This window comes from Variovorax sp. P5_A3 (assembly GCF_056400665.1).
The window spans coordinates 1-43,484 of the sequence record NZ_JBFUKW010000040.1; the positions used below are offsets into that span (position 1 = coordinate 1).

Sequence of the window (43,484 nt, forward strand, 5' to 3'; positions counted from 1 at the left end):
CCCCAGTCCCAGCCCCAGCCCCAATCATTGGGGACGTGGTCGATTCGTCAGGCAATGTGGTTGCCTCGGCCTACATCAGCATGGCCGCGCAAATGAGCACGGATAGCGGGATCGATTACCGGTATGGTCCAAGCGCAGCGTCCTACGGCGTCAGCAACTCCGGCCTTCCCCTCCTCGTTGCGAGGGACACGCCGACCCAGCTGGCCTCCCCGGCGCCGAGCTACCCCTTCTACTGGCAGGTCGGGGGTCCGCCGTCTTCCTCCTCGGGTAGCTATTCGACCAACCAGGCCAATATGCTGTTCGTCGCGGACAACCCGACCCAGCGCATCGGCGTCACCGACCTGCAGGTGTCCGGTTACATGTTCAACACCTTCGCTCAGTTGCCGCAGCTGAGTTGGACCCATGCCGCCGTCTCCGGCGCTGGCCTGGATAGCATCAATGCGATGGGCTACAAGACCGCGGGCATCGTCTCCGGCAACCCGATCGCGGTGGCCCGATGCGCGGGCCGCGCCGGCTTTTGCGCCGAAAGCGTGGTGGCGTACCAGAATGGCGTGATCGGCACTTCCGGCAGCAACACTGCGAGCAATGCGGTCACGGTGCGGTTGGCCGCCAACAAGGTGCCGACCGCGGTTGCGATGACCAACCAGAGCGAATTCGCGCTGGTCACGGTGTGGGATACGGTCGCCCTTAAGGGCCAGATCGCGGTTGTTGCGCTGGCGGGCCTGTGTGATGGCTGCACTCCGGGCAATCCTGGCGCCTATTACCAGTGGTGGGATGAATGGATGGCGCCATACCCGGGCCTCCCCAACATGGGCGACATCGCCTTCATGAAGATCCTGGGCTACGTCGACCTGCCGGGCATGAACGCGCCAACAGAGATCGCCGTCACCACGGGCTTTGACCAGTTTCACTCCATGCTGGTCGGCGGTAATTTCATGGGCATGGCAAACACGCCGCTGACGAACAACTGGCAGAACTTCACCAGTTCGGGCAGCAACTACTACCGCTACGCTAAGGGCGGGGTGGCGGTGGTGATCTCCAAGTCGGAGCAGAAGGCCACGTTCATCGACCTCAAGCCCCTGTTCAGCTACATCAACGGCACCTACTTCAGCTCGAACGTGAGCAGCACGAGTAACCTGGGGCAGGCGGACAACCAATGGCCCTACGCTTTCAACCAGGTGCCGGCACAGATGCCCACAGTGGTCAAGACAGTGTCGCTGCCGGCGAAGCCGACGGCGGTCAAGACCACCGTGCTGGGCAGCCCGCAACGCGCTTGGATCACGACACAGGACGGCACGTTGCACATCTTCAGCATTGACGGCTATGCGCCGGGCGGCACGCCGGCCACGCCGTCGGCCAGCTCCATTGCCGAGGTGGGCACAGTGACTGGCATCGGGCGCAACCCGACTTCGATGTCGACCTCCAAGGGCGAGCCAACCAACAGCAGCATCGAGCCGCTCAATCAGCAGGTGCTGGTGAACTCGCGCGGCGACCGCAAAGTTTCCTGGGTGCGCTTCGCGTCTGACGGCAACAGTGGCTCCATCGTGCGCACGCTGCGGGACCAGCGCCTGGCCGACCCGATCGCCGTAGAGGACGCGGATAACTTCGCGAACTCCGGCTATTCTGCAAGTGTCGCCGACCACACGAGCAAGGCGCTGCGGAACTATCGCTATGGCCCAGTGATTTTCAACATCGATGGCGGCGCATGCCCGCCGCCCAATGGATGCCCCGTCAATCCGACCACGTCCAATGGTGTCACTTACAACATCGAATACGGTGGTTCGATGGACCTGAGCCAGAGCGGCAAGCCCTTCATGCTGACCACGACCAACGTGCCCTGACCCAGACACCTTTGTGAACGGCGATTAGGAACCGCGCCTATTCGGCGGCGAGGCGGCGCGGCTGGATTGACCGGTGTTTCGAGCAATGGCTGCCACGGGCGCTTTGAGCGTGACTACTTCTTGGGCGCCTGCCCGGCGTCCGCGAAGATCTTTATCCACAACGCCTGCCGGTTCCGGGTGATCAAGCAGCAGTTCGGCTTGACCAAGGTGCGCTACTGAGGGCTGGCGAAGAACACGGCGCAGATCGTTGCGCTGTTCGCGCTGTCGAACCTGTGGATGGCGCGGCGAAAGTTGTTGGATGCCAGGGGATGAGTGCGTCTGCGAGGCCCGACATAGGGCTCGCCAGCGCCGCGCAATGGCTGCGGCGCGCCGCTTCGTCGAAGTCATCGAGCAGGCGGCCGTCTGGCAAGACCTTTGAACGCCTCGGCATGTTGCCGTCCTCCTTGCGCAGCCCTTCGTGCGCAGCCCTTCGTGCGTGGCACGGCTTTCGCCGTGCGCCGCGCACACAAACCCGAAGCCCGCAGCAACCCGATTCGCGTCTTCTGTCGAGGGTGGGGTGGGCTTGCCTGTGAGGCCTGACGCTACCTTGCCGTTCTCGCGTTCAAGGCCCTGCGCGCGCTGCGCGTGCTCGGCGCCTTCCTGCCGTACGGCGCGCCTGCGGCGACCTTGAGCACTGCGCTGCGGCAAGGGCGCGGGGCCACGCAGGCAATCCCGCCTGTGTCGTCTCACAGGAGCTCCTCATGACCGCATCTTCCGAACTGACCGTGCGCCAGCAACGCATCGTCGACGCACTGCGCCCGTTCTTCGGCACCGAGGCCGACGCGCTCTACGAGGCCAACGACCGGTCACTGCTCAAGCTGACCTATTTCGCACGGCAGTCGTCCCTGCCGAGTTGCCATCGCCTGGTCACAGGGCTCGCGCTGGCGCAGGAGCTGCTGGCGGAGGAACTGACCAGCCGCTCGGTGTTCGATTCGCCAAGGGCCGTCACCGACTTCCTGAAGCTTCACTTCGCTGGCCAGCCGCACGAGAGCTTCGCGCTGATGTATCTCGATGGTCGCAACGGACTGATCGCGTTCGAAGAACTGTTCCGCGGTACCTTGACGCAGACGAGTGTCTATCCGCGCGAGGTCATGCGGCGCTGCCTGCACCACGAGGCGGCGGCGCTGATCATCTCGCACAACCATCCGAGCGGAACCACCGAGCCGTCGCGTGCGGACGAGCTGCTCACGAAGACCCTCGGGACCGCCCTTGCGATGATGGACGTCCGGGTCGTGGACCACATCATCGTGGCCGGCGGAAAGTCGCTGTCGTTCGCCGAGCGGGGCCTGTTGTGACGCAGGGGCTTCGGCCCCTTTTTATCTTTTCGATCCGCGTGCTGCGCGCGCGGGCTTCCACCCGCGTGTCCGGTATCGGCCACGCGTCGCGCCATTCCTGCGCGGCCCGCCGCGCGTTCTTCCGTGCAGCTCGACGGACAGAAAGCAGGGGAGGGGGTCTTGCTGCTTCCCTTCAGGTTGCCACGCCGTGCTCGCCGTCAAGGTCTGCGCGCCCTCGGCGCTGGCGGCCCTGCGGCCGTCCTCGAACCTTGACCGCTTGCGCTGCGGCGTGCCGTGGACGGTCATGGGCAATCCCGCCCTCATCGTTCAAGGAGAACGTCATGGCTTCCCATTTTCCCTTCATCACCGACGAACAATTCGAGCGGCTGCTGGCCAACGGCCGCATGGCACTCTCATGCCAGGACAAGGGCCAGGACTTCGATCCACTCCCGGTGGTGAAGCTCTTCACGCCCGATGCGGGGTCCACCTGGCTGCTGACGGAGATTGATCCGGACGTGCCGGAATTGGCCTTCGGGCTCGCCGATCTCGGGATGGGCTTCCCGGAACTCGGCACGGTGAGCCTGCCCGGGCTTTGCGTCGTGCGCGGGATGATGAACCTGCCCATCGAGCAGGACCTCCATTTCCGAGCCAGACAGCCACTGAGCGCCTACGCGCGTGAGGCCCGACTGGCTGGGCGCATCCAGGCCTGAAAGGGCGCGCCGCCGGCCACACCGGCGGCATTTCCTTCTCCTGTCGTGGCGCGCCGTGTCCGATCGGGCCGCGCGCGGCGCGGCAGCACCCATCCGTTCGAAGCATCCTGCCTCTGCATCGCAGAGGGACGGCGATCGAGCGGCCTGTGGCCGCGGCGCTGACGCGCGGGTCGCCCGCACGGTGGGCTGTGCATGCCGCGGCGCACCTGCCTTCGGTGCCCCCTCTGGGTCGACGCATAGCTCGCACGGTCCGCTGTCCAGGGCTTCGGGCTTCGCCACCGTCCTCACCCGGTCCTTGGCTATCGCCTCGGCTGCGGCCTCCGGGCGGTCCCCGGACATCGGCCCTTGCTGCTCGCTCTTCATGCGTCGAGGCGGCTCCGAAAGCAGATGTTCAACCCCCGCGGCACCCACCGCAGAAAGGCCCGGCCATGCGTGCACTTCACTCCTCCCGTCAGCGCAACCCCGACAACCCAGAAGCCACGGGCGTTCCCCCCGTACCCCCCGAGGACTCACCCCAAGCAGGTGCTGTTCAAGTCCCGGGTTCAGCGCCGCAAGGCGGCGGCCGCATGGATGTCCGGCAGTCCGTCACCGACCGGATCATCGCGATGCTCGAGAAGGGAGGGAACGTGTTCCGCGAGCGCTGGACCCGGGCCGCGTCGCGTGGCATGCCGCGCAACGGCAAGACCGGTGCGCCGTACCACGGCGCCAACGTGCTGCTGCTGTGGGACGCCGCGATCGAGCAGGGCTACACCTCCAACGTGTGGCTGACCTACAGGCAGGCCGCCAGTCTCGGCGCGCAGGTTCGCAAGGGTGAGCGCGCGGTTCTCTGCGCGCACTTCGAGCGCAAGGCAGGCAAGGCGTCGCCCGGTGATCGGGGCGGGGCCGGCGATGCGACAGGAACTTCAGACGGCGAAGAGAAGGTGGGCGGCGAGTCGGACGGCGACGAAAGAAGCTTCCTGCTGTGCAAGCCCTTCTGGGTCTTCAACGTCGCGCAGATCGACGGCTTGCCCGCGGGTCTCGTGGACGAGGCCTTCACTCCCCTCGACTGGGCGGATCGTTCTCCGATCGAAGGCGCCATGCGCTTCATCGGCGGCTGCCACGCCGACATCCGGCACGGCTACGAGCGGGCGGCCTATGCGCCGCATGCGGACCGCATCCTCATGCCCGACGTCGACCGGTTCACGAGCCCCGAAGCCTACTGCGCGACCGCGTTGCACGAACTGGTCCATTGGACCGGCCATCCGGATCGGCTGGGGCGCGCGTTCGGCCAGCGCTTCGGCGATGACGCCTATGCCTTCGAGGAGCTCGTGGCCGAGCTCGGCAGCGCCTTCGTGCTGGGCCACATCGGCCTGGTGGACGCCACCATCGAAGGGCATGCCGCCTACCTCGAGGCCTGGCTCCAGGTGCTGCGCCGCGATCGCACCGCGATCTTCACGGCGGCGCGGCTGGCCGGCGAAGCGTTCGAGTACATCCTGAGCCGTGAGTTGACGTGACGCTGCGCGCTTCCGGGTTTTCGCAGACCCGAGCGCCGAGGGGTGGTCGGCACCGCGTGCCGGCCGCTTCCCGCCCGCGACGGGAGGCAAAATTGCACCCATGCCCCGACCTGCCCGTCGTCCCGGCGCCACGACCACCACCACCACCACCATCACCGACCTTCACGCCCTGCTGCTTGCGGCGGGCTACTCGGACCTGCGGATCATCGACGGCATCCCATGCGCTTTGCGCCGGTTCAACTGCACGACCGCGATCGTCGTCGGCCTCGACCCGATCGGCTGCCAGCGGCGCTACTGCTACGAACACGGCGCGGACGCCCAGGCCGCGCTCGCGGCCTGGGACGGGCGCGATCATCCGCCCGGGCCCTGGATCAAGTGCAAGGGCGCGGGCATCGACCTGCTGAACCCCGCTTTCGCGTGAGGCTCGCCCATCGCGCGCTGGGCGGTACCGGGTTCCTTCATTTCCCGTGTCGACACCGCTCCCCGCGCGCACCGGCGTCCTGCCCGGGTCCGGGGGACAGCGCGCGGCCGGGTCAAGCGCGCGACTGCCGATCGGTGCGCCGCAGGGCGCTGAGTTGATGCGCTTCTTCCGCATCGCGCAGGCTCTTCGCGGCACGTCTGGCCACGTATTCCACGTACAGCGTCTCGATCGCCCGGGCCCATGGCTCCTCAGGATGCCGAGGCGTGGGGGATGCGCTGCCGCCGTGTTTCGCAGGCCCGGTGCCGCCCGCCTTGGCGGTACCGGGTGGGCGGTCGGGTACGGGCACACCTGCGCTTCGCAGGATCGCTTCCTTCTGGTCTGTCGTGAGCATCGCTGTCTCCTTCCAGGCGCCATCCCCCGCTTCGCGCGACCGTTGCCGAGGCCATCCCCTGGGCGGGGTGCCGTCGACCTCCATTCGCGCCGATCGGACGGTGCCGTGGCAACCATCTGGGGTTGCGGCTGCCGGTCACAAGCCGGTACTTTCCTCATTGTCAGCGGCCGATTCCTGCATGCCCTGCGACGGTCGTCGCAGGGCATGCGCAAGGGCCGACGGGAATCATCAGTTCCCCGGCAGCGCGGGTCTCGCGAGCCGGGCTTCTGTGATCCGGAGCGCCGGGCCCTGCGTCGCGGTGTGTGCCGCCATGTCGTGCCGGCGCTTCCTGCGCCAGGCCTTCCACGGTCGATTTCTCTTGGGGCTGCCGGGACGCGGCGGACCGGCGGCGATGCGCGCGCTGTCGCGCTCTCGATGCCTTGCGCGATGCACTTTTGCGTGTGGTGCAGGGCGCTCGACCTCCGGTGTGTCTTGCCGCTTCGGCCTGACCCCTGCGGCGTGGGTGGTCGTCCTGTGCAGGGATCGGCCGCCTGATGTCGTGTGTGCCGGCTCTTCGTGGGTGCGCTCGGGGTCATGGGGTTCGAAGTGGAAGCGAGTGATCGGGGTGCGTTCGGTCACGATGCGTGGATGGCGCCGGGCGGTTCGGGGCTCGATGTCTCGAGGTTGGGCGCCCCACCGGCTTCGCCGCTGTCGGGCTGCTCCAGGTTCGCGCCTTCGCGCTCATCCCCTCGCGGGGACGGGCCTTGCGGCCCGCCTTGCGCATCCCTGGCGCGAGGGCTGCGCCCTCTGTGAACTGCGTTCACGACTTCCCCTGATCAGACCTGCCTGCGGCAGGTGGAGGCGCTCGCCGCGCGGCGGTTGAGGTGCGCCGCGGCCTCGGGCGGTGCTGCCGTTCTCCTGTGCCTTTCGCCTTGTCCGGTGACTCTGCGCCCGCGGGGCCGGGGGACCGGCTGCGCCTGCAAGGGGGTTTTCATAAGGCTTCGCCTTACAAACCTTCCCCCTTGCTCCCCCGTCCCCGCGGGCGCTGCCGTTCACCGGGCGAAAGACTCAGGAGAACGGCGGCCAGCTCCGGGCAGGAGGCCGATGCGAACCCCAACCCTTCATCGAAGGGCTCGAGATCTAGAAGCCCGGCATCCCTTCCACTTCAACTGCAAAGGAAACCGAAATGACTGCTGTTGCCAAGCCAAGAAATGACGTTGCATCACGTGCGCACAAGCCGGGGAAGAAGTCGGCTGTGGTCGAGGCGAGCGGGCCTGCGACCGTCGAACCGACGGGGCGCGACGTGCTCGTGCCGCTCGATCGGTTGTTGATCAGCGAGGCCAATGTGCGCAAGGTGCATCACGAAGAAGGACTCGTCGAGCTGGCCGCGCTGATCGAGGCGCAGGGGCTGCTGCAACGGCTCAGCGTGATCGCGCACGCCGAGGGACGCTTTGCCGTGGTGGCCGGGGGCCGGCGACTGCGCGCCATGCAGATCCTGGTCGCCAGCGGGCGCTGGCCTTCGACCCGGCCCGTGGAGTGCAAGCTCTACGAGGAAGGGCAGGCCGTGCAGGTCTCGCTCGCCGAGAACTCGGGGCGCGTGGGCATGCACCCGGCCGACCAGATGGAGGCCTTCCGGCGGATGATCGAGCAAGGCCTCTCGGTCGCGCAGGTGGCGGGGCGCTTCGGCGTCTCGGCACTGACCGTCGAGCGGCGGCTCAAGCTCGCGCGCCTCGCACCGCGCTTTCTGGACCTGTACCGCGCCGACGAGATCGAGCCCGACCAACTGCAGGCCCTCGCGCTGACCGAGGACCACGCGGCTCAGGAGGCCGTCTGGGATGGCCTGAGCGTCTATGACCGCAGCGCCTGGCGCATCCGCAACGCGGTGACGCAAGAGGCCTGCTGCGCGGACAGCCGACTCGCGCGCTTCGTCGGTTTGGACGCCTACGAGGCCGAAGGCGGCACGGTGCGCCGCGACCTGTTCTCGTCGCCCGACGACCTTGGCGGGGTCTTCCTGGACAACCCCGAATTGCTGCAGACGCTCGCGATCGACCAGCTGCGTGGGCACGCCGCCGCCGTGAAAGAGGAAGGCTGGGCGTGGGTCGAGTGCGTGCTCGACGCCGACACGTCCGCATGGCGTGAACATGGACGCCAACATGGGCGCGAACGGCAGGGTGAACGTGAGCCGACGCCCGAGGAAGCCGAAGCGATCGCGCAGCTCGAGGCCGAGCAACGCGCGCAGGCCGAAGCCTACGACCAGCATCAGGACGAGGGCGACCCCGATGCCGACGATTTCGAACCGATCGGGCAACAGCTGTGCGAAGCGCTGGACGCTGCCGAAGAAAAGCTCATGGCCGCACGTGCGGCGCTCCGGCAATGGGCGCCCGAGCAGCTCGCGCGGGCCGGCGCGGTGGTCCGTCTCGACGCTCGCGGCGAAGTGGTGATCGATCGAGGTCTGGTTCGGCCCGAAGATCGCCAGGCCGCCGCAGACGCCCCCACTCCCGATGACGAATCGGCGCCGCGCGACGACAGGACGGCAGCGCGCCCGGAATTCAGCGAGAAGCTCATGCGAGATCTCAGCGCGCACCGGACTGCAGCTCTGCAGGCCGCGCTGGTGCAGAGCCCGCACGTTGCGCTCGTCGTGCTGGTGCACCGGATGGCCGAGACGGTGTTCAGCCTCTACGGGTCGGGCGACGACGTCGTGAAGGTGACCGTGAGGACCACGGGCGACGGCACCCTGGGAGCGGAAGCGAGCGGGTACGCGTCCAGCCCCGCAGCCGCGATCCTCGACAGCGCGGAGGCGGAATGGGGCGATCGCCTTCCGGGCAACCCCGCTGCGCTGTTCCGGTGGCTGCTGGCCCAACCGCAGGCCACCCTGCTCGAACTCCTCGCCTACTGCACCGCCCGCAGCATCAACGCGGTGAAGGCACGTGCGCACACCTTCGATCACAGCGATGCGGTTGCCCAGGCGCTCGGCATCGACATGGCCGACTGGTGGGTGCCGACCGCCGCCACCTACCTCGCGAGTGTCAGCAAGGCCAAGGCCCTGGAAGCACTCAAGGAGGCGACAGGCATCGATGCGTCAGCGAGCGTCGCGAGCATGAAAAAGGGCGAGCTGGTGGCGTACTGCGCCTCGAAGCTCGAAGGCACGCGCTGGCTGCCCGTACCCCTGCGCCCGCTCCTTCCGCCAGATCACCCGAGCGCGGACGACAACGAGTGATCGCCCCGACGCCCTGCCGCCCGAAGCGGCGGGTGCCCCCGATGGTCGGCGCTCCTCTCCCAGCGACGAGCGCTCCATTGGCCTCTTTCCAGTTTTCCCAACTCCTTCGGAGGTTTTCCATGAACACCAGAAAGTCCATCGTCGCCGGCGCCTTCGTGTTGGCACTGCTGACGCTCGTTCTCGCCGTCGTTCAGCTGTTTCCATCGCATCCCGAGCCTGTGCCACCGGGTGGGGCGTTCTCCGCGCGATTCCAACCTCACCCAGAGGTCCTCGCGGGGATCGGCAGCACTCGTGACCTCACGCCCGTCCCGCTGGATCCTCCGAAGCCTGCGCAGCCCGCCCGTGCGCTACGGCCCACCGAGGGAGACCACCATGCATCGGCCGGAAGCAAACGGTAGCGTGCAGTCCGTCGAAGCGCAGGCCGAACCGTTGTCGCGCTTCGAGGGCCACTGTCTCTGCCGACGCACGCGCGAGTGCGAAGAACTGCTGCAACTGGCCGTGCTCGGCGTGGAGCAGGTGCAAGAGCGGCACTGTCCGGACCGGGACCTGGCTGAGATCGCCCGTCATCTGGCCGAGGCGGAGCGGCATGTCGAGGCCGCTCGCCGACTCGCCACACGCTGGAGCGAATGATGGCGACGAAGTTCATCAAGCCCGTCACGCGCGAAAGCACTGCCATGGTCCGGGAGCGAAGACTGCGCGCCGTCATGGTCACGGTCGTCGTCGGCGTCATCGAACTGCGGGCCAAGGGACTGCGCACCCGAGACACCGTGGACCTGGCCTGGTGGTCCTACGCGGCGGTGAAGCAGCGGGTCGCGATGGAGAAGGCAGAAAGTGCGAACAGGAGGGGGAAGGGGAGGGCAGGTCGCCGCAAGTGAACTCTCGATGCCAACAAGAAGCCCGTCATCGGCGATGGCGGGCTTTTTGTTGGCCGACGATCAAGGCTCCAGGATCGTCTTGATCGTGCGCTGCGTGACCCGGCACTCGTGGGCGCAAGGCGCTGGTCGCGAGCTCAAGGACAGCGCGTGAGATCCGATAGGACGGCCGTCAAAGTGTTCGTCATGACGAACACTTTTCTTGGGCGGCGCCCCGCAGATAAACGGTTGAGGAATGAGACGGCCTGGGCGAAGGAGCAAGGCTGTTCGTCATGACGAACATGGACCCCTTGATTGGGTTTGATGGCAGGATAGACTGGCGTCAGACATTGTTTACGCCCTTGGTGTTCCTGATGCCCAGCACCACACGACCTGCCGTCCTGTCCACGCGCGCCTCGGTCCAGACGAAGGCCAATTTCGCCGTGCTGGCCACCCGACAGGGACTCACGGAATCCGCACTGCTCGCCTTGCTGGTCGAGAAAGTCGTTGATCAAAATTCGTCCAGCGTTGCACTCGCAGCGACGGAGGTGCTGACTGCGGTCGACTCGAAGAGCGGCTGCGCGACCGATCGTTTGACACTTCGGCTGCGTCCCGGCGACCGTGCACTCGCGGACGCTCGCGCATCGGCACGTCGGATGAAGACGGCGAGCTACCTGAGCATGCTGGTCCGCACGCACGTGCGTGGCGTTCCTGTGATGCCGCCGGCCGAGCTTGATGAACTGAAAGCCGTCGCTGGGCACCTCGCCTCAATCAGCCGCGAACTTCGAGCACTCGGCGTTGTCGGTGCGGGCGGTGTGGGTGCGCTCCCATCGGCGCCTGCGGAGGCGCTCTTGAACGAGGTGAGTCACCTGGTCGAAGCCGTGCGCGAGTCTGTTGCAGCGGTCGTGCGCATGAACCTCATCAGCTGGGAGGCTGGCAATGCCTAAGCGTGTCGTTGCGTTGCCTCGTACTGTCGGCATGGAGTTCGACATCGTGAGCTATGGGCGGCGCGGGCCCGGCGATGCTTCGACGTTGAGCGTCGAGCAGATCGAACGGGTCAAGCGCACCGTGAGCCGTGTTCCGGAGGTGATGGTCAAGGTGTCGGGTGGCGCACGCGACAGCGGCGGGGCCGCGGCGCATCTGAAGTACATCGGCCGGCACGGCAAGCTCGAGGTCGAGACCGACGATGGACGGGCACTGCAAGGCCGTGGCGTCTCCAATCACCTCGTGGCCGATTGGCAGCTTGATCTATGCCGCAGCCAGTACAAGCCCAAGCCGCTCGAGGACGAGAAGGACAGCCGGGCGAAGCTGGTGCACAACATCGTGCTGTCGATGCCGGCCGGCACGCCACCCGAAAAGGTGCTGTTCGCCGCGCGCAATTTCGCACGCGAGAACTTCGCGCTCCAGTACCGCTATGCCATGGTGCTGCATACCGATCAGGGGCACCCGCACGTCCATCTGGTCGTGAAGTGTGAGCACGAGTTCGAGCCTGGAAGGCGGCTCTATGTCCGCAAGGACACGTTGAGGCAGTGGAGAGAGCAGTTCGCTGCGTTGATGCGAGAGCAGGGGGTCGCGGCCAACGCGACGCCCAGGCAGCTTCGTGGTCAAGTGCGCACTCCCAAGAGGGATGCGATTCATCACAGGTTGAGGGATGTCTCGTCGTATCGAGCAATGGGCGGAGGGGTCGGTTCGTCGCGAGCCATCCCCAAAGGGTCCACATTCATGCGAGGCAAGGTCGCGGCCATCGGTGAACAACTGCGAAGCGGCAGGCTGGCGCCAGAACCCGGGCAGGCGACGCTCGCCGCGACGCGGGCGGAGGTCACGTCAGACTGGCGAACGACGGCCGAGTCCTTGCGAAGGGAAGGTCAGAGCGACCTGGCGCGCCGGGTTGAAGAGTTCGTCCTAGGAATGCAACCCTTACGGACCGATAACGAGCATATCGCGGCCAGGTGGATCGAGCATGTTGCTGCAAGCAAAAGGAGTGAACTGGCGGAACGGGACATCCGGGATGACGAGAGAAATCGTTAGTGCGATGGAATCGGCCTCACATAGAGGTCCTCTCGATCCAAGCGCGTGGCGTTCTGCCCAGGAGTCGACGCGCTCGCGAAGCGGCGTGGTAAGGGATGTCGCAGCCCCACAGCCTGACTAGGCCTCGTCTTCGAAGAAGGAAAGTCCGCTCGCGCGGTAGTGCTTTGAGACTGCGTTCCGCCCGCAGCGCGTCCCCCTTGGTGGCATATTCACGGGCTGCAAGTACCAGCAACGGAGGCCGCGCGCGTGAATCTGGCGCCCTTTCCGAAGACGTGTTTGAAAGAACCGCTGCTCTACGTCCAGCGCGATCCCGGCGTAGTACACGCCTCCCTCGCATTCGAGGAGGTAGAGCCAGTAGGGCGTGGGGTCGGCCGAAGTTCGAAACACGGTTCGATTGTGCAGCGATCTTCGGATGGCTCAAGGCAAGCGCATCTCTGCAGACATTGATATCAACGCCCTTCGCGCAATCAAAGACATGGGAGCTGCCGCCAGACTGGCTCGTACCAACGCCGGTGATGGCCAAGCGACGGCAGCCGCTCGATTGGGTGTTCACGTCCAGACGATCGCCAGAATTGAATGCGGCGAACCAGGCGTCGCAATCGGGCAAGTGCTGGGCATGCTGGCGATCTACGGCATTAGCACGACGTTGCAGCCTCGAGACGGCGCCCAGATTGCACCCTGAGTTGGTCCATCTGCTGAGTGTGGGCACGTAGCAAGACGCTCGCGATCGGATCTGACCCTGGCTGACAAGTAGTGGAAATCCGAGCTCGGCGGCAGCGGACGGATCGCGACCCCTCAGCATGCTGGGAGAACCGGGATCGGGATCAAGTCGCGAGTTCGCCGAGCGACCGGGAGGGGTGCAAGCTGGCGTCCGCGGCCATTGTGACGATGCCGTCCGCGAGTCTGTTGAGGTCGTCAGAACCTTTCGATTGCAAGCAGCAGGTGCCTACGGCCTCAGGGCATGTCCCATGACACGCGCGCTCGTGACTAAAGCATGCCCCGTGCACCGGAGAGCTGGTTCTCGAGTGCCAACTTGTCAATGGCTGACCAGACGTAGCAAATCTTTCCGTCCTCGAACTCATAGAAGACGTTTTCGGTGAAGCTTACTTGCTTGCCATTGACCGGCAGGCCAAGGAACACTCCTCGCGGCGCGCAGTTGAACCGCAAACGGCTAGCGATGCGCGGAGGCTGTGCAACGAGCAACTCGACGTCAAAAAACAGGTCTGGAATCTCTTTGAAGTCCTTCTCCAACATCTTGCGATAGCCGGTGAGACCAAGTCGACGCCCATTGTGGGAGGCCCCTTCGTGCACGTAGCGACCCAAACTCGCCCAGTTTCGGCTATTGAGGCACGAGATGTAGTCAACGTAGATGCGGGTGAGTTGGTTCGCGGTCATGCCGCAACTGTCGCAGATGGCACTGATGCCGGTCCGTTGTCAGGTTTTGCCACCTCGCATTGCGGCATTTGCGAGGGAGCGCGTCCGATGGGTGGAGGGCGAAGTTGCTCCACATCGGTTGGCACGTTTTGGCGACTGTCGATATTGTGATGCCCCGCGTCAAAGGTCCAGATTGAATGTCCGGAGTCGAGATCCGACCTTCGGTGGCGGCGCGATGCGAGTAGTGGGAGCGCAGCGGCAGGATCGCAACGATCGGGCGCCGGCGTCGGCTGACGGCTGCGGTTCAGCGCCGCGCCGGCTTACAACGCACTCATCTAGCAGCTCGGCGAAAGACGCCACAACCGGATCGCCAACCTGATGGGCGATGCAGTCGTGGCAGCACAATCTTGCCGCGGTTGGCTTCTAGCGTGAGACTCTCTTCACTACCGTAGTCGTCCGAGCGCAGGCTGTCATGCCAAACACAGCGGCCGTTGGCATGGCACAGATGTTTACGAACCGCCGTCGACGGCCCCTTCGGGGCGGAGGGTGGCGCACGGACAGGTTTCAATGAAGCGAAGTTGGTCCTCTCGCCGGGCTCGCATCCACAAGCATTGCGCTCAGGGTGATTGGAGAGATCAGGGTGCCAGCCTCCCAATCAAACGAGTCGAGTCTGCACACGACGCTCAGCGAAGTCGTGTTGGGCCAACTTGAAACTACAAATCGGCGCTTCGCATCCTGGATCGCGGTGGGCAAAGCGGCTAAGCATGCGTCCAGTTCAGCCTCTGGCAAACAGGCCAAATCGGCGATAGAGCGAATAGTGCATTTCATACGAAGTCCATTGAAAAGCCGTTCGATAACGGACCCACCAAATGCTGATCGATCCGCGAACACAACTGCGAACTGCCCAAGTGACGGACTGCAGACACTCGTCACCATTTCCATATTAGTTGGCACACGGCGTTTGGGCCAGCACGCCAAGGCACATCGTGGTCTACGCAACTGGCTTCCCAAAAATGTGGAAGGGTGCTACGTCGGCGGGCGAACAGGGTCCAATTCCTTCCGCCACTTTTGAAACTGGCTTCGAGCCGGCTCGACTCCTGCAAGTGCGCATACCCTTGTTCGCGATTGGCAGGACCGGCAGAGCGGACTACGCGGCAAGACCGCCTGCAGTGCCGTGGCCATTTTGCGCCACTGGGCGGCGCGAGGAGGCAACGGCGCGTCCTGCTGGGCGCAGCCCGGAGCCCACTCAGCGGACAATGCTCCCATGACGCTGGATGAGCTTTGCGCTGAGGCCCGCGGGCTGAAGCCCGGCACGGCGAGGATGGCATTTGTGATGCTGCGCATAGCGGGTCCCTTGCCCACCGTATGGCATGCTGCGCTTGCCGACGCGCTTGCGGTGGCGGCCCAAGGAGTCGAACCGTTCGCGCCTAGCGAGATCGAAGATGTCCTGGCTGCCGCTGTCAATCCCGGCGACCGCCCGGCCTGGCTTCTTCATGATGAAGAGTTCATGCTGGCGCACCGATTTGTGGTCGACGCGCATTTGTCGGCGGAAAAGTGGAAGTTGATCGTCATGACCTTACTGGACGACGAGGACCACACCATGCATTGATCCGACGTCCCCATCGTGGGCAAATGGATATCCGGTATTGGACCTCCATCGAGGCGGGGGCGCCTGAGCCGTCGGATCCTGACTCTTGGGCTTGAACCTTTCAGCGCAAAGCCGCGAACACCGAAGGGGTTGTTGGGCTTCGAGACCGAAGACTTGGCTCCGGTCGTCCGGTGGCCTGCGGCCAAAGCAGCCCGCTCCCGCCGCTTACGAGCACGCCAGCGCCAAACGAGTGTGGGGCGCGTCCTCAGCGGCCGCCGGCAATCACGTTGGGAGTTCGCATAGGACGGCATGCCTAAGCCGTGTCGCCAGACGTTCCCACGCTTGCCCAGTAACTATCGAGGAGATCGTATGCCCTCAAGGTTGTGCATCTGTTGCGGCGATCTGATTGAGCTTCGAGCGCAAATCCCGCATCAGCAGTACTGCAACAGAAAGGCATGCCAGCGCGAACGACAGCGACTATGGCAGGCATCGAAGCGCCACTCGGACCCCGACTACCTGCAGAACCAGGCTCAAGCCCAGCGGACCTGGGGGGAGAGGAACCCCGACTATTGGCGTAGCTATCGCAGGGCGCATCCGGAATACACCGCGAAGAACCGGACCGCACAGCGTGATCGAAATCGCCAATCAAGAAATCTCGTGATTGCAAAGAGCGATTTGTCGACCCTCCCTGACGTCATTCCGGAAGGTCTGTACCAGTTGCGGCCGCTCGATGATCCTCTCTGTGGCAGCACGGCGGGCGAAGGGTGGATCGTCCATCTGAAGGTTCTTGCTGCCCTTTGACACGTCACCGCCCCATGGTTGCAAAGAGACGACTTGATCGCTATCGCAGGCGCATCCTGATAGCTTCTCGGGGCTTCCCACCCTATAGGGGATACGACGATGCCAACGAACGATTCGATAGCGGTGACCGTGAGGGCCAAAGCCGCGGAGTATGTGCGGATGTCGACTGAGCACCAGCAATACTCAACCCAGAACCAGAACGAGAAGATCCGCGAATACGCGGAGCACCGCGGGCTCGACATCGTTCGTACCTATGCAGATGAAGGAAAAAGTGGCCTGCGCATCGAAGGCCGGCTAGCGCTGCAGCGCCTTCTTCGCGATGTCGAGGCTGGCAACGCTGGCTTCACCATTGTCCTGGTCTACGACGTCAGCAGATGGGGTCGATTCCAGGACGCCGACGAGAGCGCATATTACGAGTACAGGTGCAAGAAGGCCGGCATCCAGGTCGTGTACTGTGCCGAGCAGTTCGAGAATGACGGATCGCCAGTATCGACGATCGTCAAGGGCGTCAAGCGAGCGATGGCGGGCGAATACAGCCGCGAGCTCTCGACGAAGGTCTTCGCGGGACAGTGCAGGCTCGTCGAGCTGGGCTACCGTCAGGGCGGTCTCGCTGGCTTCGGACTTCGCCGGATTCTGCTCGACCAAGGCGGCGAATCAAAGGGCCTGCTCAAGCTTGGCGAGCAGAAGAGCCTTCAGACTGATCGGGTGAAGTTGGTGCCCGGACCAGAGGGCGAGGTGGACACGGTCCGGAACATCTATGCATGGTTCATCGATGCGGCCCTGAGCGAAATGGAGATTGCAAACAAGCTCAACGCAACCGGCACCCGCACCCAGCTTGGTCGCGCGTGGACAAGGGGAACTGTCCACGAAGTTCTCACCAACGAGAAGTACATCGGCAGCAACGTCTACAACCGGATCTCCTTCAAGCTCAAGAAGGCCAGGATCTCGAACCCATCCGAGATGTGGATCAGAAAAGAGGAGGCCTTTCCGGCCTTGGTGACACCGGACATGTTCTTCACTGCCAGGGGCATGATTCGGGCGCGGGCCCGTCGCTTCTCGGACATCGAGCTCGTCGCTCGACTGAAAGGACTCTTCGCGCAGCGAGGCCTGCTCTCGGGGTTGATCATCGACGAGACTGACGGGATGCCATCCTCGTCCGTCTATGCGCATCGATTTGGCAGCCTGCTGAGGGCTTACCAGGCGGTCGGATTTACGCCAACGCGCGACTACTCATACCTTGAGATCAATCGTCTTCTACGACGCCTCCATCCGAAGATCGTTGAGGACGCTGAACAGAAGATCCAGGCGCTGGGCGCCCGGCTTCAGCACGATTCGGCCACGGACTTGATCTCGGTCAACGACGAGTTTTCGGTGTCCATGGTGATGTGCCGGTGCCGCCGAACAGAGGTCGGCCGTCTACGTTGGAAGATTCGCTTCGACACAAGCCTGAACCCCGACATCACGATCGCCGTGCGCCTTCGCGAGGAGAACGACAGGGCGCTCGACTACTTCCTATTTCCTCAGATCGCCTTTGAGACGCCCAAGGTCAGATTGGCGGAGCGAAACGGCATTGAACTCGAAAGCTTTCGCTTTGACACGTTGGACTATTTCTTCGGAATGGCCGAGCACATTCGGCTGAGGAGGGCAGCATGAGCGGTTCAGGCAAGGCAGGGAACCTGCAACTGATTCCCCTCGACAAGATCGACGTCCTCAACACGCGCGAGCGCAACGATGTTGTTTTCGATGGAATCGTCAACAGCATCGCAGCGATCGGCCTCAAGAAGCCGGTGACCGTCACACCCCGAGGCACCGGCGCAGATATGCGCTTCGTTCTGATCTGCGGTGAAGGACGGCTTCGTGCCTTCCGAAAGCTCCAGCAGTCTCACATCCCGGCGATGGTGGTGGAGGTCAACGACGAGGATGCATTTATCATGAGCCTCGCCGAGAACATCGCGCGGCGCAAGTATCGCGCTCTCGAACTGCTCGACGGTCTCAAGGTCCTACATGAAAAGGGCTACAGCTCCAAGCAGATCGCTGACAAGACGGGGCTCGCGGTCTCCTATGTGAACGATCTGATCATGCTCCTGAGAAAGGGCGAAGACAGGGTGCTCTCGGCGGTCAGATCCGGAACGTTGCCGATCAGCGCAGCAATGGCGATCGTCGGGGCAGGTGACGACGATGCTGCAGTCCAGGGCGTGTTGCAGGATGCCTACCAGTCAGGAGAACTCAGAGGCCGTCAGTTGATGGACGCCAGGCGCCTGATCGAGAGGCGGGTGACCTTTGGGAAGACATTCCTCCACGGGGCGCCAAGGGCCGACGGGGCGGTGCCGCGGATCTCCAGTACAAGCCTTGTCCGCGCATACCAAAAAGAGGTCTTGCGACAGCAAGCGCTGGTCACAAAGGCTGCAGCGGTCCAACAGCGCCTGATGTTCGTTGCGGGCGCCCTTCGGAAGCTCGCGTCCGACGAGAACTGCTGCAACCTCCTGCGAGCCGAGGGGCTGGAGACTTTACCGAAGTACCTGGCTGATCGCGTTGTTGCCGCAGGGTGAGCAAGCCATGACGATGCCTCTTGGATTCGAACTCGAGCCGCTGATGCTCGCGGTCGGGAAGCTGCTTCCCACTCGGCGCGTGCCGGAAAATCTCGCGCAGAGCCCCAAGTACAGACAGATCCGCTCGTCCATTGAGGAGGTGGATCTCATCGAACCTCTGAGCGTCACTTCATATGACCCGGTGGCGCGTTCGCACCACATTTTGGACGGCCATATCCGACTGATCGCCCTGAAGGATCTCAAGCGCCAGGAGGTTCCTTGCCTCGTGGCACTCGACGATGAGGCTTACACATACAACAATCGAATCAATCGGATTTCTGCAGTCCAGGAGCACTACATGATCCGGCGGGCGCTCGACCGTGGCGTCCCACCCGAGCGCTTGGCGAAGGCTCTGTGTGTCCATGAAAAACACATTCGTGCGAAGAGCACGCTGCTCGATGGCATCTGCTCGGAGGCCATCGAGATCCTCAGCGATCGTCAGTTCTCCGTTGAAGTGTCGACGACGCTCAAGAAGATGCGACCGATGCGCCAGCTCGAATGCGTAGAGCTGATGTCCTCGGCCAACAACTTCACCTTGAGCTACGCGCGCGCTCTTCTTCTGGCATCCCCCGAGCAGACGCTTGTCGAAGAAAAGAAGAAGCCCAAGGCGATGTCGCGTGAGCAGCTCTCGAAGATGGAAAGGGAGATGTCGAGTATCCAGGACCAGTACAAGATGGCAGAAGAGACCTATGGCGAGGACGTCTTGAACCTGGTGTTGGCGAAGGGCTACATCAGCAAGCTGGTTGCGAATGACGCGATCGTTCGATACCTGCACACCAATCACGCGGAGATTCTTGAACAGTTCTCCCGCATCATCGATTCCTGACTTCGGGCAGGCCCGCGTTGAGGCAGGCCTGGCACAGGCCGATGCTCCGCAGGCCGAGACTGTCACTGCTCGAATCGCCGGCCATCCTTCCAACTTCGTGTTCGTTTTGCTCGGCAAATCCCCAGCGTTCGCGATACGGGCCGCGGCCGGGAAAACGATAGGACCGGACGCAATGCGATCACGACTAGGAAGCGGCTCGTGAAGCTGTCTGGCATTGCCGCGGGCAGACGGCACTACGGCAAATGCAACTCTGCCGTGGCCAGGGAGTGGATGTCGTCGGCTCCCCCCACAATCAGCACATGGCCGTTCGGCAAGAGGTTCGCAGTGTGGAAGTAGCGTGCGGCGAGCATGGCACCGGAGGCTGTCCAGAGGCCGCTGGTAGGGTCGTAGAGTTCCGTCGAGGCCTGCGTGATCTCGCTGCTGTTGTACCCCCCCGCGGCCAGCACCTTGCCATCGAGCTGCAGGGTCGCGGTCGCGCCGGTGCGCCCGGTGCTCATGGATCCGGTGACGGTCCAGGCGTTGGTGCCGGGGTTGTAGCGCTCCGCCGTGGCGAGAGAGCCACCGCCAGCGTTGCCGCCGTTTCCTCCCGCCACCAGCACCGTCCCATCCGACAGCAGGGTGGCGGTATAGGTCAGGCGAGCGGCAAGCAAGGGCGCGGTCGGCGCCCACTGGGCGGAGGCCGGGTCGTAGAGCTCCGCCGCAGAGAGCGGGCTGCCGTTCGTTCCGCCAGCAACCAGCACCCGTCCATCCGTCAGCAGGGTGGCGGTGAACACGCTGCGGGCTGTGTTCATGATGCCCGTCGCCGTCCACTGGCCAGTTGCGGGGTCGTACAACTCGGCCGTCGCGAGAAAGCTGCCGTTGGTGCCTCCCGCGACCAGTACCTTGCCATTCGCCAGCAGCGTCGCTGTGTGGCCACTGCGAGCCACGCTCATGGTGCCCGTCGGCGACCACAGGGCGGTGGCAGGGTCGTAGAGCTCCGCGGAGGCGCGGAATGCGCCGGTGAGGTCCTCTCCGCCTGCGACCAGTACCCTTCCGTCCGGCAGCGGGGTCGCCGTGTGGAAGAAGCGGGTGGCGCTCATCGAGCCCGTTGCTGTCCAGAGCCCGGTGCCAGGCTCGTACAGCGCCGCCGACGCCAGTGTGGTGGTGTCGTTGTACCCTCCGGCAACAAGGACTTTGCCGACCGCCAGCAGGGTCGCGCTGTGGTTGGTGCGCGCAGTGCTCATGGCAGCGGTCGGAACTCCCGTCCCGGCGAGCACCACCTCGATGTTCACTTTCGTGGAGACTGAACCCGCCGCATTGCCGCCCGTGACCGTGTAGTCGGTGGCCGCGCTTGCCCCTTGCGGGGTGCCGGAGATAACGCCGGCTAGGGCGTCGATGCTCAGCCCGGGCGGCAGGGTCGGCGTCACGGTGAACGTGTCAATCGGGCCGCCGGTGCTGTGCGGTAGGTTGGGGGTGATGGGGCGGCCCGTGGCGTAGAGGGCCCTCGATTCCTGGTAGCTCAGCGACGTGGGAGCGATGGCCGGTGGGTTGCGGATCTCGATCTGCAACACGGTGCTGGTCGAGCCGGCGCTGTTGCTGGCCGTCACGGTGAAACCTGCCGGTGCAGCGAGGCGGCTGGGCGTGCCGGAGATCACGCCGCTGGACGGGTCTATGACCAAGCCATCCGGCAGCGCGGGCTTCACCGCGAAGTTGCCGACATCACCGCCGTCTACTGAAGGAAAGTTCGGCGGGATGGGCTGACCAATGATGTAGACGGCGTTCTCATTCTCGAAACTCAGATTGGCAGGCGGTACCGCCTTCGCCTCGACTGCGATGCGTAGGCCGGTCGAGACCGCGCCCACGAAGTTGCGGCCGGTGACGACGTAGAGGGCTGGCGCGGCCAGCACCTGGGGGGTGCCGCTGATGACTCCGGTCGAAGGGTCGATCTGAAGCCCGGCGGGCAACGCCGGGCTGATGACGTAGCGAAGGATCCGGCCACCGCTGCTGATCGGGGTGTTTGGATGGATCGGGCTGCCCAGCGGGTAAGCGACTGCATTGCGCTCGTAGTGCAATCCCGCTGGGGGCAAGCTGGTGCCCGGGACGAAGAAGCCACTATCACCGCCACCGCATGAACTCACGCTGAGCAAGGCCAGCATGCTCAGCCCCCATGCCAGCAAACGCAACGCGCTTGGCCAAGATGTCGTCTTCATGTCGACTCCCTTCCTCGCCAGTGGGGGCCCGAAGTATGCCTTCCTGCGCTGGCGGCTGTCCACTGCATGGTCGCGTCATCCACCGTCCGCGGCATCAGGCCAAAAGTGTTCAAGAACAGCTGCGATGAGCTGATCGCCGGACATCGGCGCCAGAGATTCGTGAGGTGACCTGGAGCCCGGTCGAGCTTCCGATCGGGTCGTGACCTTGTTTCTCGGAGTCGCTCCAGCGCAACTCTGCATTTCGCCCGGTGTAGTGCCGACACCTCAAAAGTCGCCTTCGCCCGAGCTGGTGACCGAGGTGCCGCAAGCGAATGAGCGCGTGCTGGATGAGTTGTCAGAACTCAACGACCTTTGGGACGATATCGACGGAGGCCTGACGTTCCGGGGTCGAGGAGCTCAGAGTGAGGGTCGGCAGCTGAGCGGCCGGCTCCGGATCACGGCGACTTCGGGCGGCCGTCAGCGAGATCGACGAGTTCAGGTCCGTTCCGCGCCCGCGCCGCGGGCGACGAGGAATTCGTCCAACTGCTCGAAGGTCTCGGGCATCGCCTCGTCCATTCCCTCGATGGCCACGTCGAGCGCTTGCTTCGAGGGATAGAGCTCGCGCATCACCAGCAGCGTCTTGCCTTCCTTCTCCTCGAAGGTCACCGTCGTGACGGCGCCATCGTCGCTTTCCTCGTTGGTCCAGACGAGGCGAGCATTCGGGACCACTTCGAGGTACCTGCCGAAGAACGCCATGGGCGTCGCGGCTTTGGGGTGAGCGAACTCCAGGCGGTAGCTGCCGCCGACACGGACATCCTGTTCGCAGGAAAGCAGGGTCGCGCCGCTCGACTTCGGCACCCACCACTGCTTGAACAGCTCGGGCGTGGTCCACGCCTCGAACACGAGACGCGCCGGGGCGTCGAAGGTTCGCGTTGTAATCAGCTCGCGCTCGGATTTCCGTTCCGACGTCGTGCGGTTTCTCATGGGGGCAGACTCACTCTCTCTTCTTGCGACCATCACGTTTCTCCTTGCGTTTGAGTTCCTCGATGACTGTGTCGAGCGCGTCGAAGCGCGCGGCCCACACCTGGCGGTAGTTCTCGATCCAGGCTGCCTCTTCCTCGAGACGGCGCGGGCCGAGCTTGCAGCTCCGCACGCGCCCTACTTTCTCCGTTGTGACGAGCTCTGCCTGCTCCAGGACGCCTATGTGCTTCCTCATGCCCGTCAGGGTCATGTGAAAGCGCTCGGCGAGGACGGTGACGGACGCGTCGGCGCACATCAACTGCTCCAGCACGCCGCGTCGGACGGGATCCGACAGCGCTGCGAACGAGACGTCGAAATGAGCTTGGGAATACTGAGCCATTCGGTTCAGTATGACATGCACGTTGACGGTGGGCAAGGGGACTCAACGATCGGACTAGACAGACGGCAATCGGCGCAGACCTGCCGTACTTGCGACGAACAGCGTGAGCATCGTCTACTGCCCAAGGCGGCCGCTTCCACGCGGCCTTTCGCGGCCTTTCGCGGCACTAGCCGGCCGCGGCGCGGACGACTGGCCGACGCGTGTCCACTTCAAGTCTCAGCGGGTCGGAGGTTCGATGGACTTTTCCCTTGCAGCGATCCGTGCCATATCGCCGCGTTCGATTCTCAAGGCGATGTTCTCGCGCGCATGAAAAAGCATGCGTGCCCCTTCTTCGGCTGAGTACTTCTCAGCCTCGATCACGGCGAGGCCGAGCGAATTTGCGGCGCGCGCGTGGTGCGGAAACTCTCTCTCGAACTCGAAACGGTTCATCGTGCGGAAGGCGGTTGCCTCCCGCGCCCACTGGAGCATCTGCGCGGCCGCCGGGAAGCCCTCGCATTGAGCGACTGCGTCGTTGCGCCATGAAAGAGCCTGGCTCACCGCGTCCCTTGGTACCGCGGGATCATTGCCCAAACGGTACACGACCGTCTCCCAGCGCATCACGAAATTGACGAGATCGCGCGGCGGGCGCACGCGATCGTGGTGGATGTCCAAGGTAGCCTGTGCACGCGGCTGGCGGGCCCACTCGCCGTTGACCAGCCGGTTCTCGTAGATCTGTGATCCATCGCGCAGGATCACGCGCAAGCCATCGACCGATCGCCTGTCTTCCAGCAGCCCCATCGCCGCGCGCAGGTTGGAGAAGGCCGCGTCATGGTCTTGCGCGGTAACGAGCGTCGCTGGAAGACCGCGCTCGCGCCAGATTGCATAGCTTGCCATGGCAGCGATGCGGCTCTCGTCCCTGTTCGTGCCGAGGAAGACCGCCTGGACAGCGTAACCATCCTTTCGCAGCGATGTGGCCATTCTGGATATCGACCTCGGGTCCTGGGTCCCTATCTCGATCACCGTGTTCAGTCGCTGCGTGCTGGCATCCAGCACGAGGCGCTCAAACCACTCGTCTGCATCGGACTTGACCGCGGCGGCTGCGACCCTATCTGCACTGTCTTGAGGCTGCTGCCACTGCGGGTGATAGGCCGCGAGACGCTCGGCCGAAAGATGGACCGCGGGGCCCGCTGTCCTCGCGAGCTCCCTACGCAACAAGGCCGCGGCAAAGGCAACACCGGCGCCAGGAGGCCCGGCGATGATCATCGCGGCTGGCGCGTTCGACGGCTTCACGTCGGCCAGTACATCCTGGCGAATGCGACGTTCGTAGATCCTTTCGCGCTCGGCCGGGGCCACGCGCAACCCCTGCGTCATGTGGATTTCCCCGAACCTGGTCCGTCGGATTGTCCAGGCGAGGGAGAGCCGAACGTCTCGAAGACCTTGGCCACGGCGACGCTGTCGGAAGGATCAAAGGTTGCCAGCAGTGCGCACGCCTGGTCGCGCTCGTCGCGAATGCGTTCGAGGCGCTTCAGGTCGGGGGACTTCACACTCGGTCCCTCATCGAGCCAGGCCGTGCGCTGGGCGATCGCCCGGTGGAGGACAGCCATGGCGGCTTCCGCGTCGAGCGATTCCTTCATCGGCGCCCAGTAGCGCTCCTCGTACGCGTAGTTCGGATGGTCCTCGGCCGCCGCGGGCAGCGGCTCGATGCCCGCGTCCAGCATGAAGTCACCGATGCGCACGGCCTTGGTGAGCATCATGCGCAGGACCTCGGGCAGCTCCATCCCACGCTTGGCGGCCATGCGAAGCGCCTTCGCGGCGATCTCGCGGTCGATGCGGAAACTGAGCTGTCGAGTGTCCATAGCGACGCGAGTTATAGCAGGCGCCGCGCGTCACCCGCTGACCGAGATTCAGGGGCGTGGCCCCTTCGGGCAGCGCAGGCTGCCGGCGCCGTCTCTGACGGAAGCCAACTGCAGGGGGCGCTCCGCGCCGCATTCAAAGGAGGCGAACCGCGGCCCTTCCGTTGGCCGGCGGAGGCAGTTCCTTCGGCGTGTCGGCGCGTCGAAGCCGTTTCAACCGAAGCGTTGCCACAACCAGATCACCGCGAGGTGCGCCGGATAGGCACCGTAGAACAGCCATCGCCTGCGCTTCATCGGGATCTCCACGCGGGACGCTGCCCAGATCAGCGGCAACGCGGCGACCGCGGCGAAATTGCGGTTGACGATCCATAGCGACGCCGTCGCCAGCGTCCAGCAGACAAGCCGGCCGGGCGTTGGTCGCCTGCAGAAAGCCCAGGCGCCCAGGCAGCACAGCAGGCCGAACCACCAGAACTCGACGAACGCGCCGGCCATCATGAACAATAGCGCCGCGATCGCGATCCGGATCGCGCCGCCCCGCTCGATCAGCCATACGACACCGGTCGACAGCAACAGCATGAACAGGATGTTCAACGGCCACGAGCCTACGAGCATCAGGAAAACCGGTGTGGCCATGGCCCCGACGACGAGAAGCCGACGCATCACGCGCAGGTGGACGCCGCGCGCCATGGCATCCGGACGTGTCAGGTTGTACATGAGCACAAAACCAAACAGCGGCATGACCATCCGGCCCAGGTCGAACAGCACGACCGAGCTCTCGCCAAGCAGGAACTTGTTGACGTGGTCAAGCACCATCAGGCCGAGCGAGAGCCATTTCAGCGCCTCGAGGCTGCCGTCGGCGATGACCACACGCGGCGGCATTGGCTTCGCAACCGAAGCGACGCTTGTCGGAAGCATCCTGGCCATCGCGGTCGCTCAATAAGCGGGCCCGAGATCGGTCCCTTCATCCCACAGCCGTCGCCATTCGGCGCTGTACTGCGCCGCCAGGACAGGGGCGCTCTTCACAACCAGTACGTTCTCGGCGTTGCGTTCGGCTGCAGAGGACGTGTAGTTGAAGCTGCCGGTCTGCACGCAGGCGTCGTCGACCACCATGAACTTGTTGTGCTGGGTTGCATAGCGTGCGTTGATGCGTACGGGCACTCTCTGGTTGGCAAGGAAGCGCGCGGCCGAATAGGGCTTCAAGGCCTCCCCGGCATCGACGAGGACGTAGACCTCGACGCCACGCCGGGAGGCATCACGCAGCGCGGACGCAACTGGGCGGCTCGTGAACGAATAGGCGGCCACGAAGATCGTCGCGCGGGCGTTGCGGATGGTCTCGAGCACCAGGGGCAGCGCCTGGCCCGGCGTGAACGCAACGATCAGAGCGGGTTGATCGACTCCGGACGTCCGCGTGGGCGCCGGCTGCGCTGATGCGCCAGGAGTTCCCCCGAGCAGCGCGGAAAGCGCCACCACGATCGCCACTGTCGCAGCATTTGCTACGGGTGCGGCTCGCGCGCGAGCATCTGCCCGCGGCGACGCGCGCAACACCCCTGTGCGTACTTTCATGCGCTGTCCCTGGCAGGGTCGTCGAAATCCGGTGCGGTGCGCGCCCGGTGAGGGGCGCCTGCCGGGCGCATGCGCCGCGTAGGCAAGGTGACGCGTTCGCCTCGCGCAATCGCGTCGGCCAGCGTGTCGCGGATCGCGCGGACCAGTCGCTCCTGATCGTCGACGACAGGCGTCACGCGGCGGGCAAACTTCTCGGCGAGCCTGAGACCCGCCAACGGTCCGGCAAGATCGGGGTATTGGGCCAGCACCGCACCGGCCAGGAGCTCCGGATCGCGCAAGATCTCCGCCTTGCGGCTCAGCGACGCGAGGAACTCGGGCCTGTCCACGGTCCACGCCATGCGTTGCGTCAAGATCTTCTTGTCCCCTCTCAGCCGCCCCTCGGTATCGCGATCGGCCACCCGGACCGTGACCGGCCTGGCGCCCCGCTGCCGCAGGACCACCTCGTCGCCGATCCTTACATTGGATCTGGACTCGGCCAGCGCACGTTCGAGGTCTGCGCCCCAGAGCGTGCGCTCGCCCAACTCAGTGCGAATGCGCGCGTAGTACGACATTCGCTGCATCGGGTCGAAGCGGTACGGCGCCGCGGCATGCGCGAGCAGCACGCCGGTGACGGCCGGACGCAGTCCGTCTGGCGCAGGCCGCCGCTCTTCGGATGGATGCCCATCGGTCGAGCGAGCGCTCGTCCCCAGCGCTTCACGTCCGTCGCCGCGCGGTTGCCGCAGCCGCTCGATCGCATGCCGGAGCTGCTGCTGCTCCAGTTCGCTGGGCGCATAGCCCTGAACCTCGATGCCTTGCACGCCCGCTTCGTGCCACACCTTCTCGCGGAATTCCCGGGTGCCCGTCGCGCGCACCACCTTCCAGCCTCGCGCCTGCATGATCGCGACGACGCCGTGAACGACCTCCAGGTTGTGGGTGCGCACCTTGAGTCGTGTGCCCTGATCGACAAAGGCCAGCGTGCGATCGGGAAAGAAGTACCGGTCGTCGATGCGCAGGAAACGGCGCGAGATCGCCTCGGGCACGGTGCGATTGGCGAGCCGCTTGGGTTGTGGCGGATGCTCTTCGATCGAGCCCGCCGAAGCGCCGGCGTCGGGGGATTCGGTGGCCATACGCGGTCCTTCCCTTCAGTCGAGAATTGCCGAGACGAACATGTCGGCCCGGGCCTTGAGTTCCTCGTCGGTGAAGCTGCCGTGCGGAATGGCGATGTTCTCGAAGTCGAACGAAAAGTCCTCGAGATCGAGCTCGTCGAGTCTGGCGTCATCGGTTGGCCTCTCTGGTCCCTCCTTCGATGGGGCATGACCGGCAGTCGAGGTCGTTGCGGGGTCGCAGGGCGACGCGGGTCGGCGCGCTGTCGCGGCTATGGCGGCTGGAGCGGCTCGGAGACCCGCCGGTTTTGCGATGACCAGCTTCGGCACTTCGGGCGCGTCCATTTCGCGTTGGGACAGGTGTTTTTCGCGGAAGTAATAGACGCGATCAGCGAGGACCGGGCGCAAGCCCTCGTGGAACAGGATCATCCGGCTCGACCCCAGCTCCTTGACCTCCTGCGGCAGCAGGAGGCGACGCGGCTGCTCGCTGATGCTCACGCTCGGCGATTTGCCCGATCCGCCCCACATCGGCCGGCTCGTATTCTTCTGCTCGACGGTGTAGGTGCCGAGTTCGCGCGAGACGGCCTCGGCATCCTCGTACTCCTTGGGCGGGAACACGATGCGCGCGGCCAGCATCTTGCGGATCGACTTGGCGCCCTCGACGCCGTACTTCTCGATCAGCTGGGAGTTCGACTGCACGATGATGACGGTGCGCACGTTGTAGCCGGGCAGGAAGGCCGTGGACTCGGCGATCACGGGAATGCGGCCCAGCGCGGGGAACTCATCGAGCATCAGGAGGAGCTGGTGCTTCAAGGCCGGGTTGTTTTCTGGAAGCTCGCGCGTCTGCAGGCCGATTGCCTGCTGGAAGAAGAGGTTCAGCAGCGGTTGCAAGCGGGCGATGTTGTCCGGATTGATCTGCACGTAGATCGAGATCGGTCGCTTGCGCAATTCGCGCAGGTCGAAATCGTTGGCCGAGGTCGCGGCATCGATCATCGGGTTGAGCCACAGGTCGAGCCGGCTCGTGAAGGTCTTGCGGATGCTCGACGCCGTGGTCGGCGCGAGGTCGATGACGTCGTAGAGGCTTTGCACGGCCTCCTGCGACAGCGGGTAGCCCGCGCGCTCGCAGGTATCGATCACGCGCTTCCAGTGCTTCTGGAAGCCCTCGTCGTCGCTGGCCATGCCCTGGCGCAGCACCTCACCCAGCGTGCGGGTCGCACCTTCGGTCTCGAACAGATAGAGCGCAATGCCGAGGAAGAGGGACCGGGCCGACGAGGTCCAGAACGGATCGCCTGCGTGCGGATCCGGAAACAGCATCGTGCCGATGCGCTGGAGGTCGTCAATGCAGCGATAGGGCGTCGTCGACACGTAGCCCAGCGGGTTCCAGCGCGCGGACCGTTCGCGCTCGGAGAGCGGATCGAACAGGTGGACCTCCTGTCCGTAGGCCTTGCGGTAGCCCGCGGTCCGCAAAAAATTCTCGCCCTTGATGTCGCTCACGATGGTCGAGCCGGGCCAGTTGAGGAGATTCGGGATGACCACGCCCACGCCCTTGCCGCTGCGCGGCGGCGCTTCGAGTTCGACACCCTGCTGGCCCGGAAGCACCAGGTAGCGTTTGCCCAGTCGGCCGAGGATGATGCCTTCGTCGCCGAGCAGGCCCGCTTGTCGGATCTCCCGCCGGGTCGCGAAGCGCGCCTCTCCATGCAGAGGCCGCCGGCGGGGAAGCAGGGCGAAGGCGACGGCGCCGAGCGCCAGCCCTTCACCGCCGGCAAGCGCCATCCAAAGGATTCGCTGGATGTCGGGGCGCTCCCCATAGTCCTGCCAGTAGCGGTAGGCCGTCAGCGGTGTCGCGTCGCGCGGCGGCAGCTTGACCGCCATCAGGAAGAAGTAGCCCGCCAGGTACAGGCCAACCAGCGCCGCAAGCAGCAGCGTCACCGTGATCCTGAGGGGGCTACGAAAGCCTTCTGCGCTTGGTACCCGGGTCATGCCAGATCTCCCGCACCACGCGACGCTGGCGATCGCGGGCGCATTGCACCACCACATCCACGCTCAACTGCGCGAGCTCGACGCCCTCGCGCGTGCTCATGCCCTGGCCCGCCGCGCTGCGCTTCATCAGCTGTGCCAGTGCCACGAACGCCATCTCGGCGCTGTCGGCATGCACGCTGGTGATCGAGCCGGGGTGACCCGTGTTGATCGACACGAGGTAGTCGTAGACCTCGTCGCCGGTTCGCAGCTCGGAGACGAAGACGCGATCCGGCCGCTGGCGCTTGGCGCTTGCCAGCAGCTGGCCCGGCGTGACCGAGGCCTGGCCCTGCGAGCCCTGCGAATAGAAGAGGCGCACGTGGTTCGGCTGGTTGCGAAGCGACAGCTCCTTCACGTCCTCGATCGTGACAAGACGCTCGTCGGCCGGGACCTCGAGGATCAGCGCCTTGCTGACCGTGGTCTTTCCCGAACCGGTCGCGCCCGACAGCAGGATGTTCTTGCGCAATTGAACCGCACGTCGCAGGAACGGGACGAACTGGCGTTCGCGCAGCAGTCCGGCGAGTTCGCGGTCGGCGGCCGACATGGTGGACAACGTCGCTTGCCTGTGCTCCAAGGGTCCGGCGCCGCGCATCGCCTCGAAGACCCCGAGCTTCTCCAGTTCTTCGAGCGTCCACAGCACGTTCGACGGTCGCCGGATCGTGATCGAGACGGTCCGGTCTTCCGTCGCGGGCGGCAGAACGATCTGGATGCGCTCGCCGCTTGGCAAGGTGGCCGAGAGCAGCGGCTCGCTGGCCGAGATGCGTTGGCGCGTGAAATTGGCCACCAGCTTGGCGATCGACATGCACCAGTCGAAGGTCGCGAACGGCAGGGCTTCGTGCGACCAGCCCGACTGGCGCTCCACGAACACGCTGCCCGGCTGGTTGATGCAGATCTCGGTGACCTCCGCGTCGTCGAGCAGTGCGGCGAGCGGCCCCAGAAAGAGGGCCAGCGCCGATGGCTCGTCCTTCTGCGCGTGCGGCTGAGGGCCCGCAGCACCGGCGCGGGCGAGGCCAAGGTCGTGGATGGACGCCGCAGCACTACGGATTGGCTGGATCGTTTCGGAGGGCATAGACGCTCCTGAAATCCACGTCGCGGGCGACCAGGATCTGGATGCGGTCCCCCTGGTTCTTGATCACGGTCGGCGGAATCGACAGGGTGCTGCGCAGCACCTCCGCGATGACGTCGCGGCCCCCCAGCGGGCTGACCACCACGCCACCGCCGCTGCCGACGTTGGTGCCGCCTTGCTGGTGGGCGGCGATCGCCTGCATCGTGCCGTCGACGACGGAAAGAAGGAGGGCGGCGCCGAAGCGCTGCCAGAAGTGGGAGTCGACAAATCCCGGCAGACCGTTGCGACCCAGCTCGTCCGTGCCCGGCGAGGCCAGCTGCACCACGACGCCTGTGGGCGTGCGCGCCTCGTTCCAGACCACGAAGACCCGGGCCTGACCCTGACGGGGCTCGCCGCGCTGCTCGCCGACGTACTTCGTGCCGCGTTCGAGCAAGACGACCTTGCCGTCGGCGCCGTAGACATCGTTGGCCCCGATGCAGGTGGTCATGCCTTCGTAGGTCGAGTCGAGTGCGGTTTCCAGCGTGCAGTCGATGAACGCGCCCTTGGGCAGGAGCATGCGTCGCGTCGGGAGCATTTGAGCCGTCACCGCAGGGGTGGGCGTCGGCTTGAGCATCGCGGCCAGGCTCGATCCGGTCGTGGACTGCACCGCCCCTGGCATCTGCAAGGCGCCGACCCACTGGGCCAGGCTCGAGGTGGTGTTTGGCGCCGTGGTGGCGGGCAGGCCTGGTACGGCCGGCGTTGTGGCAAAGGCTGCGCCTGTGTAGGGCGCGGCGGCGCTTGTAGCCGGGGTTGTCTCCGCCCGTCGCAACACTGGAACACCGAGCTGACGTTCCAGAGCCAGTTGCTCAGGGGTCTTTTGCGGCGGTCCGCCGGGATTGGTGCTGACCGCAGCGGGCGGCGGCAGGGCTGACCCGTTCGTCCCCGTGGCTGTGGTCATGGCCGGTGCGATTGATGCGCTCCTTGGAGGATCGACGCGCCCCAGCGGCGGCATCTTCATTTCGCCGGCCGCGCGCACGGCATCGGCCTTCCTTGCGGCCGTCTCGGCGTCATGGGCCCGGGAATACTGCGTGGTGTAGTACCAGACCAGGAAGCCAGCGCCGAGCAGCAGGAAGGTGCCCAATGCCAGCGCGCTGCTCACGCGAGACTGGATCGAGCGTTGCCGGTTGACCGAGGGGATCGCGCGCTCGCCGGCCACCGTGCTGCCTGCAGCGTCGCGTCGCTCGTTGCCTGCAGCTTCCCCGTCAGCAGGAGAGCCGTTCTCGCGCTTCGAGAGAATCTCGCCGGTATCCGGATCCACCGACAAGGCTTCGGCGTCGCGAGGCCTGCTGCTCACGGTGTTCGCCGTGTCATCCCGGCGGCGCAACCGATCCTTCCAGGTCATGGCGCACCTCCCGCGGTCGCGCGTTCGACGCCGGGCACATTCGTGTTCGTCCGGGTGCGGGCGCCTCCGCCGATGAAGGACTGGTTCACGACGCAGCCGACCAGCTTTCCGCGGCGCAGCACGAAGCGTCGCGCGACGCGGTGGATCACGACCTCGTCATCCTCGATGTTGAAGTTCAGCAGGGATTCCGAGCCGTCGTCGTTCTGCACGAACATCGCCGGGAATTCGGATCGAGCCTGAAAGCGCAGGCGCGTTTGGACGCCGTCATCGTAGGCACTCATGGGCTTGAGCGTGCTGTTGCCGCAGAACCAGTAGTCGGTGTTGCGAGGACGGCTGGCCGCTGCCTGCCTGATGCGCGCCTCGGTCTGCTGCTGTTCTCGTGCCGCCGTGGCCGCGCGAGCATCATCGTCGGGATAGGTGAAGCGGATCGAGTACACCATGCGCTGGGCGGCCTTGCCGGTCGGAACGTTGGCAGAAACGACGTACTCGAAGTGGTAGGCCCGGCGGTTGGTAAGCACCGTGAGGTTGGTGGCGGCGTGTGCCTCCTTGGGCTTGATGAAAAAGTGATTGCGCTCGGCGCCGACGTCGAAAGCCCCGTTGTCGCCGGAGCCCAGGTTGACGAACTCCTCGCCCTCCGCCCACTGGAGGTGGATCTGGTAGCCAACGTACCCCTTGAGCTCGACGACATCGTCCGGGTTGTAGGTTACGACGCGGATGCGGGGATCGATCGCTCCGGCCGGCGGAATCGTTGCTGCACGCCCGGTGCAGGGTAGGGTGCCGAAGGCGAGGAGCGCCCCGACGAAGAGCGCAGAGGCCGAGGAATTCATCGCGCATCGGCCTTGCCAGTGGGGATGCCATTCACCGCGACTTCCGGTTCGCGCCGGTACTCGACGACCCGGAAACCCAGCGGGTTGAGGGATCGTGTCTTGTCGTCCTTCGACGGCTGCGTGTACGCGAACTCGATGGTCGAGACCCAGTGGCTGGCTTGCTCCTCGCCGGTACCGCCGGGCCGGGCATAGCGGCTGAAGCGGACTTGCGCCAGTTTGTCGCGGCCGCTCTCGAGCTTCAGAAAGGTGACGGAGCGCACCTGCGTTCGAACCGTCGTCCCGTCCTTGAAGACGTTCAGCGGGGACTGCGGGTTGTTGATGCTCCATAATGCGGCCCACTCCTGGTTCAGGCGTGGAGAGTTCTCGCTGCCGACCAGGTCGTAGTCGGCCTCGGCCGTGCCGTAGAAGTACCGCTCCCGTGCGATCACATAGGTCGACAGGAGGTTGCGGGTGACGACCTGCTCGATATCGGCGGTGCCCTCGTAGGTCGGAACGACGTCGACGATGCCGCTGCTGCTGTCGACACGGATCACGATGGGAACGGGCTGCTTCAGGGGCGTGAGCCCGGCAACCGCCGCAACGGCCAGGACAGCGACGAAGGACGCGACGCCGGCAACCGACCAGGCTATCTTGGAAGACCGGATCGCGCGACGCGCGCGATCCATCTCCCAGCTCTGAGCATCGCGTAGATAGCGATCAAGGGTTGAGTCGCGATTCATGAATCGCTCCCGTGGTTCGTGCGGCGACCTGCGCGTTGATGGGACTCAGCGCGCCCTCGCACTCGGGTGGCAGAGGGGGCCTGGTTCCGCATCCCGATAGCAACGCGATCATCAGCGACGTCATGATTTGCTTCACACGACCTCCTTGAGCCCCGTTACCGATGACGGTTCGGGTTCGGCATCACCTGCTCGCGGGGAATCAGGGTGCCTCCTCGTCGTGCACCGCCAATCCTGTTCCAACTGCTCGCGACACCGGCGCCCACGCGGTTTCCGGCCAGTCGACGCAGAGAGTCCCATTTGCTACCGGGGTCGTGCCGGAGGCCGTCAAGAACGCCGCGGCCGAATTCGTACGTCGAACGACGTGCGGTCCCCGATCCCCATCTCATAAGTGTGCTTACCGCGTTGAATGATGTGAGTGAGATGCCGCTCGCGAGGCCCGCGGCAATCGATGTCACCTGTCGCATAACCAAGAAAATAAGGGCTGATGCAACACAAACGCGAGCGCTCTCGGCGATGGTGATGGCGCCGCCTAAGCCAGCGGCATTCGCTGTGTACGATCGCAGGACGGCTAGCAAAAGTGCTCCGGCCAACGTAGCCAACAAGGTGATCAAGGCATAGTTCGCCAATTGCGCAATCCACGCTTCAAAAAAGCGCTTGGTTGCATCGAAGAAGAGCAGGACGATGAACATTGGTCCCAGGGCAAGAATCAGCGCCAAGGCAACCTTTGACAGAGCAAGAAGAAATGCCGTCACTACGACCGTCAATCCGACCATGAAATAGACGACGAACCCTGCGATGTAGTAGGCAAAGTTGCTGTTGAGGATGCTGCCCTTGTTCAGGAGTTGTTCGGCAATGAGGTTGCCGTCCACCCAGATTTGATCGACCACAGAGATCGTCGACGGAGCGCCAAGAACATCGGCTGCCAATTGATCGGGACCATGAGTGAACGTGTCTACGACCAACTCGTTGTAGGTCCAGAGACGCAGCCCAAGGCCTAGGATTACAACAACGACCAAGATGCGCTTGACGCCTTCCCAGATCGGCTCCTGAATCCGTCCTGTCATGCACAGATAGCCCCACATCATGACGTAGACCGTTCCGAGGGTGACAGCCGCCGGCTCAATCGCGGAGGCCACCTTCGCTGCATTCGTGCTGACGTAGGTGGAAAGTTGGCCTGAGAGCCAAGCAAAGAACTGTTCGAAGAATCCCATACGACCCTCGCGCCTCGATTACCGTTGGACCGGCGCAATGGGGACCGGTTTCAACTTCTTGATGCTGCCGATACCTTCAATTGTCTTTCGCTTGACGTCCTCGTCGCTATCAGTGCGCGCTGCGCTTGCCGGTGGTGGTTGGGCTGGCAATGATGTCTCGGTCACCTGCATTGAGGTAGTTTGGTGCGAATAGAGGTAGGCACCCCCCCCAACGGCGCCGACCACTGCAACGAGCGCGATGTACGTCCAAATGCTCTTGATCATGATGGCTCTCTAAGACTCAGTAGGTGACAGACGACATCGATTTCACAGTGCCGACGTCTGTCATTGCCCGCTCGCGAATTCGCTGTTGCTGTGCCAACTCCTCGCTACGTGCTGCCTCATACAAGCCCTGGAGCTTGGTCTGCTCGTTCGTGAGCATGTTCTGCTCCGCTTGAATCCGGGCTTGAAGATCCTGGATCGCCTTGGGATCCTGCGAAGTTCCTATGCGATCGATCAGTTGCTGCAGGGCCGAGAACCTCTGGCCCGTGTTCTGATAAGCGGCCTGCGTGGTACCGCTCAGCATGGCTGCTGCCTGCCGGCCCTGCTCGACGACCTGTCGCATCTCCGGGCTCAGCGCGTCCATCTGCGAACGCGTGAGGATGCTGTTCGCGCGCATGATCGACTGGATCTGGCTGGATAGGCCCGAGTACCCGGGAGAGGCACCGTTGATCGTGTTCATCAGGTCGCTGTAGCTCGACGGCAGGTAGTTGCGAGCTTCATAGGGCATTGGCAACAGCTGCTCCATCCCGCGGGTTCCGGTCAGGGCGCTGTAGGTCTGCTGCAGTTGGGTGTTCGACTGCCTGAGCTGGTCGTATTGCTTCTGCATGCCGGAGAGCTGCTGCTGCCAGGCACCCAACTGTTGCATCAGGTTGGCCACCGCGGCCATGTCGATCACCGGGATTCCCGCATGCGCGTGCAGGGGAGTGAACACCGCCGCGGCGGCGATCACGAAGCCAATGAGCTGCTTACGCATGGGAGACCTCCTTGACTGGAACGGGATGGGGAAGGGCGGCGGATCCGCTCGCAGCCACAGCCGCGCGGAAGTGCGGCAGCCACTGCTCCGGGTTCGGACCGTGCTGCTCGATGAGACGGCGCATCAACCGGACATTGGCGGTGCGGCCCGAGATCACGTGCAGCATGTCGTCGAAGCCTTGCAGGTCCAGTTGGGCAACGACGCTCACGTGGTTCTGCTTGATCAGGAACTGTCGCGACCCCGGCTCCAACTCCTGCTTGATCAGCGCGAATTCCCGGTCGGTCAGGTTGAAGCCTTCGGTGTATTCCTTGTAGTCGGCCTCCGGATTGGGAAACAGGATCTTGGTCGGCGTCTGCTCGACGATCGCACGTGCGATGCCGGAGTCGAGCACATGGCTGGTGCTCTGGGTGAAGGTGGCGATGTTCGCGTTCTTCTTGCGCCAGGTCTCCAGCCCGTTCTTGGCAAACTTGGCGAAGGCCGGATCGTTCAGGAGCTTGGCGAATTCGTCCATCCAGCAGACCAGGGGCCGCCCGTCCACCATCCGGTTGACCAGGTGGAAGAGGTACATGGTCAAGGGTGCTCGCACTACTTCGTTGTCCAGAAAGTCGGTGACGTCGAAGCCGACCAGGGCATGCCGGTCGAGAAGCGGTGCGACCTCGTCACTGGGGTTGTCGAACACCCAGGCGTAGTCGCCATGCTCGGAGGCGCACCACGGGCGCAGACAGGCGTGCATGCCCTCTGGATCGGTCACGTCGAGGAAGGACGCGAGGCGCGACAGCCGCCGGAACGGTGCATCGAGCCGCAGCGTGCCCTTGAGCGCCTGTTCCAGGTCCTCCTCCTGTCGTACGGACAGGACGTCTGTCGGAGACCGAAGGACCAGGCGGCGCAGCCACTGGCGCATGAACTCGACGTTGTCTGCGATGGCGGTATCCAGCTGCAGGGGATTGCAGCCGGTCGGGGCGCCGTTCCTGAGCGGGAGGTACTGGCCGCCCAGCGCGGCGATCAGGATGTGAAGGCCTTCGTCCTTGTCGAAGATCACCTGGGTCGCATCCAGCCGGTTGCAGATCGCGGTCAGGCAGAACCCGAGAAACGTCGTCTTGCCCGTTCCGACCGGGCCGAGGCCCGTGATGTGGCCGACGTCGCGCCGGCTGCCGCCGTCGGGGCGACACGGGTCGCTCGCATGCAGCGAGAAGTAGTAGATCGACCCCGCCCGCGTGACGAATGCGGTCAGCGCGTCGCCCCAGAAATTCCCCTGCGCGCGGCCGGTCGGGTAGTTGTGGAAGGGGGACATTGCCGCGAAGTTGCGGCTCGTGATGGGCGCCTTGCGCGTACGGAAGGCAAAGTTGCCGGGGAGTTGGGACCAGAAGGCCGCTTCCAGTGCCAGATCCTCCCGCGCGACGACCATGCCGGTATCTCCCAACAGGTAGCGCGCACGCGCCACGTTGTCGTTGAGTTGCTTCAGCCTCGGGAGCCCCTCGGCCTCGCTGACGCCGTCGAAGGTGTCGGCCAGCACGTGCAACGTGAAGTGATGGTCCCCGACCACGAACCTGTTGCTCATGAGGTCGTCCAGCGCATCCTTGAGCTCTTCCGCCTGCGACACGGCCATGTCGCCCGCGGCGGCCATGCGGTTGTGCTGGCGACCCATCATGTCGGTCGCCGTTCCCTTGGGAAGGAAGGTGAAACTCTGAGTCAGCACGAAGGGGAAGGAAGCCGTCAGGAGGGAGCCGAACATCCCTGGGGCGGTGGGCGTCGGGTACTCCTTGATTCCAAGGAAGGCGCCTACGCGGGTCTGGGTGCCCGTGCGATATTCCATGGCCTCGTTGCCGAAGAAGGGCCGGCTGGTGGCCAGCACCTCGTTGAGCGGCGCACGCGGCAGCGGCATGCGCTGCCATTCGCCGTTGATGAGGATTCCATGAAACTCCAACAGCGACGAGAACAGCACCTCGCTGCCGTCCAGGCGGTAGACGCCCAAGGCCTCGGGTTCGTAGCGCTCGAGGGCGGCCAGGAGCTCCTGCCGCATCTTGGCGCAGGCCTCCAGAGAATCGACCAGTTCTGCTCGCTCGCCGTCGCGGTCCGCCTTCTTCAGGAACCGAAGCGCAAAGTTGCCGATGCGCGTCGGCTGCGGGCGATAGACGAGGGACAGATAGAGCTCGTTGACCATGACGCGCTCGCCGGCCATCTTGCGCCGGTAGCGTTCCTCCACATCCCGGGCGAAGCCGGGAATGGTTCGGCCGTGCGGATAGCGCGTCTCCCGCCGCCGGATCACGTGGGCCCAGAGCGCGAGGTTTGGCGAGGCGATATTGCGCCAGAGCACGTTCAGGCGCTCGTGCCAGCCATTGATGTCCTCGTCGTCGGCGCTCTCGAAACTCGCGCCGGCAAGACGCAGGGTCTGGACATAGTCGCCGGCGCGGGTCTTCGCGACGTGCTGGTCCACGTGAGCGACGAGCGGGATCATGGACGCAGCCCCGACCTCGCGCCGCAGCGTCCGTTCGTTGCGCAGGGTGCGTGACATCTGCTTCTCCGCTAAAGGAGCACGCCCTCGGGCAATCTGCGCCTTCGCCCCTTCAGGTCCGGCAGGTCGAGCGTGAGCGGGCTGTACGAATTCGCCCCCCAGTAGCGTGGGTTGCCTCCCAACAGGGCCGGCAGGCGCGTGCGGCCCCAGAGCTGCAGCAGGTCGAAAAAGCGCGGCTCGTAGAGGCAGACCAGGTACAGAACCCCGTGAATCGGCAGGAACGCCAGCAACCAGACCAGGTTCTTCGTCACGATGAAAGACTCGGTCGTGAGGATGACGTTGAACATCATGGCCGAGTAGGTCACGCCCCAGATCATCGAGGGCCGGGTCATCCCGACGAAGAGGGTGTCGGCGACGATGCCTTGGTTGCGGTCCATGGGAAGCTCCTAGACACCGAACATGCCGCGGATCCAGGAGACGATCTGCGGACCGCCGAAGACCAGCACCGTTCCAAGTACCACGCCGACCATCCAAAACCAGCTGATGCGGCCAAACCAGGCCATGACGCCAGACACCATGACCGCCACGGCCGCAAGAGGTGTCAGGATCGACACGAGCTGCGTCTGGGTGGCGTTGGCGCCGGTCGCGAAGGGGCTGCCGGCCCAGCTGAGGGTGGGGGCCAGCGCTGCCAGGACCGCGACCAGCAGGAGCCAGAGCGGCGACCGGCGCGGTTGCCGAGACCGAACGCTGCGAGCGTCGTTCAGCTCAGGAGTTCGATTCGCGTGATCGTGCGGCCGATGCCGATCGTCTTGAGGTGAATGGCGAGCGTATCCAGGCTGCGAAAGGTTCTCGGCCCCCGCGTGCCCATCAGCGTCCAGCGACCCGAGCGCCACGAGATGAGGGCCTGCAGGCGATAGCGCAATGGCTCGGTCTCGACCACGATGATCTCGAGGATCGCCTTGCGATGGAACAACTCGAGCAGTTCCAGGCTGCTCACTTCGTTCAGCGGCGTTTCGGGTTCGATCTTCGCGCTCTTGGACGCACCCCGACGGGTCGTTGCCATGGCTTTCCTTTTCTCTTCCGGGTGGCGCAGGATTTTGATCGAAGGAAAGACAGACCATGGCGCTTCACTCCAGGCGATGGGACGTTTTCGTAGGGGCGCCGTCGCTGGCGTCCTTGGCAGACGGCTCCGCGAACGAAGAGGGCGTGGGCGTGGGCGTGGGCGTGCCGCCGCGCCTCGGCTTGGCGTAGACGTCCCACCAGGCGGCGGGCGGAATCGCCCTGGCTGCCACGACCTTGGCCAACTGCGCGGATGGCTTCGCCACCAACCTCGGACTCGGCCGGGACTCTGAAGCGCCACCGATCTCCCGCTTCAACGCTTCGATGTCACTCAGCGTTCGGACGCGCTGCTGCTCTGCGTCATCAGCGCCGATCATGTCCGCGGCTGCCAGGCGCTCTGCCTTGCGGCGCGCTAGCTCGCCGGCCATTGCTTCGGACTTCGTGAGCTCGTCGCGCAGGATGCGAAGTCGCTCGGTGTCGCGCGTTCCCTGCTCTGCGGCGCTGACTGTCGTGGGCAGCGGCTCGGATCTCGCGTGAGATCCGACCATGAGCAACGAGAAGGACAGGCAGAGCGATGCAGCGGGCCCTCTCCATCCCTTCAACACAACATCGATGCGTTGACGATCCACGGCGATCATGAGCGCACTGTTTCACGAGTCGCGGTCGCCGTCAACGACTTTTTCTAGATGACTCAGTTGCTACAGAACGGTATAGCACTATAGACAAGTAGATTTGATGGAAATATGCTTTCGATTGCGCTGACTCGGCAATCGGGCATTCGTTCGAGGACAGAGGGTGAAGCGCTCCGTCTTTGAACCAGCTGTGCATCTGATCGAAATCGTAGAGCGGCGAAGACCACTCCTCAATACGCCGGACGGGCGAAACGGCCGCGATTGTGAAACCAGCGGTTTCGGGATTGCGAGCGAATCAAACGAAGGTTCTCATTCAGTGAAGGAGTGAACCGTGAACGTTGTGGTCTTCGCCAATCAAAAGGGCGGCGTCGGAAAATCCACGCTGGCGATACTCTTCGCGCACTGGCTGGCCGAGCGACATCGCGAGCGCGTCTGCGTCATCGACCTCGACACGCAGTCCAACGCGTCGAAGTCCCTTCGGCGTTTCGAAAGTGGCCTGGAGGCGGCGACCCTGTTCGATGACCGGCCGATCGCACTGCCCAAGGCGACCCCATCCTCCATCGTGCTGATTGCGGGGAGCAAGCGGCTTGCGGACCTCGAACTGGCCAAGCCGGCCCTCGTCATCCCGGCGTTTCGCAGGCAGGTCTTGGCGCTGATCAACTCATTCGATTCCGTGGTGATCGACACGCCGCCGGCGCTGGGCTTGCGCATGAGTGCGGCGCTGATCGCCGCCACGCACGTGACCTGCCCGATCGAACTGGAGGAGTACAGCATCGATGGCGTGACGGACATGCTCAGGACGATCTTCGGCATTCAGAAGCGATACAACGCGGCCTTGCGCATGGCTGGCATCGTGGCGAATCGATTCAACCCGCATTCCGTGCGCCAGAAGGCGTCAATCGGCAACCTGATGGCGCACTACGGGGACTTCGTCCTGCCGGGCAAGATCTCGACGCGATCCGCGATTCCCGAAGGGCTGGCAGATGGCGTGCCGGTCTGGCAGCTTGCCAAGACCTCGGCGCGCGAAGCGGGCGCGGAGGTGATGCATGTCTTCGACCTGCTCAAGGAGCGCATCGACGCCGTCGAAGCCTCGAGTGCCATCAAGGAGAGCGCCGTATGAACCACCATGTCAATTCGCTCGACCTGAGCGGATTGGATCAGTTTCGGGCCAGTGACTTGCTCGTCGACATCGGGAAAGCGAGCTCCGACGGCACGCCGCTTCAGGTGGCGCTGACGCTGATCGATTTCGACCCGTCGCAGCCGCGCCGTACTCTGGACGAGGCGACGATTCAGGAGCTTGCGCAATCCATCGCGACGCACGGCGTCCTGGAGCCAGTCTCGTTACGAACGCACCCGGACCGGCCAGGCCGCTTCATCGTGAACAGGGGCGAGCGCAGGGTGCGCGCCGCAACGCGGGGTGGACTTGCCTGCATTCCCGCCTTCATCGATGAGCGTGTGGATCCGTACGCGCAGGCGGCAGAGAACTTGCACCGCGATGCCATGTCACCGTTTGATCTGGCGGACTTCATTGCCGAGCGGGAAAAAGAAGGCCAAACACGCGCCGAGATCGCTCGCAAGCTCAACAAGCCGAGATCATTCATCACTGAGGTCGCTTGCCTGGTGGACGCTGCGCCGGCGTTGCGGGCTGCCTTCGATGAAGGCCGGGTGAACGCCGACCGGCGGCTGCTCTACCAGTTGGCGGTGGCCATGAGGAACAAGCCCGCCGAGACCGAGGCCTTGCTCACCGGCCCGGGCGTGGTCACGCGCGGCAGCCTGGAGGCGCTCCTGGATCGCAAAGCGACCGCCACAAGGCACGAGGACCGAAACAAGGCGGCAGATCCCTTCACCAAGTCTCCGTCGAGCGCGGGCCGGACTGTCCTGATCGTCGAGCACGGCGGCCGTCGGGGTTCGCTGCGACTGAAGGCACACGACAAGGACCTGGCCGAGGTGCGCTATGGCGATGGAAGCCGTGACATGGTCCGACTGCCGGACTTGCGCCTCGTGTGCTGGGCCACGGAGGAATAACTCATGAGAAACGCGACTCGAAGCGGCGTGCGAGGCAGTGCCGCGATCGCGCCTGCGCGCTCGATCGCCACGCGGATCATGTTCGTGTCGATCTTCGTCACATGGCAGATCGTGCGGATCGCGTGCTGTGCGATGCTTGTGCTGACGGAGCCGATTCTGCGTGCGACGCTCGTACCGATCGCATTCCTCGGCTTCATGGTCACCCTGATCTTCGGCTTCCTGATCGGCGACCCGCGGTTCCCGCGCTGGGGAATGCTGGCGTTCTCCGTGGGGGCGCTCATGCTCTATTGGCTATTCTTGGGGCTGATGAGCCTTTTCATGACACTGCCACCGGATCATGACCACCGTTGTTGACAAGCACTTGCTCGATCGGGTCGCGCGTGAGCGCCGTTTCGACGATCGCACCATGGAAATCGCGCGGCGTCTGTTCCTGGATGAGGAAAAACCGAGGAAGTTGGCGCTGGAGTACGCCGTCATTCACCAGCGCATCTATGCCATACGCCGGATGGTGACCAAGGTCGTCGCCAGCTATGAGTTGCCTCCTGGCTATACGGAGGTCACGCTGCGAGGTCCCGCGGAGCTGGTCCAAGCCATCAGCGAACTGTTCGACCTGCAGATGAGCGAACTGGTCGAACCGCAAAAGTGAGTTTATGCGACCCGCAACGTTTGCGAGGTCCTTCGGAGGCAGAGACCTGGATCGGCAATGTCCGGAATTGTCGATCGCTCGGCCCACCCCGCGCGGCCCGGCTACTTACTCAAGAAATCCTGAAGCGTCTTGCCGCTATCGAGGCCGGCCTTGAGCCATCCGGGCTTCGGACCGCGGCCGGTCCACGAATTGCCGGCGCCATCGCTGTAGTGAACCTTGGAGGGGGCACGCTTGGCCCTCTTCCCGGGTGCTTTGCTGGCCGGCGCGGCTGCTTCCATCTTGTCGACGGCCGAGGCGAGCTTTGACCTGATCGTCGATCCCGACTTGAACTCCTCGATGGATCGTCCCGACGCGAGGGCTTCGCGCAGCCAACGTGGGCGCGGGCCACGGCCTGACCACACATTGCCGGCGCCATCGCTGAACTGGGCCCGGGCCTTGCTGCCTTTCTTCCCGACAACTTTCTTGGCGGTGGAGTCCAGGCCCAGATGGGCGGCGGTCAGTCCGTAGTGCGCGATCGCGACCTTGATGCGGTCGACGACACCTTTGATCTCGCTGTCACGCAACGCATCGGCCTGGCGTTGAAGTTGCTCGATCTGTTTTTGGATCTGCTTATAGGTTTGTGCCATTGCTTGCTTTAGTGTTTCAAGAACGAGAGTACTGAAGACTCTCTAGGCCCGATTCTGCCACTCCTATTGCGGAAGTGTCGAATATGGCAAATCCGGCGCCGTGTATAGCAATTGCTGCCGCAAGAGTGTGGCAATGCAATTGAAGCTGACAGTCTTCACGCGTTGCGTTTCGCACTCGCTCAGACGACATCTATCGGGCCGCTCACGACGTGCCTGTAGCGATCCATCACTGCGACCTCGACACCCAGCCACCGAGCGACTTCCGCGGGCGCCGTTCCGCGTCGCAGTTGGCGCATCGCGAAGGTGTGTCGAAGCTTGAAGGTTCCGCCTTCGTTGCCATCGAGACCCGCGTCCGCGAGCAACTGCCGTGTTGCCGAGTAATG

Annotated in this window: 45 protein-coding genes and 3 pseudogenes; 22 read left to right on the forward strand and 26 right to left on the reverse strand. The window is 64.5% G+C overall.

Annotation, left to right across the window (positions count from 1 at the left end):
* The 6 genes and pseudogenes from AC1D3B_RS33865 to AC1D3B_RS33890 form a co-directional block, all read left to right on the forward strand.
* A partial coding sequence (locus AC1D3B_RS33865) for a hypothetical protein (RefSeq protein ID WP_478195055.1) occupies nt 1-1,841 on the forward strand: 1,841 nt, incomplete at its 5' end.
* A gap of 171 nt (nt 1,842-2,012) precedes the next feature.
* Nucleotides 2,013-2,153, forward strand: a pseudogene (locus tag AC1D3B_RS33870) (IS5/IS1182 family transposase); the annotation flags it as partial.
* Between the two features lie 590 nt (nt 2,154-2,743).
* Nucleotides 2,744-3,175 (forward strand): annotated as a pseudogene (locus AC1D3B_RS33875) (JAB domain-containing protein); the annotation flags it as partial.
* Between the two features lie 320 nt (nt 3,176-3,495).
* Nucleotides 3,496-3,864 carry a DUF2958 domain-containing protein gene (locus tag AC1D3B_RS33880; protein ID WP_478195056.1) on the forward strand — a complete coding sequence of 123 codons (369 nt, stop codon included), beginning with the start codon at nt 3,496-3,498 and terminating at the stop codon, nt 3,862-3,864.
* Between the two features lie 566 nt (nt 3,865-4,430).
* Nucleotides 4,431-5,357: an ArdC family protein gene (locus AC1D3B_RS33885; RefSeq protein WP_478195057.1), complete on the forward strand. Its 927-nt coding sequence runs from the start codon at nt 4,431-4,433 to the stop codon at nt 5,355-5,357.
* A 100-nt stretch (nt 5,358-5,457) separates the two neighbouring features.
* Nucleotides 5,458-5,778, forward strand: a complete 321-nt coding sequence (locus AC1D3B_RS33890; protein WP_478195058.1) for a hypothetical protein — start codon at nt 5,458-5,460, stop codon at nt 5,776-5,778.
* 112 nt (nt 5,779-5,890) lie between these two features.
* Here AC1D3B_RS33890 and AC1D3B_RS33895 read toward each other — a convergent pair whose 3' ends face one another.
* Both AC1D3B_RS33895 and AC1D3B_RS33900 read right to left on the reverse strand, forming a co-directional pair.
* Nucleotides 5,891-6,169 carry a hypothetical protein gene (locus tag AC1D3B_RS33895; RefSeq protein ID WP_478195059.1) on the reverse strand — a complete coding sequence of 93 codons (279 nt, stop codon included), beginning with the start codon at nt 6,167-6,169 and terminating at the stop codon, nt 5,891-5,893.
* 614 nt (nt 6,170-6,783) lie between these two features.
* Nucleotides 6,784-6,972, reverse strand: coding sequence for a hypothetical protein (locus AC1D3B_RS33900; RefSeq protein WP_478195060.1), 189 nt, complete (start codon nt 6,970-6,972; stop codon nt 6,784-6,786).
* A gap of 362 nt (nt 6,973-7,334) precedes the next feature.
* Here AC1D3B_RS33900 and AC1D3B_RS33905 point away from each other — a divergent pair, with 362 nt between their 5' ends.
* The 7 genes from AC1D3B_RS33905 (at nt 7,335) to AC1D3B_RS33935 (ending at nt 12,926) form a co-directional block, all read left to right on the forward strand.
* Nucleotides 7,335-9,365, forward strand: a complete 2,031-nt coding sequence (locus AC1D3B_RS33905) for a ParB/RepB/Spo0J family partition protein (RefSeq protein WP_478195061.1) — start codon at nt 7,335-7,337, stop codon at nt 9,363-9,365.
* 119 nt (nt 9,366-9,484) lie between these two features.
* Nucleotides 9,485-9,763 carry a hypothetical protein gene (locus tag AC1D3B_RS33910; protein ID WP_478195062.1) on the forward strand — a complete coding sequence of 93 codons (279 nt, stop codon included), beginning with the start codon at nt 9,485-9,487 and terminating at the stop codon, nt 9,761-9,763.
* Nucleotide 9,764: 1 nt separating this feature from the next.
* Nucleotides 9,765-9,995 (forward strand): hypothetical protein, encoded by a 231-nt coding sequence (locus AC1D3B_RS33915; protein ID WP_478195063.1) that lies wholly within the window; start codon nt 9,765-9,767, stop codon nt 9,993-9,995.
* Nucleotides 9,995-10,240 carry a hypothetical protein gene (locus AC1D3B_RS33920; RefSeq protein WP_478195064.1) on the forward strand — a complete coding sequence of 82 codons (246 nt, stop codon included), beginning with the start codon at nt 9,995-9,997 and terminating at the stop codon, nt 10,238-10,240. The genes AC1D3B_RS33915 and AC1D3B_RS33920 overlap by 1 nt, the downstream gene beginning before the upstream one ends.
* Nucleotides 10,241-10,509: 269 nt before the next feature.
* The gene (locus AC1D3B_RS33925; protein WP_478195065.1) at nt 10,510-11,163 is read left to right on the forward strand and encodes a hypothetical protein; all 654 of its coding nucleotides are present in this window, start codon (nt 10,510-10,512) and stop codon (nt 11,161-11,163) included.
* Nucleotides 11,164-11,194: 31 nt separating this feature from the next.
* Nucleotides 11,195-12,244: a relaxase/mobilization nuclease domain-containing protein gene (locus tag AC1D3B_RS33930; RefSeq protein ID WP_478195066.1), complete on the forward strand. Its 1,050-nt coding sequence runs from the start codon at nt 11,195-11,197 to the stop codon at nt 12,242-12,244.
* Between the two features lie 412 nt (nt 12,245-12,656).
* A complete protein-coding gene (locus AC1D3B_RS33935) occupies nt 12,657-12,926 on the forward strand; it encodes a helix-turn-helix domain-containing protein (protein ID WP_478195067.1) in 270 nt (89 codons plus the stop codon).
* 305 nt (nt 12,927-13,231) lie between these two features.
* Here AC1D3B_RS33935 and AC1D3B_RS33940 read toward each other — a convergent pair whose 3' ends face one another.
* Entirely contained in the window at nt 13,232-13,639 is a 408-nt protein-coding gene (locus AC1D3B_RS33940; protein WP_478195068.1) for an ester cyclase, read from the reverse strand.
* A 1,243-nt stretch (nt 13,640-14,882) separates the two neighbouring features.
* Between AC1D3B_RS33940 and AC1D3B_RS33945 the strand changes: the two genes are divergently transcribed.
* The 5 genes from AC1D3B_RS33945 (at nt 14,883) to AC1D3B_RS33965 (ending at nt 19,421) form a co-directional block, all read left to right on the forward strand.
* A complete protein-coding gene (locus AC1D3B_RS33945; RefSeq protein ID WP_478195069.1) occupies nt 14,883-15,227 on the forward strand; it encodes a hypothetical protein in 345 nt (114 codons plus the stop codon).
* Between the two features lie 348 nt (nt 15,228-15,575).
* The gene (locus AC1D3B_RS33950; protein ID WP_478195070.1) at nt 15,576-16,007 is read left to right on the forward strand and encodes a hypothetical protein; all 432 of its coding nucleotides are present in this window, start codon (nt 15,576-15,578) and stop codon (nt 16,005-16,007) included.
* Between the two features lie 99 nt (nt 16,008-16,106).
* Nucleotides 16,107-17,660, forward strand: coding sequence for a recombinase family protein (locus AC1D3B_RS33955; RefSeq protein ID WP_478195071.1), 1,554 nt, complete (start codon nt 16,107-16,109; stop codon nt 17,658-17,660).
* Nucleotides 17,657-18,556, forward strand: a complete 900-nt coding sequence (locus AC1D3B_RS33960) for a ParB/RepB/Spo0J family partition protein (RefSeq protein WP_478195072.1) — start codon at nt 17,657-17,659, stop codon at nt 18,554-18,556. The genes AC1D3B_RS33955 and AC1D3B_RS33960 overlap by 4 nt, the downstream gene beginning before the upstream one ends.
* A gap of 7 nt (nt 18,557-18,563) precedes the next feature.
* Nucleotides 18,564-19,421, forward strand: a complete 858-nt coding sequence (locus AC1D3B_RS33965; protein ID WP_478195073.1) for a plasmid partitioning protein RepB C-terminal domain-containing protein — start codon at nt 18,564-18,566, stop codon at nt 19,419-19,421.
* Nucleotides 19,422-19,654: 233 nt separating this feature from the next.
* Here AC1D3B_RS33965 and AC1D3B_RS33970 read toward each other — a convergent pair whose 3' ends face one another.
* From AC1D3B_RS33970 to AC1D3B_RS34070, 21 genes are all read right to left on the reverse strand, one after another.
* Entirely contained in the window at nt 19,655-21,610 is a 1,956-nt protein-coding gene (locus AC1D3B_RS33970; protein WP_478195074.1) for a putative Ig domain-containing protein, read from the reverse strand.
* A gap of 474 nt (nt 21,611-22,084) precedes the next feature.
* Nucleotides 22,085-22,573, reverse strand: coding sequence for an SRPBCC family protein (locus tag AC1D3B_RS33975; RefSeq protein WP_478195075.1), 489 nt, complete (start codon nt 22,571-22,573; stop codon nt 22,085-22,087).
* Between the two features lie 10 nt (nt 22,574-22,583).
* Nucleotides 22,584-22,985, reverse strand: a complete 402-nt coding sequence (locus AC1D3B_RS33980; protein WP_478195076.1) for an ArsR/SmtB family transcription factor — start codon at nt 22,983-22,985, stop codon at nt 22,584-22,586.
* 180 nt (nt 22,986-23,165) lie between these two features.
* Entirely contained in the window at nt 23,166-24,299 is a 1,134-nt protein-coding gene (locus AC1D3B_RS33985; RefSeq protein WP_478195077.1) for a zeta toxin family protein, read from the reverse strand.
* On the reverse strand, nt 24,296-24,784 hold the full coding sequence (locus AC1D3B_RS33990; protein WP_478195078.1) for a hypothetical protein: 489 nt from the start codon (nt 24,782-24,784) through the stop codon (nt 24,296-24,298). Before AC1D3B_RS33990 ends, AC1D3B_RS33985 begins: the two co-directional genes overlap by 4 nt.
* A 210-nt stretch (nt 24,785-24,994) precedes the next feature.
* The gene (locus tag AC1D3B_RS33995) at nt 24,995-25,660 is read right to left on the reverse strand and encodes a TraX family protein (RefSeq protein WP_478195079.1); all 666 of its coding nucleotides are present in this window, start codon (nt 25,658-25,660) and stop codon (nt 24,995-24,997) included.
* A gap of 54 nt (nt 25,661-25,714) precedes the next feature.
* Entirely contained in the window at nt 25,715-26,260 is a 546-nt protein-coding gene (locus AC1D3B_RS34000) for a phospholipase D family nuclease (protein WP_478195080.1), read from the reverse strand.
* Between the two features lie 80 nt (nt 26,261-26,340).
* On the reverse strand, nt 26,341-27,450 hold the full coding sequence (locus tag AC1D3B_RS34005; protein WP_478195081.1) for an LPD7 domain-containing protein: 1,110 nt from the start codon (nt 27,448-27,450) through the stop codon (nt 26,341-26,343).
* A gap of 15 nt (nt 27,451-27,465) precedes the next feature.
* Entirely contained in the window at nt 27,466-29,406 is a 1,941-nt protein-coding gene (locus AC1D3B_RS34010; RefSeq protein ID WP_478195082.1) for a type IV secretory system conjugative DNA transfer family protein, read from the reverse strand.
* On the reverse strand, nt 29,372-30,511 hold the full coding sequence (gene virB11 / locus AC1D3B_RS34015; RefSeq protein ID WP_478195083.1) for a P-type DNA transfer ATPase VirB11: 1,140 nt from the start codon (nt 30,509-30,511) through the stop codon (nt 29,372-29,374). The genes AC1D3B_RS34010 and virB11 overlap by 35 nt, the downstream gene beginning before the upstream one ends.
* On the reverse strand, nt 30,480-31,889 hold the full coding sequence (virB10, locus tag AC1D3B_RS34020; protein ID WP_478195084.1) for a type IV secretion system protein VirB10: 1,410 nt from the start codon (nt 31,887-31,889) through the stop codon (nt 30,480-30,482). The genes virB11 and virB10 overlap by 32 nt, the downstream gene beginning before the upstream one ends.
* Nucleotides 31,886-32,716 carry a P-type conjugative transfer protein VirB9 gene (gene virB9 / locus AC1D3B_RS34025; protein WP_478195085.1) on the reverse strand — a complete coding sequence of 277 codons (831 nt, stop codon included), beginning with the start codon at nt 32,714-32,716 and terminating at the stop codon, nt 31,886-31,888. Before virB9 ends, virB10 begins: the two co-directional genes overlap by 4 nt.
* Nucleotides 32,713-33,435: a VirB8 family type IV secretion system protein gene (locus AC1D3B_RS34030; RefSeq protein ID WP_478195086.1), complete on the reverse strand. Its 723-nt coding sequence runs from the start codon at nt 33,433-33,435 to the stop codon at nt 32,713-32,715. Before AC1D3B_RS34030 ends, virB9 begins: the two co-directional genes overlap by 4 nt.
* A 155-nt stretch (nt 33,436-33,590) precedes the next feature.
* A complete protein-coding gene (locus AC1D3B_RS34035) occupies nt 33,591-34,646 on the reverse strand; it encodes a TrbL/VirB6 family protein (protein ID WP_478195087.1) in 1,056 nt (351 codons plus the stop codon).
* A gap of 18 nt (nt 34,647-34,664) precedes the next feature.
* Nucleotides 34,665-34,910, reverse strand: coding sequence for a hypothetical protein (locus AC1D3B_RS34040; RefSeq protein ID WP_478195088.1), 246 nt, complete (start codon nt 34,908-34,910; stop codon nt 34,665-34,667).
* Nucleotides 34,911-34,926: 16 nt separating this feature from the next.
* Nucleotides 34,927-35,661, reverse strand: coding sequence for a TrbJ/VirB5 family protein (locus AC1D3B_RS34045; protein WP_478195089.1), 735 nt, complete (start codon nt 35,659-35,661; stop codon nt 34,927-34,929).
* Nucleotides 35,654-38,173 (reverse strand): VirB4 family type IV secretion/conjugal transfer ATPase, encoded by a 2,520-nt coding sequence (locus AC1D3B_RS34050; RefSeq protein WP_478195090.1) that lies wholly within the window; start codon nt 38,171-38,173, stop codon nt 35,654-35,656. The genes AC1D3B_RS34045 and AC1D3B_RS34050 overlap by 8 nt, the downstream gene beginning before the upstream one ends.
* Before the next feature lie 11 nt (nt 38,174-38,184).
* Nucleotides 38,185-38,550 (reverse strand): VirB3 family type IV secretion system protein, encoded by a 366-nt coding sequence (locus AC1D3B_RS34055; RefSeq protein WP_478195091.1) that lies wholly within the window; start codon nt 38,548-38,550, stop codon nt 38,185-38,187.
* Between the two features lie 9 nt (nt 38,551-38,559).
* Nucleotides 38,560-38,991 (reverse strand): TrbC/VirB2 family protein, encoded by a 432-nt coding sequence (locus tag AC1D3B_RS34060; RefSeq protein ID WP_478195099.1) that lies wholly within the window; start codon nt 38,989-38,991, stop codon nt 38,560-38,562.
* On the reverse strand, nt 38,874-39,176 hold the full coding sequence (locus tag AC1D3B_RS34065; protein ID WP_478195092.1) for a hypothetical protein: 303 nt from the start codon (nt 39,174-39,176) through the stop codon (nt 38,874-38,876). The genes AC1D3B_RS34060 and AC1D3B_RS34065 overlap by 118 nt, the downstream gene beginning before the upstream one ends.
* A gap of 64 nt (nt 39,177-39,240) precedes the next feature.
* Nucleotides 39,241-39,810, reverse strand: coding sequence for a hypothetical protein (locus AC1D3B_RS34070; protein ID WP_478195093.1), 570 nt, complete (start codon nt 39,808-39,810; stop codon nt 39,241-39,243).
* Nucleotides 39,811-40,135: 325 nt separating this feature from the next.
* Between AC1D3B_RS34070 and AC1D3B_RS34075 the strand changes: the two genes are divergently transcribed.
* From AC1D3B_RS34075 to AC1D3B_RS34090, 4 genes are read left to right on the forward strand one after another with little or no spacing between them, the layout of a single operon-like run.
* On the forward strand, nt 40,136-40,924 hold the full coding sequence (locus AC1D3B_RS34075) for a ParA family protein (RefSeq protein ID WP_478195094.1): 789 nt from the start codon (nt 40,136-40,138) through the stop codon (nt 40,922-40,924).
* Nucleotides 40,921-41,829: a ParB/RepB/Spo0J family partition protein gene (locus AC1D3B_RS34080; protein ID WP_478195095.1), complete on the forward strand. Its 909-nt coding sequence runs from the start codon at nt 40,921-40,923 to the stop codon at nt 41,827-41,829. Before AC1D3B_RS34075 ends, AC1D3B_RS34080 begins: the two co-directional genes overlap by 4 nt.
* A 3-nt stretch (nt 41,830-41,832) precedes the next feature.
* Nucleotides 41,833-42,183 carry a hypothetical protein gene (locus tag AC1D3B_RS34085; protein WP_478195096.1) on the forward strand — a complete coding sequence of 117 codons (351 nt, stop codon included), beginning with the start codon at nt 41,833-41,835 and terminating at the stop codon, nt 42,181-42,183.
* Entirely contained in the window at nt 42,167-42,475 is a 309-nt protein-coding gene (locus AC1D3B_RS34090) for a hypothetical protein (RefSeq protein ID WP_478195097.1), read from the forward strand. The genes AC1D3B_RS34085 and AC1D3B_RS34090 overlap by 17 nt, the downstream gene beginning before the upstream one ends.
* A 101-nt stretch (nt 42,476-42,576) precedes the next feature.
* On the opposite strand, the gene AC1D3B_RS34095 is transcribed toward AC1D3B_RS34090, so the two are convergent.
* Together AC1D3B_RS34095 and AC1D3B_RS34100 are read right to left on the reverse strand one after the other, a co-directional pair.
* On the reverse strand, nt 42,577-43,101 hold the full coding sequence (locus AC1D3B_RS34095; RefSeq protein ID WP_478195098.1) for an H-NS family nucleoid-associated regulatory protein: 525 nt from the start codon (nt 43,099-43,101) through the stop codon (nt 42,577-42,579).
* A 179-nt stretch (nt 43,102-43,280) separates the two neighbouring features.
* Nucleotides 43,281-43,484 (reverse strand): annotated as a pseudogene (locus AC1D3B_RS34100) (tyrosine-type recombinase/integrase); the annotation flags it as partial.

Coding starts and splice junctions, on each gene's coding strand:
- AC1D3B_RS33880 (WP_478195056.1), top strand. CDS start 3,496: ATGGCTTCCCATTTTCCCTTCATCACCGACGAACAATTCGAGCGGCTG.
- AC1D3B_RS33885 (WP_478195057.1), top strand. CDS start 4,431: ATGGATGTCCGGCAGTCCGTCACCGACCGGATCATCGCGATGCTCGAG.
- AC1D3B_RS33890 (WP_478195058.1), top strand. CDS start 5,458: ATGCCCCGACCTGCCCGTCGTCCCGGCGCCACGACCACCACCACCACC.
- AC1D3B_RS33895 (WP_478195059.1), bottom strand. CDS start 6,169: ATGCTCACGACAGACCAGAAGGAAGCGATCCTGCGAAGCGCAGGTGTG.
- AC1D3B_RS33905 (WP_478195061.1), top strand. CDS start 7,335: ATGACTGCTGTTGCCAAGCCAAGAAATGACGTTGCATCACGTGCGCAC.
- AC1D3B_RS33910 (WP_478195062.1), top strand. CDS start 9,485: ATGAACACCAGAAAGTCCATCGTCGCCGGCGCCTTCGTGTTGGCACTG.
- AC1D3B_RS33920 (WP_478195064.1), top strand. CDS start 9,995: ATGGCGACGAAGTTCATCAAGCCCGTCACGCGCGAAAGCACTGCCATG.
- AC1D3B_RS33925 (WP_478195065.1), top strand. CDS start 10,510: ATGACGAACATGGACCCCTTGATTGGGTTTGATGGCAGGATAGACTGG.
- AC1D3B_RS33930 (WP_478195066.1), top strand. CDS start 11,195: ATGGAGTTCGACATCGTGAGCTATGGGCGGCGCGGGCCCGGCGATGCT.
- AC1D3B_RS33935 (WP_478195067.1), top strand. CDS start 12,657: ATGGCTCAAGGCAAGCGCATCTCTGCAGACATTGATATCAACGCCCTT.
- AC1D3B_RS33940 (WP_478195068.1), bottom strand. CDS start 13,639: ATGACCGCGAACCAACTCACCCGCATCTACGTTGACTACATCTCGTGC.
- AC1D3B_RS33945 (WP_478195069.1), top strand. CDS start 14,883: ATGACGCTGGATGAGCTTTGCGCTGAGGCCCGCGGGCTGAAGCCCGGC.
- AC1D3B_RS33950 (WP_478195070.1), top strand. CDS start 15,576: ATGCCCTCAAGGTTGTGCATCTGTTGCGGCGATCTGATTGAGCTTCGA.
- AC1D3B_RS33955 (WP_478195071.1), top strand. CDS start 16,107: ATGCCAACGAACGATTCGATAGCGGTGACCGTGAGGGCCAAAGCCGCG.
- AC1D3B_RS33960 (WP_478195072.1), top strand. CDS start 17,657: ATGAGCGGTTCAGGCAAGGCAGGGAACCTGCAACTGATTCCCCTCGAC.
- AC1D3B_RS33965 (WP_478195073.1), top strand. CDS start 18,564: ATGACGATGCCTCTTGGATTCGAACTCGAGCCGCTGATGCTCGCGGTC.
- AC1D3B_RS33970 (WP_478195074.1), bottom strand. CDS start 21,610: ATGAAGACGACATCTTGGCCAAGCGCGTTGCGTTTGCTGGCATGGGGG.
- AC1D3B_RS33975 (WP_478195075.1), bottom strand. CDS start 22,573: ATGAGAAACCGCACGACGTCGGAACGGAAATCCGAGCGCGAGCTGATT.
- AC1D3B_RS33985 (WP_478195077.1), bottom strand. CDS start 24,299: ATGACGCAGGGGTTGCGCGTGGCCCCGGCCGAGCGCGAAAGGATCTAC.
- AC1D3B_RS33990 (WP_478195078.1), bottom strand. CDS start 24,784: ATGGACACTCGACAGCTCAGTTTCCGCATCGACCGCGAGATCGCCGCG.
- AC1D3B_RS33995 (WP_478195079.1), bottom strand. CDS start 25,660: ATGCCGCCGCGTGTGGTCATCGCCGACGGCAGCCTCGAGGCGCTGAAA.
- AC1D3B_RS34005 (WP_478195081.1), bottom strand. CDS start 27,450: ATGGCCACCGAATCCCCCGACGCCGGCGCTTCGGCGGGCTCGATCGAA.
- AC1D3B_RS34010 (WP_478195082.1), bottom strand. CDS start 29,406: ATGACCCGGGTACCAAGCGCAGAAGGCTTTCGTAGCCCCCTCAGGATC.
- virB11 (WP_478195083.1), bottom strand. CDS start 30,511: ATGCCCTCCGAAACGATCCAGCCAATCCGTAGTGCTGCGGCGTCCATC.
- virB10 (WP_478195084.1), bottom strand. CDS start 31,889: ATGACCTGGAAGGATCGGTTGCGCCGCCGGGATGACACGGCGAACACC.
- virB9 (WP_478195085.1), bottom strand. CDS start 32,716: ATGAATTCCTCGGCCTCTGCGCTCTTCGTCGGGGCGCTCCTCGCCTTC.
- AC1D3B_RS34030 (WP_478195086.1), bottom strand. CDS start 33,435: ATGAATCGCGACTCAACCCTTGATCGCTATCTACGCGATGCTCAGAGC.
- AC1D3B_RS34035 (WP_478195087.1), bottom strand. CDS start 34,646: ATGGGATTCTTCGAACAGTTCTTTGCTTGGCTCTCAGGCCAACTTTCC.
- AC1D3B_RS34040 (WP_478195088.1), bottom strand. CDS start 34,910: ATGATCAAGAGCATTTGGACGTACATCGCGCTCGTTGCAGTGGTCGGC.
- AC1D3B_RS34045 (WP_478195089.1), bottom strand. CDS start 35,661: ATGCGTAAGCAGCTCATTGGCTTCGTGATCGCCGCCGCGGCGGTGTTC.
- AC1D3B_RS34050 (WP_478195090.1), bottom strand. CDS start 38,173: ATGTCACGCACCCTGCGCAACGAACGGACGCTGCGGCGCGAGGTCGGG.
- AC1D3B_RS34055 (WP_478195091.1), bottom strand. CDS start 38,550: ATGGACCGCAACCAAGGCATCGTCGCCGACACCCTCTTCGTCGGGATG.
- AC1D3B_RS34065 (WP_478195092.1), bottom strand. CDS start 39,176: ATGGCAACGACCCGTCGGGGTGCGTCCAAGAGCGCGAAGATCGAACCC.
- AC1D3B_RS34070 (WP_478195093.1), bottom strand. CDS start 39,810: ATGATCGCCGTGGATCGTCAACGCATCGATGTTGTGTTGAAGGGATGG.
- AC1D3B_RS34080 (WP_478195095.1), top strand. CDS start 40,921: ATGAACCACCATGTCAATTCGCTCGACCTGAGCGGATTGGATCAGTTT.
- AC1D3B_RS34085 (WP_478195096.1), top strand. CDS start 41,833: ATGAGAAACGCGACTCGAAGCGGCGTGCGAGGCAGTGCCGCGATCGCG.
- AC1D3B_RS34090 (WP_478195097.1), top strand. CDS start 42,167: ATGACCACCGTTGTTGACAAGCACTTGCTCGATCGGGTCGCGCGTGAG.
- AC1D3B_RS34095 (WP_478195098.1), bottom strand. CDS start 43,101: ATGGCACAAACCTATAAGCAGATCCAAAAACAGATCGAGCAACTTCAA.